The organism is Micromonospora cathayae (assembly GCF_028993575.1).
Lineage (GTDB): Bacteria > Actinomycetota > Actinomycetes > Mycobacteriales > Micromonosporaceae > Micromonospora > Micromonospora cathayae.
Window position 1 is genome coordinate 2,101,655 of the sequence record NZ_CP118615.1, and the last position, 57,082, is coordinate 2,158,736.

At 73.2% G+C, this 57,082-nt stretch carries 52 protein-coding genes and 1 tRNA gene (2 of these 53 cut by a window edge); 36 read left to right on the forward strand and 17 right to left on the reverse strand.

Annotated features, from left to right (window positions below; genetic code table 11):
• Positions 1-251, reverse strand: the start of a protein-coding gene (locus PVK37_RS09745; RefSeq protein ID WP_275033494.1) for a sulfite exporter TauE/SafE family protein. It extends 730 nt beyond the left edge of the window; the window shows 251 of its 981 coding nt (coding positions 1-251); it begins with the start codon at positions 249-251; its stop codon lies off the left edge, out of view.
• 826 nt (positions 252-1,077) lie between these two features.
• On the opposite strand from PVK37_RS09745, the gene PVK37_RS09750 reads away from it, so the two are divergent.
• The 12 genes from PVK37_RS09750 to cysN all read left to right on the forward strand — a co-directional run bounded on the left by PVK37_RS09750 (position 1,078) and on the right by cysN (position 24,324).
• Entirely contained in the window at positions 1,078-8,751 is a 7,674-nt protein-coding gene (locus tag PVK37_RS09750; RefSeq protein ID WP_275033495.1) for a type I polyketide synthase, read from the forward strand.
• The gene (locus tag PVK37_RS09755; RefSeq protein WP_275033496.1) at positions 8,748-13,631 is read left to right on the forward strand and encodes a type I polyketide synthase; all 4,884 of its coding nucleotides are present in this window, start codon (positions 8,748-8,750) and stop codon (positions 13,629-13,631) included. Before PVK37_RS09750 ends, PVK37_RS09755 begins: the two co-directional genes overlap by 4 nt.
• 47 nt (positions 13,632-13,678) lie before the next feature.
• On the forward strand, positions 13,679-13,993 hold the full coding sequence (locus PVK37_RS09760) for an acyl carrier protein (RefSeq protein ID WP_275033497.1): 315 nt from the start codon (positions 13,679-13,681) through the stop codon (positions 13,991-13,993).
• 2 nt (positions 13,994-13,995) lie between these two features.
• Positions 13,996-14,952, forward strand: coding sequence for an alpha/beta fold hydrolase (locus tag PVK37_RS09765; RefSeq protein ID WP_275035061.1), 957 nt, complete (start codon positions 13,996-13,998; stop codon positions 14,950-14,952).
• Positions 14,953-14,978: 26 nt separating this feature from the next.
• A complete protein-coding gene (locus tag PVK37_RS09770) occupies positions 14,979-15,938 on the forward strand; it encodes a sulfotransferase family protein (RefSeq protein WP_275033498.1) in 960 nt (319 codons plus the stop codon).
• Positions 15,939-16,022: 84 nt separating this feature from the next.
• Entirely contained in the window at positions 16,023-17,879 is a 1,857-nt protein-coding gene (locus tag PVK37_RS09775) for a hypothetical protein (RefSeq protein WP_275033499.1), read from the forward strand.
• A gap of 139 nt (positions 17,880-18,018) precedes the next feature.
• Positions 18,019-19,095 carry an extracellular catalytic domain type 1 short-chain-length polyhydroxyalkanoate depolymerase gene (locus PVK37_RS09780; protein WP_275033500.1) on the forward strand — a complete coding sequence of 359 codons (1,077 nt, stop codon included), beginning with the start codon at positions 18,019-18,021 and terminating at the stop codon, positions 19,093-19,095.
• A 37-nt stretch (positions 19,096-19,132) separates the two neighbouring features.
• Positions 19,133-20,374, forward strand: a complete 1,242-nt coding sequence (locus PVK37_RS09785) for an ABC transporter ATP-binding protein (RefSeq protein ID WP_275033501.1) — start codon at positions 19,133-19,135, stop codon at positions 20,372-20,374.
• Complete coding sequence (locus PVK37_RS09790) at positions 20,371-21,192, forward strand: ABC transporter permease (RefSeq protein ID WP_275033502.1); 822 nt, start codon at positions 20,371-20,373, stop codon at positions 21,190-21,192. The genes PVK37_RS09785 and PVK37_RS09790 overlap by 4 nt, the downstream gene beginning before the upstream one ends.
• Before the next feature lie 38 nt (positions 21,193-21,230).
• The gene (locus PVK37_RS09795) at positions 21,231-22,103 is read left to right on the forward strand and encodes a 3'(2'),5'-bisphosphate nucleotidase CysQ (protein ID WP_275033503.1); all 873 of its coding nucleotides are present in this window, start codon (positions 21,231-21,233) and stop codon (positions 22,101-22,103) included.
• Positions 22,103-23,020 (forward strand): sulfate adenylyltransferase subunit CysD, encoded by a 918-nt coding sequence (gene cysD / locus PVK37_RS09800; RefSeq protein ID WP_275033504.1) that lies wholly within the window; start codon positions 22,103-22,105, stop codon positions 23,018-23,020. The genes PVK37_RS09795 and cysD overlap by 1 nt, the downstream gene beginning before the upstream one ends.
• Positions 23,020-24,324, forward strand: a complete 1,305-nt coding sequence (gene cysN, locus PVK37_RS09805) for a sulfate adenylyltransferase subunit CysN (RefSeq protein WP_275033505.1) — start codon at positions 23,020-23,022, stop codon at positions 24,322-24,324. The genes cysD and cysN overlap by 1 nt, the downstream gene beginning before the upstream one ends.
• A gap of 45 nt (positions 24,325-24,369) precedes the next feature.
• On the opposite strand, the gene PVK37_RS09810 is transcribed toward cysN, so the two are convergent.
• Entirely contained in the window at positions 24,370-25,188 is an 819-nt protein-coding gene (locus tag PVK37_RS09810) for an SDR family NAD(P)-dependent oxidoreductase (protein WP_275035063.1), read from the reverse strand.
• Between the two features lie 135 nt (positions 25,189-25,323).
• Between PVK37_RS09810 and PVK37_RS09815 the strand changes: the two genes are divergently transcribed.
• Positions 25,324-26,277: an HpcH/HpaI aldolase/citrate lyase family protein gene (locus PVK37_RS09815; RefSeq protein ID WP_275033506.1), complete on the forward strand. Its 954-nt coding sequence runs from the start codon at positions 25,324-25,326 to the stop codon at positions 26,275-26,277.
• Between the two features lie 149 nt (positions 26,278-26,426).
• Here the strand turns inward: PVK37_RS09815 and PVK37_RS09820 are convergent, their stop codons facing one another.
• Entirely contained in the window at positions 26,427-26,990 is a 564-nt protein-coding gene (locus PVK37_RS09820; RefSeq protein WP_275033507.1) for a DUF4190 domain-containing protein, read from the reverse strand.
• A gap of 118 nt (positions 26,991-27,108) precedes the next feature.
• Between PVK37_RS09820 and PVK37_RS09825 the strand changes: the two genes are divergently transcribed.
• A complete protein-coding gene (locus tag PVK37_RS09825) occupies positions 27,109-28,008 on the forward strand; it encodes an SDR family NAD(P)-dependent oxidoreductase (RefSeq protein WP_275033508.1) in 900 nt (299 codons plus the stop codon).
• A 95-nt stretch (positions 28,009-28,103) separates the two neighbouring features.
• Here the strand turns inward: PVK37_RS09825 and PVK37_RS09830 are convergent, their stop codons facing one another.
• From PVK37_RS09830 to PVK37_RS09840, 3 genes are all read right to left on the reverse strand, one after another.
• On the reverse strand, positions 28,104-28,538 hold the full coding sequence (locus tag PVK37_RS09830) for a DUF4190 domain-containing protein (RefSeq protein WP_275033510.1): 435 nt from the start codon (positions 28,536-28,538) through the stop codon (positions 28,104-28,106).
• 204 nt (positions 28,539-28,742) lie between these two features.
• Entirely contained in the window at positions 28,743-29,147 is a 405-nt protein-coding gene (locus PVK37_RS09835; RefSeq protein WP_275033511.1) for a CoA-binding protein, read from the reverse strand.
• A gap of 23 nt (positions 29,148-29,170) precedes the next feature.
• Positions 29,171-29,965, reverse strand: coding sequence for a hypothetical protein (locus tag PVK37_RS09840; RefSeq protein WP_275033512.1), 795 nt, complete (start codon positions 29,963-29,965; stop codon positions 29,171-29,173).
• A gap of 60 nt (positions 29,966-30,025) precedes the next feature.
• On the opposite strand from PVK37_RS09840, the gene PVK37_RS09845 reads away from it, so the two are divergent.
• Positions 30,026-30,448 (forward strand): thiol-disulfide oxidoreductase DCC family protein, encoded by a 423-nt coding sequence (locus tag PVK37_RS09845; RefSeq protein WP_275033513.1) that lies wholly within the window; start codon positions 30,026-30,028, stop codon positions 30,446-30,448.
• On the opposite strand, the gene PVK37_RS09850 is transcribed toward PVK37_RS09845, so the two are convergent.
• From PVK37_RS09850 to trxA, 3 genes are all read right to left on the reverse strand, one after another.
• The gene (locus PVK37_RS09850) at positions 30,409-31,377 is read right to left on the reverse strand and encodes an HTTM domain-containing protein (RefSeq protein WP_275033514.1); all 969 of its coding nucleotides are present in this window, start codon (positions 31,375-31,377) and stop codon (positions 30,409-30,411) included. The genes PVK37_RS09845 and PVK37_RS09850 overlap by 40 nt on opposite strands.
• Entirely contained in the window at positions 31,362-31,799 is a 438-nt protein-coding gene (locus PVK37_RS09855) for a hypothetical protein (protein ID WP_275033515.1), read from the reverse strand. Before PVK37_RS09855 ends, PVK37_RS09850 begins: the two co-directional genes overlap by 16 nt.
• Positions 31,800-32,072: 273 nt before the next feature.
• Positions 32,073-32,435 carry a thioredoxin gene (gene trxA / locus PVK37_RS09860; RefSeq protein WP_275033516.1) on the reverse strand — a complete coding sequence of 121 codons (363 nt, stop codon included), beginning with the start codon at positions 32,433-32,435 and terminating at the stop codon, positions 32,073-32,075.
• A gap of 633 nt (positions 32,436-33,068) precedes the next feature.
• Between trxA and PVK37_RS09865 the strand changes: the two genes are divergently transcribed.
• The 10 genes from PVK37_RS09865 to PVK37_RS09910 all read left to right on the forward strand — a co-directional run bounded on the left by PVK37_RS09865 (position 33,069) and on the right by PVK37_RS09910 (position 41,200).
• Entirely contained in the window at positions 33,069-33,611 is a 543-nt protein-coding gene (locus PVK37_RS09865; RefSeq protein ID WP_275033517.1) for a hypothetical protein, read from the forward strand.
• 62 nt (positions 33,612-33,673) lie between these two features.
• Positions 33,674-34,297 (forward strand): TrmH family RNA methyltransferase, encoded by a 624-nt coding sequence (locus PVK37_RS09870; RefSeq protein WP_275033518.1) that lies wholly within the window; start codon positions 33,674-33,676, stop codon positions 34,295-34,297.
• 97 nt (positions 34,298-34,394) lie between these two features.
• Positions 34,395-35,078: a DUF6758 family protein gene (locus PVK37_RS09875; protein ID WP_341483427.1), complete on the forward strand. Its 684-nt coding sequence runs from the start codon at positions 34,395-34,397 to the stop codon at positions 35,076-35,078.
• A 115-nt stretch (positions 35,079-35,193) separates the two neighbouring features.
• On the forward strand, positions 35,194-35,352 hold the full coding sequence (locus tag PVK37_RS09880; RefSeq protein WP_275033520.1) for a hypothetical protein: 159 nt from the start codon (positions 35,194-35,196) through the stop codon (positions 35,350-35,352).
• A gap of 9 nt (positions 35,353-35,361) precedes the next feature.
• On the forward strand, positions 35,362-36,213 hold the full coding sequence (locus tag PVK37_RS09885; RefSeq protein ID WP_275033521.1) for a PH domain-containing protein: 852 nt from the start codon (positions 35,362-35,364) through the stop codon (positions 36,211-36,213).
• A 100-nt stretch (positions 36,214-36,313) separates the two neighbouring features.
• Entirely contained in the window at positions 36,314-37,138 is an 825-nt protein-coding gene (locus PVK37_RS09890; protein WP_275033522.1) for a SigE family RNA polymerase sigma factor, read from the forward strand.
• Positions 37,135-38,421, forward strand: coding sequence for a hypothetical protein (locus PVK37_RS09895; protein WP_275033523.1), 1,287 nt, complete (start codon positions 37,135-37,137; stop codon positions 38,419-38,421). The genes PVK37_RS09890 and PVK37_RS09895 overlap by 4 nt, the downstream gene beginning before the upstream one ends.
• A 152-nt stretch (positions 38,422-38,573) precedes the next feature.
• The gene (locus tag PVK37_RS09900; protein WP_275033524.1) at positions 38,574-39,455 is read left to right on the forward strand and encodes a PHP domain-containing protein; all 882 of its coding nucleotides are present in this window, start codon (positions 38,574-38,576) and stop codon (positions 39,453-39,455) included.
• A gap of 40 nt (positions 39,456-39,495) precedes the next feature.
• Positions 39,496-40,110, forward strand: a complete 615-nt coding sequence (locus tag PVK37_RS09905; protein WP_275033525.1) for a MarC family protein — start codon at positions 39,496-39,498, stop codon at positions 40,108-40,110.
• A gap of 250 nt (positions 40,111-40,360) precedes the next feature.
• Positions 40,361-41,200 (forward strand): RecB family exonuclease, encoded by an 840-nt coding sequence (locus PVK37_RS09910; RefSeq protein WP_423791067.1) that lies wholly within the window; start codon positions 40,361-40,363, stop codon positions 41,198-41,200.
• 75 nt (positions 41,201-41,275) lie between these two features.
• Here the strand turns inward: PVK37_RS09910 and PVK37_RS09915 are convergent, their stop codons facing one another.
• Both PVK37_RS09915 and PVK37_RS09920 read right to left on the reverse strand, forming a co-directional pair.
• A complete protein-coding gene (locus PVK37_RS09915; RefSeq protein WP_275033527.1) occupies positions 41,276-42,139 on the reverse strand; it encodes an oxygenase MpaB family protein in 864 nt (287 codons plus the stop codon).
• A gap of 138 nt (positions 42,140-42,277) precedes the next feature.
• Positions 42,278-42,706: a Fur family transcriptional regulator gene (locus PVK37_RS09920; RefSeq protein WP_275033528.1), complete on the reverse strand. Its 429-nt coding sequence runs from the start codon at positions 42,704-42,706 to the stop codon at positions 42,278-42,280.
• Between the two features lie 336 nt (positions 42,707-43,042).
• On the opposite strand from PVK37_RS09920, the gene PVK37_RS09925 reads away from it, so the two are divergent.
• A complete protein-coding gene (locus PVK37_RS09925; protein WP_275033529.1) occupies positions 43,043-43,525 on the forward strand; it encodes a DUF2231 domain-containing protein in 483 nt (160 codons plus the stop codon).
• Positions 43,526-43,674: 149 nt separating this feature from the next.
• On the opposite strand, the gene PVK37_RS09930 is transcribed toward PVK37_RS09925, so the two are convergent.
• Positions 43,675-43,995, reverse strand: a complete 321-nt coding sequence (locus PVK37_RS09930) for a translation initiation factor 2 (RefSeq protein WP_275033530.1) — start codon at positions 43,993-43,995, stop codon at positions 43,675-43,677.
• A gap of 208 nt (positions 43,996-44,203) precedes the next feature.
• Between PVK37_RS09930 and PVK37_RS09935 the strand changes: the two genes are divergently transcribed.
• Positions 44,204-44,383 carry a hypothetical protein gene (locus PVK37_RS09935; RefSeq protein ID WP_275033531.1) on the forward strand — a complete coding sequence of 60 codons (180 nt, stop codon included), beginning with the start codon at positions 44,204-44,206 and terminating at the stop codon, positions 44,381-44,383.
• Positions 44,384-44,436: 53 nt separating this feature from the next.
• Here the strand turns inward: PVK37_RS09935 and PVK37_RS09940 are convergent, their stop codons facing one another.
• The 3 genes from PVK37_RS09940 to PVK37_RS09950 form a co-directional block, all read right to left on the reverse strand.
• Positions 44,437-45,147: a flagellar biosynthesis protein FlgA gene (locus PVK37_RS09940; RefSeq protein WP_275033532.1), complete on the reverse strand. Its 711-nt coding sequence runs from the start codon at positions 45,145-45,147 to the stop codon at positions 44,437-44,439.
• 312 nt (positions 45,148-45,459) lie between these two features.
• Positions 45,460-45,870 (reverse strand): FmdB family zinc ribbon protein, encoded by a 411-nt coding sequence (locus PVK37_RS09945; RefSeq protein WP_275033533.1) that lies wholly within the window; start codon positions 45,868-45,870, stop codon positions 45,460-45,462.
• Positions 45,871-45,942: 72 nt separating this feature from the next.
• Complete coding sequence (locus tag PVK37_RS09950) at positions 45,943-46,563, reverse strand: 5-formyltetrahydrofolate cyclo-ligase (protein WP_275033534.1); 621 nt, start codon at positions 46,561-46,563, stop codon at positions 45,943-45,945.
• Between the two features lie 83 nt (positions 46,564-46,646).
• On the opposite strand from PVK37_RS09950, the gene PVK37_RS09955 reads away from it, so the two are divergent.
• From PVK37_RS09955 to PVK37_RS09980, 6 genes are all read left to right on the forward strand, one after another.
• On the forward strand, positions 46,647-49,019 hold the full coding sequence (locus PVK37_RS09955; protein WP_275033535.1) for a diguanylate cyclase: 2,373 nt from the start codon (positions 46,647-46,649) through the stop codon (positions 49,017-49,019).
• A gap of 9 nt (positions 49,020-49,028) precedes the next feature.
• A complete protein-coding gene (locus PVK37_RS09960; RefSeq protein WP_275033536.1) occupies positions 49,029-49,991 on the forward strand; it encodes a UTP--glucose-1-phosphate uridylyltransferase in 963 nt (320 codons plus the stop codon).
• On the forward strand, positions 49,988-51,301 hold the full coding sequence (locus PVK37_RS09965) for a molybdopterin molybdotransferase MoeA (protein WP_275033537.1): 1,314 nt from the start codon (positions 49,988-49,990) through the stop codon (positions 51,299-51,301). The genes PVK37_RS09960 and PVK37_RS09965 overlap by 4 nt, the downstream gene beginning before the upstream one ends.
• 2 nt (positions 51,302-51,303) lie before the next feature.
• The gene (locus tag PVK37_RS09970) at positions 51,304-51,951 is read left to right on the forward strand and encodes a GNAT family N-acetyltransferase (protein ID WP_275035065.1); all 648 of its coding nucleotides are present in this window, start codon (positions 51,304-51,306) and stop codon (positions 51,949-51,951) included.
• A 189-nt stretch (positions 51,952-52,140) separates the two neighbouring features.
• A complete protein-coding gene (sepX, locus tag PVK37_RS31970; protein WP_480212894.1) occupies positions 52,141-53,025 on the forward strand; it encodes a divisome protein SepX/GlpR in 885 nt (294 codons plus the stop codon).
• Positions 53,026-53,196: 171 nt separating this feature from the next.
• Positions 53,197-53,270 (forward strand) — tRNA-Ala (locus PVK37_RS09980).
• 314 nt (positions 53,271-53,584) lie between these two features.
• Here PVK37_RS09980 and PVK37_RS09985 read toward each other — a convergent pair.
• The gene (locus tag PVK37_RS09985) at positions 53,585-54,280 is read right to left on the reverse strand and encodes a hypothetical protein (protein ID WP_275033539.1); all 696 of its coding nucleotides are present in this window, start codon (positions 54,278-54,280) and stop codon (positions 53,585-53,587) included.
• A 191-nt stretch (positions 54,281-54,471) separates the two neighbouring features.
• Here PVK37_RS09985 and PVK37_RS09990 point away from each other — a divergent pair, with 191 nt between their 5' ends.
• From PVK37_RS09990 to PVK37_RS10000, 3 genes are all read left to right on the forward strand, one after another.
• Positions 54,472-55,020, forward strand: a complete 549-nt coding sequence (locus PVK37_RS09990; protein WP_275033540.1) for a hypothetical protein — start codon at positions 54,472-54,474, stop codon at positions 55,018-55,020.
• A 149-nt stretch (positions 55,021-55,169) separates the two neighbouring features.
• On the forward strand, positions 55,170-55,685 hold the full coding sequence (locus PVK37_RS09995; protein ID WP_275033541.1) for a SigE family RNA polymerase sigma factor: 516 nt from the start codon (positions 55,170-55,172) through the stop codon (positions 55,683-55,685).
• Positions 55,682-56,698, forward strand: a complete 1,017-nt coding sequence (locus tag PVK37_RS10000) for a hypothetical protein (RefSeq protein WP_275033542.1) — start codon at positions 55,682-55,684, stop codon at positions 56,696-56,698. The genes PVK37_RS09995 and PVK37_RS10000 overlap by 4 nt, the downstream gene beginning before the upstream one ends.
• Before the next feature lie 90 nt (positions 56,699-56,788).
• Here the strand turns inward: PVK37_RS10000 and PVK37_RS10005 are convergent, their stop codons facing one another.
• Positions 56,789-57,082 carry the final stretch of a hypothetical protein gene (locus tag PVK37_RS10005; protein ID WP_275033543.1) on the reverse strand. The gene runs 411 nt beyond the window's last position, so only the last 294 of its 705 coding nucleotides appear in the window; its start codon lies beyond the right edge, outside the window — the gene reads right to left on this strand; it ends in the stop codon at positions 56,789-56,791.

Below are 57,082 nucleotides of genomic sequence, written 5' to 3' on the forward strand. Positions count from 1 at the left end.
GCGCCGATCGCGCCCGGTACGCCGACCCGGCGGACCACCCGCCAGTCCACGTTGCCGAATCGCCAGTGCGCCGCACCAGAGGCGAGTGTCGTGCCGATTTCCGCGAGATGAACGGTGGCGGACGCGCTGGCCGCACTCGTGTTGATCGCCAGCAGCAATGTGGTGGATGTCACTCCGTACGCCATCCCAAGGCTGCCGTCGACCAGTTGTGCTCCGAAGCCCACCAGGGCGAGCATGATGAGTTTACGCACTTTTAACCGCCGATCCTAAAGAGGTAATGGGAGTTAGCGAGCCCGACACGGGTGAGCAGGGGTAATCCCGTGACCGGTGATCCGCTGAGGGTTCGTGCTGGTGGCGGCGGGTGCCGCCGGGGGCGTACGGGTGGCTGCCGGGCTGGACGGGGGCCGGCAATCGCCGCACGCGCGGCCAAAAACGATCGTTAAGGGCGAACTGGGCGGCTCCCCGGCTGCGGCGATGGCTGCGTATCAGCAGGTGGGAGGCGCGCCGAGCGGGCCGTCGGGGGTTTCCAGTGGGCGCGGCGCGGCGCACCGGCAGGCAAAGCGGCAGGTGGTGAGGGCTCGTACGCCGGCTGGTCAGGGTGTGGGTCGGTCCGCGACTCTCACCTCGCTCTCGCGCAAGTCAGAGCAATTCGATAGGGAATGGCGGCTGGGAGTCGGAAACGGATCGTCCACGGCTGTCGGTCCGCCTGACAAGGCCCCGTCCGCATATTGAGACAGATGGATGCGTCGCATGTTTCTGCCGTGTGCGCGCCTGGTGGGGCAAATTGTTGCCGGAATGATTAACAATCTGGAGACCGGGCTTTTGGTCGCCCCTCCAGTGATCTTCGAGTGGCTCTCGACGGTTATCCCAGGCAGCGATGAACGTATATCCCGCTGTTCCGATAGGAATTGCAGGTGGAATGTGAGGAGGTCTCGGAGTTAATCATCTAGTAACAAGCTGCCACTAGCTTGTTACGGAGCGCAACATCGATTCATGCGAATTCCGGTTCCGGTCACCACGGATTGACCGATCCAGCCCGTCGCACCGCGAGACCCTCGCGAACGAAGTGGGAGCCCGATGAGTACTGCAACGTACAAGCGCGACCTCGTCCTGGTCGTCAACCCCGGTGGTGCACTGGAGCCCGCCCCGCGGCTGGTCGCCGCCGCCCGCGCCGGCGGTGGTCTGGGAGTCCTCGACCTGGCCGCCGGTGACGACTGGGCCCTGCGCGCGCTGGCCCAGGCCGTCGCCTGGTCGCCCGGCCCACTCGGGGTACGGGTGCCCACCGGCTGCCTCGCCACCATCGAGGACGTGGAACGGGTCGCCCCCGGCGGCGTCGACCTGGTCGTCGTCGAGGCCGACTCGCCGTGGCCGCTGGCCGAGATCACCCCGGGGTACCGGGTACTGGTCGAGGTGACCAGCCGGGACGAGGCGCGGGCCGCCGCCACCGCCGGCGCGCACGGGCTGATCGCCCGGGGCATGGAGGCCGGCGGCCGGGGCGGCGACCTCAGCTCGTTCGTGCTGCTCCAGCAGCTCGTCGCGGACCCCGACCTCGACCTGCCGGTCTGGGTGGCCGGCGGGATCGGCCCGCGGACCGCCGCCGCCTGCCTGGTCGGTGGCGCGGCCGGCGTCGTCCTGGACAGCCAGCTCGCCCTGATGCCCGAATCCGAACTGCCCACCGATGTCAAGGCCGCGATCCGGCGGATGGACGGCTCCGAGACCGTACTGGTCGACGGGGTCCGGGGCATCCGGCGCGGCGGCCCGCACGACGAGACCTCCGAACTGGTGCCGATCGGCCAGGACGGCTGGCTGGCCGCGGTCTTCGCGCAACGCTGGCCGGACACCGCCGCCGCCGTCCGGGCCGTCCGGGCCGAACTGCTCGACGCCGTCACCGACGACACCGCCGCGGACCTGCTGGCCCCGGGATCTCCGCTGGCCGAGGCGCTCGGCGTACGGGTGCCCGTCGCGCAGGGCCCGATGACCCGGGTCAGCGACGAACCCGGCTTCGCCGCCGCGGTCGCCGAGGCCGGCGGCCTGCCGTTCATCGCGCTCGCCCTCAACGGCGCCGCACCCACCCGCCGCATCCTCACCGAGACCGCCGCCCGCCTCGGCGACCGGCCGTGGGGCGTCGGGGTGCTCGGCTTCGCCCCCGAGGAGCTGCGCGAGGCCCAGCTCGAGGTGATCCGGGAACTCCGGCCCGCCTGCGCGATCATCGCCGGTGGTCGGCCACCCCAGGCACGTGCCCTGGAGGAGCAGGGCATCACCACCTTCCTGCACGTGCCCTCGCCCGGCCTGCTGCGGCAATTCTTGCGCTCGGGGGCCCGCCGGTTCATCTTCGAGGGAGCCGAGTGCGGCGGGCACACCGGACCCCGGGCCAGCTTCCCGCTGTGGGAGGCCCAGCTCATGGTGCTCGGCGAGTACCTCGACGCCGAGCCCGACGCCGCCGGCCAGGTGCAGGTCCTCTTCGCCGGCGGCATCCACGACGAACGCTCCGCCGCGATGGTCGCCGCCATGGCGTCGCCGCTGGCCCGCCGGGGCCTCCAGGTCGGCGTGCTGATGGGCACCGCGTACCTGTTCACCGCCGAGGCGGTGGAGCACGGCGCGGTCAAGCCGCTCTTCCAGCGGGAGGCCATCGCCGCCGAGCGGACCGCGGTGGTCGAGACCGCGCCCGGCCACGTCACCCGCTGCCTGCCCACCCCGTTCGTGGCCGACTTCCACCGGGTCCGCGACGAACTCCGCGAGTCCGGCGTGGACAGCCGGGAAGCCTGGCAGGAGCTGGAGAAGCTCAACATCGGGCGGGCCCGGATCGCCAGCAAGGGCATCGTCCGGGAGGGCGACACGCTGCGCGCCGTGGGCGAGGACGTCCAGGCCGCCGAGGGCATGTTCATGGCCGGCCAGATCACCGTGCTGCGGGACGCCGCGACCACCATCGCCGGGCTGCACTCCTCGGTCAGCGACGGGGCGCGGACGTACCACACGGACAGCCTCGCCGCGCTGCGCGGCAAGCTCGACCCGCCGGTCGCCCAGGTCGACGAGGCGCCCGCGCCGCTGGACATCGCCATCGTCGGTATGGCCTGCGTGCTGCCCGGCTCGCCGGACCTGGAGAGCTTCTGGCGTACCGTGCTCAGCGGCGCGGACGCCGTCGGTGAGGTGCCGCCGCAACGCTGGGACACCGACCTCTACTACGCCCCCGAGGTCGGCCCCGGCGAGACCGGCCGGATCAGCGTCTCCAAGTGGGGCGGGTTCATCGAACCGGTCCCGTTCGACGCGATCGGCTTCGGTATCCCGCCGGCCGCCCTGGCCAGCATCGACCCGACCCAGTTGCTGGCCCTGGAGGTGTCCCACCGGGCGTTGGTCGACGCCGGGTACGCCTACGACGCCCCGGGCGTCGACCACTCCCGTACCGGCGTGATCTTCGGCGCGGAGGCCGGCAGCGACATGGGCCACGCGCAGACCCTGCGCACCATGCTCCCGGCGTACTTCGGCGACGTACCGGAGGCGATGCAGGAGCTGCTGCCCACCGTCACCGAGGACAGCTTCCCCGGCGTACTGGCGAACGTGATCGCCGGCCGGGTGGCGAACCGCCTCGACCTGGGCGGCCCCAACTACACCATCGACGCGGCCTGCGCCTCCTCGTTGGCCGCCATGGACGCCGCCTGCAAGGAACTCGCCAGCGGCGACAGCGACCTGATGGTCTGCGGCGGCGCGGACCTGCACAACGGCATCAACGACTACCTGATGTTCACCTCCGCGCACGCCCTCTCGCCGACCGGCCGGTCCCGGCCGTTCGACAGCACCGGCGACGGCATCGCCCTCGGCGAGGGCGTGGCCTGCGTCGTGCTCAAGCGGCTCGCCGACGCCGAACGCGACGGCGACCGGATCTACGCGGTGGTCAAGGGCCTCGGCGGCTCCAGCGACGGCCGGGCCCTCGGCCTGACCGCGCCCCGCCCGGACGGGCAGCGCCGAGCGCTGGACCGGGCCTACCGGCGGACCGGCATCTCGCCCCGCGACGTCGGTCTGGTCGAGGCGCACGGCACCGGCACCGTCGTCGGTGACCGTACCGAGCTGGAGACGCTCACCCGGATGTTCGTCGAGTCCGGCGCGGAACCGGGACAGTGCGCGCTCGGCTCGGTGAAGTCGCAGATCGGGCACACCAAGTGCGCCGCCGGCCTGGCCGGCGTGATCAAGGTGGCGCTCTCCCTGCACACCGGCATCCGCCCGCCCACCATCCACCTGGAACGGCCCAACCCGGCCTGGCATCCCGAGCGCAGCCCGTTCGCCTTCTACACCGAGGCCCGCCCCTGGCCGGCCCCGGCCCGGGAACGGATCGCCGGGGTGAGCGCGTTCGGCTTCGGCGGTACCAACTTCCACACCGTGCTCGCCGCGTACGGTGACGCCCCGGAGCCCCGGCACGCCCGGCGGACCTGGCCGGCGGAGCTGTTCTGCTTCCCCGGCGTCGACCGGGCCGCCGCCCACCAGTCGATCCGTCAGCTCGCCGACGTCCTGGTCACCGACCCGCGCCGGGACCACCCCGGCCGGCTGGCCGAACTGGCCGCGCTGGTCGCCGCGCAGTCCACCGGCCGGCGCGGGCCGACCCGGGTCGCCGTCGTCGCCCGCGACGTGACCGAACTGGAGACCCTGCTGCGGCGGGCCCTCGCCGGGGAACACGACCCGGGCAAGGGCCTGGTGCAGCCGGCCGGCGACGTCGACCCCGGCCAGGTCGCCTTCCTCTTCCCCGGGCAGGGCAGCCAGCGCCCCGGCGCGCTGGCCGAACTCTTCGTCACCTTCCCCGAGCTGCGGCACTACCTGGAACTGGACCGGGACGCGGCGGAACTGCTGTTCCCGCCGACCGCCTTCGACCAGCAGACCCGCAAGCAGCAGGAGGACCGGGTCCGCGACACCCGGGTCGCCCAGCCGGTGCTGGGCATCGGCGGGCTCGCCGTCGACCACCTGCTGCGCCGCCTCGGCGTCCGCCCCGACATGACCGGCGGGCACAGCTACGGCGAACTGGTCGGGCTCTGCGTCGCCGGCGTCTTCGACGCCCGTACGCTGCTCGAACTCAGCCGCGAGCGAGCGGCGGCCATCCTCGGCGCGACCGGCGAGGACCCGGGCACCATGGCCGCGGTCAGCGCCACCCCGGACGAGGTGGCGCAGGTGCTGGCGGCGGCCGGCCTGACCAGCGAGGTGGTGCTCGCCAACCGGAACGCCCCGAAGCAGATCGTCATCTCCGGTCCGACCGCCAAGGTCGAGGCGGCCGTGGTGGCGCTCAAGGAGGCCCGGATCTCCGCCAAGGCCATCCCGGTGGCCTGTGCCTTCCACAGCCCGCTGGTGGCCGGCGCGGTGGAACGGTTCGCCGAGGTGCTCGCCACCCGGCGGATCGCCGAGCCGCGCATCCCGGTCTGGTCGAACCTGACCGCCGCCCCCTACGTCGAGCAGCCGGAGCAGCTCCGGCAGCAGCTCGCCGAGCAGATCGGCGAACCGGTCCGGTTCGTCGAGCAGATCGAGGCCATGTACGCCGCCGGCGCCCGCACCTTCGTCGAGGTCGGTCCCGGCCAGGTGCTCAGCCGGCTGGTGAAGGCGGTGCTCGGCGACCGGCCGTACCGGGCCATCGCCACCGAACGCGGCACCAACGACGGGCTGCGCGGCTTCCTGATCTCGGTCGGCGAGATCGCCTGCGCCGGCGTACCGGTCCGCACCGACTGGCTGTTCCACGGACGGGTCGCCGCGGACGCCCCGACCACCGAGCCGAAGCGCCGTCCGGTGTGGACGGTCGACGGCCAGCTCGTCCGCGACCAGAACGGCGACTGCCTCCCCGGTGGCATGACCCCTCCCCGACTGATCAAGGAGCTGCCGATGAGCCCCTCGAACGGCACACCCACCCACGCCGCCCCCGCCACCGCTCCCGTCCCCGTCCAGCACGTCGTGCACGACGGCCGTAGCGAACTGCTCAGCGAGTTCCTGCGGACCACCCGGGACATGATCGCCTCGCAGCGGGACATCATGCTCGCCTTCCTCGGTGACGGCGGCGGCGGTCGCCTGGTCTGGCAGCCGGCGGAGCCGTACCGCACCGATGGGTACCCGAACGGCGGGACGCACACCGCGCCGCAGGCACCGCAGATGGACCTCTACCCGCCGCAGGTCGTACCGGTGGCCGAGCCGGTCCCGGCGATGGCCGGCTACCCGAACGGCGGCTCGGCCAACGGTGGTGGGGCGGCCCTGGCCGCGCCGACCGCACTGGCCCCCGCGCCGGCGGTCGCCCCGCCGGTCGCCGCCCCGGTCGCCCCGGCGGCTCCGGCCGGTCCGTCGGTGGCGGACTTCCAGGCCGCGATTCTGGCGGTGATCAGTGAGCGGACGGGTTATCCGGTGGATCTGATCGAGTTGGATCTGGATCTGGAGGCGGATCTGTCGATCGATTCGATCAAGCGGGCCGAGGTGGCCGGTGAGGTCGCGCAGCGGTTGCAGCTCGCGGTGGAGGGTGACGAGTCGGAGCTGGAGGACCTGGTCAAGGCGCGCACGGTGCGGGCCATGGTGACCTGGCTCGACCAGAAGATGGGCGCCGCCGGCACCGCCACCGTCACCGCCACGGCCACCCTCACCGTCGCGGCCCCGGCGGCTCCGGCCGGTCCGTCGGTGGCGGACTTCCAGAGCGCGATTCTGGCGGTGATCAGTGAGCGGACGGGTTATCCGGTGGATCTGATCGAGTTGGATCTGGATCTGGAGGCGGATCTGTCGATCGATTCGATCAAGCGGGCCGAGGTGGCCGGTGAGGTCGCGCAGCGGTTGCAGCTCGCGGTGGAGGGTGACGAGTCGGAGCTGGAGGACCTGGTCAAGGCGCGCACGGTGCGGGCCATGGTGACCTGGCTCGACCAGAAGATGGGCAGCACCCCCGCGCCGGCCGCCGCCTCGGCCGCACCGGTGGCCGCCGCCCCCGCCTCCGGTGCCAGCCTCGCCGACTTCCAGGCCGCCATCCTGACGGTGATCAGTGAGCGGACGGGTTACCCGGTGGATCTGATCGAGTTGGACCTCGATCTGGAGGCGGACCTGTCGATCGACTCGATCAAGCGGGCCGAGGTGGCCGGTGAGGTCGCGTCGCGGCTGGACCTCGCGGTGGAGGGTGACGAGTCGGAGCTGGAGGACCTGGTCAAGGCACGCACCGTGCGGGCCATGGTCACCTGGCTCGACCAGAAGATGAACGGCACGGCCACCGCCGTCCCGGCCCCGGTCGAGACCGCCGCCCTGCCGGCCGCCTCGGCCCCCGCCGCCGCCCCGGCCGAGGAGCTGATGAACGTCGGTATTCCGCCGAAGCGACTGGTACCCCGGGAGTCGGTCCGGCCCGCGTCCCTCGGCGACCCGGCCGAACTCCTCGCCGGCCGGCAGTTCCTGATCACCGGCGGCGGCGCGGTCGGGGCGTACCTGGCCGAGCTGCTCGGCGAGCACGGCGCGGGCGGCCAGCTCGGCGTCCTCGACAGCGAGCAGGCCGACCAGGGCTTCGACGGGTTCCTCCTGCTCGACGGCCTGACCCGGACCGAAGGCCCGCTGCTGCCGTCGGTGTTCCCGCTGGTCCAGCGGGTGCTGGCGACCAACCCGCGCTGGCTGGTCGGGGCCGGCGCGCCGGCCACCGGCGGCACCGCCGACGGCATGCCCGGCCTGTTCCGCACCATCGCCCGCGAGTACCCCGAGCTGACCGCCCGCTTCGTCGAGGTGGACGCGACCGCCGAGGCCGAGGTGCTGGCCCGGCAGATCTTCGAGGAACTGCTGACCACCGGCGAGGAGAAGCCCTCGGTCGTCGCCCGGCGCGGCGACGAACGGTACGTGGCCGACCTGGTCCCGGTGGACCTGGGCGAACTGGCCGCCCGGGGTGCCGGCCCGGCCGGTGAGGGAGCCTCCGAGGTCGCCGCGCTCGGCCTCAGCCACGACTCGGTGGTGGTGCTGATCGGCGGGGCCCGGGGCATCACCCCCTGGTTCGCCCGTACCCTCGCCTCGGCCGGCCGCTGCAAGATCGAGCTGGTCGGGCGTACCCCCCGCCCGGAGGGCCCGGAGGACCCGGCGCTGGCCGCCGCCCGGGACAAGACCGCGCTGCGCGCCGCCCTGGTGCAGCAGGGGCTGCGCGCCCCGGCGGAGATCGAGCGCCGGGCGTCGGCCATCCTGGCCGGCCGGGAGGTCGAGGCGACCATCGCCGAACTGACCGAACTCGGCGGCGAGGTCCGCTACCACACCCTCGACGTGCGGGACGCCGACGCGACGAAGGCGCTGCTCGCCGACATCCACCGGCACCACGGCCGGCTCGACGGGCTGGTCTACGCGGCCGGCATCATCGAGGACAAGCTGATCGCCGAGAAGGACCCGGCGTCCTTCACCCGGGTCTTCGACGTCAAGGTCAACGGGGCCCGCGCGGTTCTCACCGGCCTGGACGAGCTGCCCGGCCAGCCCCGCTTCGTGGTCTTCTTCGGCAGCATCGCCGCCGCCTACGGCAACCGGGGCCAGGCCGACTACGCCGCCGCCAACGACGCCCTGGACACCATCGGCACCCGCTGGTCCACCAGCACCGGGATCCGCTGCCTGACCGTCCACTGGGGTCCGTGGGCCCCGGGTGCCGGGCACGGCGGCATGGTCACCGCCGAGCTGAGCCGGGAGTACGCGCGGCGCGGCATCGGCCTGATCGACCCGGAGGAGGGCGCGCTCAGCCTGCTCCGCGAGCTGGCCTGGGCCGACCCGAGCGACACCTCGGTCGTCTACACCGCGTCGGGCTGGTGAGCGACGTGACGACGCCCGACCAGCAGATCGCGATCGTCGGCATGGCGGCGCTCATGCCCGGGGCCGGCGACCTGGAAAGCTACTGGCGCAACCTGGTCGACGGGGTGGACGCGATCACCGACGTCCCGGAGCACCGCTGGGACGACGAGTTCTACGACCCCGAGCAGGCCCACCGGGCGGACCGGATGTACTGCCGGCGGGGCGGCTTCGTGGACGAGTACGCCACCTTCGAGCCGCTGAAGTTCGGCGTGATGCCCGCCTCGGTACACGAGATCGAACCGGACCAGCTCATCACCCTCGAAGTGGCCGCGAAGGCCATCGACGACGCGGGTGGCCCGGACAGACTTCCGTCGGGGGAGCGGGTCGGGGTGATCCTGGGCCGGGGCGGCATCCTCAGCCCCGCCCAGGCCCGGTACGCCCAGCGGGTCCGGATGTCCAGCCAGGTCATCAGCATCCTGCGCGAACTCGTCCCGGACGTCGACCCGGCCCGGCTGGAGATGCTGCGCAAGAAGTTCGACGAGCGGCTCGGCCCGTACCAGCCGGAGGGGACCATCGGCCTGGTGCCGAACCTGGCCGCCTCCCGGGTGGCGAACCGGCTCAACCTGCGCGGCCCGGCGTACACCCTGGACGCGGCGTGCGCGTCGTCGCTGATCGCCGTCGACCAGGGCATCACCGAACTCCAGAACGGCCGGCTCGACGCGGTGCTGGCCGGGGGCGTGCACCACGTGCACGACATCAGCTTCTGGTCGGTGTTCAACCAGCTCCGGGCGCTGTCACGGCAGGGCGAGATCCGGCCGTTCGACGCGAACGCCGACGGGCTGCTGATCGGCGAGGGCACCGGCATCGTGGTGCTCAAGCGGTACGCCGACGCGCTGCGCGACGGCGACCGGGTGTACGCGGTGATCCGGGGCAGCGGGGTCTCCAGCGACGGCAAGTCGGCGAGCATGTTCAACCCGGCCGTCTCCGGTCAGGTGCTCGCCATCCAGCGTGCCTGGGCGGCGGCCGGGCTGGACCCGACCGCCCCGGACGCGGTGGGCATGCTGGAGGCGCACGGCACCGGCACCCCCACCGGGGACGCCGCCGAGCTGACCACCGTCGGGCAGACCTTCGGGGCGTACCGGGGTGGGCCGAAGCCGGTGATCGGCTCGGTGAAGTCGATGATCGGCCACACCATGCCGGCCGCCGGCATCGCCGGCCTGATCAAGTCGACGCTGGCCGTGCACCGGGGCATGCTGCTGCCCACCCTGCACTGCGACAACCCCCGGGCCGAGATGGCCGGAACCCGGTTCGCGCCGATCACCGAGGCCCGGCCGTGGGAGAGCGACGGCCCGCGTCGGGCCGCGGTGAACGCGTTCGGCTTCGGCGGGATCAACGCCCACGTGATCATCGAGCAGGTCGCCGACCGGAGCGGGGTGGCGCTGCCCGTCACCGGCCTGACCGGGGCCGGCGGGAAGGTCGTGGTGGACGAGCCGGACCAGGTGCTCTGGCTGGCCGCGCCGACCCCGGCCGCCCTCACCGAGCTGCTGGCCGCCGACGACGTGACGGTCCGCCGGCTCGGTGCCGAGCGGGCCCAGGCCGCCCCCGGCCCGGTCGGTGCCGCCGACCGGGTCCGGCTGGGCATCGTCAACCCCAGCGACAAGCTGCTCACCGTGGCCCGCAAGACGGTCGCCCGGGGGCAGGCGTGGCGGGGCGGACGGGACATCTGGTTCAGCCCGGACCCGCTGCTGGCCGGCGGCGGCAAGCTCATCTCGGTCTTTCCCGGTCTGGAGGCGGAGTTCGCGCCGCGTACCGCCGACCTGGCCGCCCACTTCGGGCTGCCGGACCGGCCCTGGTCGATGGCGGACCTCGGGCAGCACGGCGCCGGTCTGATCGAGGTCGGCAAGATGCTGCACGAGGCGCTGCGCCGGATGCGGATCGAGCCGGACGCGGTCGCCGGGCACAGCATCGGCGAGTGGACGGCCGCCGCGGTCAGCGGGCAGGCCGACGGGGCCAGCATGGACGAGTTCCTGGCCGCGTTCAGCGCCGAGTCGGTGAAGATCACCGGGTACGTCTTCGCCGCGGTCGCCACCGCCGCCGACCAGGTCACGCCCCTCCTGGGCGACTTCCCCGGGGTGGTGCTGTCGCACGACAACGCGCCGGCGCAGTGCGTGGTCAACGGGCCGGAGACCGAGGTCGACCGGCTGGTGGAGGTGCTGCGCGGGCGGAACGTGTTCTGCCAGAAGCTGCCCTTCGAGTCGGCGTTCCACACCCCGATCTTCGGGGACGGGCTCCGCTCCATCGGTGACGCGCTGGGCCGGCTGAAGGTACGGCCGAGCAACCGGCCGATCTGGTCCGGCACCCTGGCCGGGCCGTTCCCCGACGAGCCGGCCGAGATCCAGCAGGTGTTCATCCGGCACATGATGGAACCGGTCTGGTTCCGGCAGACCGTCGCCGCCATGTACGACGCCGGGTTCCGGGTCTTCCTCCAGGTCGGGGCCGGGCAGCTCGCCTCGCTCATCGACGACAACCTGCGCGGCAAGGACCACCTGGCGATCCCGGTCAATGTGGCGCACCGGGGCGGGCTCAACCAGCTCCGCCGGGTGGCGACCGCGCTCTGGGTCGAGGGCGGCGCACCGGACCTGCGGGTCCTGGACAGCACCGGTGGCCGTACCCCGGCGGCGAAGAGCACGGTGGGCAGCGGCAAGCGCGGCCCGACCATCAAGCTCGACCTCGGCGGGCCGCTGGTCCGGCTCGGCGAGGACGCGGCCGGCATGCTCGGTGTGTCCGCTGCCGGCGCCGGTCCCGCCGCGCCGGCACCGGCCGCGCCGCTCGCTGCGCAGCCGGCGGCGACCGCCCCGGTGACCGGCGAGACCGGGGCCGCGCTGGCGGCGTTGCAGCAGCTCGCCGGGCACTCCCGGGCCGCCGCGGAACTGGCCGCCCTGCTCCGGGACACCGCCCAGGGCACCGCGAACGTGCTGGCCGCGGCCGGCGGCACCGCCGCGCCGACCCGGCCCGGCACCACCCCACCCGTGCGGCCCGGTACCGCCGTGCCGAACCGGCCCGGCGTCCCGACGGCCCGGCCCGCGACCGGCGTACCGACCCGACCCGGCGTCCCGGCCGCCCCGCCCGTCCGGCCCACCGCGGCCGGCCCGGTGCCGCCCGTCCGGCCGGCCACCAGCCCGGCGGCGCCCGTCCGTCCGGGTACCGTCCCGGCGGCACCGGTCCGGCCCACGGCCGGCCCCGCCGTCCCGGCCGTCCCCGTCCGGCCGGTCGCCACGCCGGCGGCCCGGAACGTGGCCGCGCCGGCGGCGGTCGCCCGACCCGGGGCCGCGCCGGCCCGGGAGGTCGGCCGGGTCACCCTGCGCGTCTCCATCGAGACCATGCCGTACCTGCTGGACCACTGCTTCTTCGTGCAGCCGGACGACTGGCCGGACGTGGAGGACCGGTGGCCGGTGGTACCGGCGACCGCCCTGGTCCAGCACATGATGGACGCCGCCGAGCAGCTCCTGCCCGGCCAGCGGGTGATCGCCGTGCACGACGCCAAGTTCAACCGCTGGCTGATCGCCGAGCCGGCCCAGGACGTCGAGATCACCGTGCGGGAGGCCGGTGACAACCGGTACACCTGCGCGATCGGCACGTACGCCCGGGCCACCGTCGAGATGGCCGCCGGCTACCCGGCCCCGACCGAGCAGCCGTGGACGCACGACCCGGCGACCGAGCGGCCGACCACCCTGCCCGCCGACGAGATGTACGCCGAGCGGCTGATGTTCCACGGCCCGCAGTTCCAGGGCGTCACGAAGATCCACGCCATCGGCGACATGCACGTCCGGGGCGAGGTCACCGCACCGGTGCCGCCCGGCGCGCTGCTGGACAACGCGCTCCAGGTCATCGGCAACTGGCTGATCACCACCCAGCCGGTACGGACCGTGGCGCTGCCGGTCGGCCTCCGCAACGTGCAGTTCTTCGGGCCGCCCCCGCCGCCCGGTCGGGCGTTCGAGTGCGTCGCCCGGGTGCGGTCCATCGACGACGGACAGCTCGTCGCGGACACCCAGCTCAGCTACCAGGGCCGGGTGTGGGCGCAGATCAACGGCGCGGTGGACCGCCGCTTCGACAGCCACCCGCAGGCCCGGATCGCCGAACGGTTCCCGGAGAAGTACCCGATGTCGCTGTTCCAGCCGGAGGGCTGGACGATGGCCTTCGACTGCTGGACCGACCTGGTCACCCGGGGCATGGCCGCGCGCGGCATCCTCGGCGGGGCGGCCAACGCCGAGTACGAGAAGCAGCCGGCGAAGACCCGCAAGCAGTGGATGCTCGGCCGGATCGCCGCCAAGGACGCCGTCCGGTCCCGCCTCTGGGAGGACGGGCACACCGACATCTACCCGATCGAGCTGACCGTGGGCAACGACCCGGACGGTCGCCCCTTCGTCAAGGCCCGCCAGGGCCGGGGCTGGCGGGACTGCGACGTGTCGCTGGCGCACTGCCAGGAGATCGGTGTCGCCATCGCGAAGCCGCGTACCCCCGGTGAGCCGGTCGGCGGGCCGGGCGTCGGCATCGACGTCGCCGAACTGGGCGACCTGCCGGCCGGCTGTGTGCTCGACCCGGCCGAGACGGCGCTGCTGGACTCGCTGGCCGGCCGGGACGCCGCCGCCCGGCAGCTCTGGTCGACCCGGTTCCGGGCGGCCCGGGAGGCGGTCGGCAAGGCCGAGGGCGTCGGACCGGCCGGCGGGAACCGCCCGATCCGGGTGCGGTCGGCCACCGACGAGGCGTCGACCGTCGAGGTGGACGGGCGCACCTACCGGGTCGGCCACCGTGAGGTCGACAACCCGGCCGACCTGCCGCCGCGCCGCTACGTCGTCGCCTGGACCTGGGGTCCGGAGCCGGCCACCGCCCCCTCCCCGTGACCCGTTTCCCCGCTCAGTCGATCAGCCGAACGCAAAGGAGCAACCCCATGTCCGCGACGCAGGCCAAGGTCCTCGCCGACATCACCACGATGGTCCAGGCCGTGCTCGGTGACTTCGTCGCCGACCAGGAGATCACCATGGACACCACCTTCCGGGAGGACCTCGGAATGGAGAGCATCGACGTGGTCTCCCTGGCCGGTCGGCTCCAGACCCGGTACGGCGACACCGTCAACTTCGCGCACTTCGTCGCCAAGCTGGACCTGGAGACCGTCGGTGACCTGACCGTCGGGCACCTGGTCACCCACATCGCCGACGCGATCGACGCCAAGGCGGCGGGCCCGGTCGAGGTGGCCGCCCGGTGACCATGCTCCAGGCGAACGGGATCACGCTGCACGTGCAGCGGCTCGACCCCGCCCCGCCGTCGGCCGACCGGTCCGCGCCGACGCGGACCGGGCCGGCCGGACCGCCGCCGGACCCGGGGGCGGCCGGGGTGCAGCAGGCCGGGGCGACCGGGCCGCAGCCCGTCGGGCCGGCCGGGCCGCTGCCGACCGCCGTGCTCATCCACGGCATGGCCTCCGACACCATGGCGAGCTGGTACTTCACGCTGGCCGAGCCGCTGGCCGGGGCCGGCTTCCCGGTGGTCCTGTACGACCTGCGCGGCCACGGTCGCAGCGAGCGGCCGGCCACCGGGTACGCCCTCGACGACTTCGTCGACGACCTGGCGGCCCTGCTCGACGAGCTGGGCATCACCGGTCCGCTGCTGCTGCTCGGCAACTCGTTCGGCGGCACCATCGCCTTCGGGTACGCGGCCCGGCACCCGGAGCGGGTCGCCGGCATCGTGGCCGTCGAGTCCGCCCCGCCCATCGAGGACTGGATGGTCCGGGTGAAGCAGCGGCTCAACCGGGTCGCCACCCGACTCCCGCAGGAGGGGGCGGTGGCCGAGATCGGCATGCGGCGGGGCCGGATCGCCGGCCGCCGCGCCGCCGAGACCAGCCGGATGCTGACCACCACCAGCCTCGCCGAGGAACTGCCGGCCAGCCGGCTGCCCGCGGTCGACCAACTGGCCGCGATCGGCTGCCCGGTGCTCTGCCTGTACGGCGGCCGGTCGGCGGTGGTCGAACTGGCCCCGGCGGTCCGGCTGCTGCTTCCACAGACCCGCACGGTCGTTCTCCCTGAGGAGAAGCACACCGTCCTGATCGACCAGCCCAACCGGGTACGCGGGCACGTCTTCGGGTGGCTGGCCGCCGAGTGCGGTCTGCCCGTCGAGGGCGGGCTCCCCGTCGACCGGGGGCTGGCCGTCGACCAGCCCACCACCACATGACCGCGCGACACGCAGGAGGACTTCCGATGGACACCCCGATCACCGGTCGGTCGATCATCATCAGCAGTGGACGGTGCGGGTCGACGCTGCTGTCCGACCTGATCGCCGAGGAGCCGGAGACCCTCTCCGCCCAGGAGTTCTTCATGTCGGTCGCGCCCTGGGCGCGCAGCGCCGACGTGATCAGCGGGCCGGAGTACTGGGAGGTGCTGGCCAGCCCCAAGGCGGAGCTGTCCACCCTGTTCCGGATCGGGTTGCCGCCGAAGGAGCTGCACTACCCGGCCACCGGCCGGTGGGGGGACCGGATGGTCGAGCTGCCCCGCATCCTGGCGATCACCCTGTCCAAGGTCTCCGACGACCCGGACGGCCTGTTCGACCAGCTCGCCGCGCGGGTGCCCGACTTCCCCGAGCAGAGCGTGGCCCGGCACCACCAGGACTTCCTGGACCTGCTGGCCCGGCTCACCGGCCGGGTCCGCTGGGTGGAGCGGTCCGGCGGGTCGAGCCACGTCGCCCCGTACCTGCTCAAGGGCTTCCCCGAGGCGAAGATCGTGTACCTGACGCGGGCCTGGGAACCGACCGCGAAGTCGATGAGCCGGCACTCGTCCTTCCAGCTGATCCAGCTCCGGATCGAGTTCCTCGGCCGGTGCGGGCTCGACCCGTTCCGGGTGCAGCCCGGCGACGAGGTGCCCGAGGAGATGGTGCCGTACCTGCCGGCGAACCTGACCGCCGAGGCGTTGCGCGAGCGCGGCCAGGACCTGCGCCGCTACCTGGGGCTGTGCGCGTTCATGGCGGCCCAGGCCGAGCAGGCGCTGACCGACCACACCCCGGACCACCTGCTGGTCATGAAGTACGAGGAGCTGGTCGCCGACCCGGTCGCCGAACTGGTTCGGCTCGGCAGCTTCCTGGAGTTCGCGCAGCCGCGGCAGTGGGCCGAGGCGGTGGCCGACCGGGTCGTCGACCCGTCCCGGCCCCGGCAACCGGTCGGCTGAGACCGTCGCGCATCCCTACCCTGAACCACGGTCGACCGTCCTAGGTGGACCGTTGTCCCATCACCTTTGCGAAAGCGAGACAGTGTGAAACCAATCCGGAACCACGGGCGGCGGCTGTGGGCGGCCGTCGCCGTACTGGGGCTCGGGGCCGCGCTGGCGGCCCCGGGCACGGCGCTGGCCGCACCGGTGGCCGGCGAGCAGGCGGGCCGGCACGGCGGCGGCGCGAACCCGCAGGTGCTGGCGAAGGCCATGCCGGACGAGTGCTTCGCCGGCATCGGCCAGCCGTACCCGGCCGGTCCGCCCTGCGCGACCGGCCAGGCCAAGGTCAACCAGGCGTACCTGTGGGGGATGACCCGGACCGGCAACAAGCTGTTCTTCGGCACCGGGGCGAACGTCAACTGTCTCACCAGCGGACGGACCCTCGGCAACAACAAGCCCGCCCTCAACGACGACTGGGTCTGCGAGTACCAGGAGAGCCAGCTCGCCAAGGCCAACCCGCAGCTGCCCGGCGCGCTCGGTGACCACCGGATGCCCCGCCTCTACAGCTACGACACCAAGGCCAAGAAGCTGACCGAGAAGACCGACCTGGTGCGGGCCTCCCAGCCGGACCTCGACCGGCTGCGGACCACGGTCGGCATCCGGGCCGCCGGCAACTTCGGCGGGGTGGCCCTGCTCGGTGGCCCGGCGCTCGGCCAGACCATCAACATGTTCGCCTTCGACACCGACACCGGGGCGTTCCTGGGCTCGCGCAACTTCCCCGAGTTCGGCAACATCCGGCACTTCACGGTCGCCGAGAACGCCCTCTACGCGGGCGTCGGTGTCGGGGCCAACGGCGGTCTGCGTGGCCACGTGCTGCGCTGGATGGGCAGCAAGACCGACCCGTTCAACTTCTCGATCGTGGGCACCCTGCCGGCGCAGGCGGCCGACCTGACCGTCCACGACGGCCGGATCTTCGTCAGCACCTGGCCCGGGTCGGACGGCGAACTGGCCACCGCCGACGAAACCCCGGCACCGACGAACAAGCTGGCCTCGGTCTGGATGAGCCCGGTCCTGCGCAGCGGCGCGCCCGGCCTCACCCCGGACGACGTGGACAGCTGGAAGCAGGTCTGGGAGGTCTCCTCGTACGAGCCGGACATCGTGGTGGCGAACAGCTACGGGCTCGGTGGTCTCGCCTCCTTCGGCGGGTACCTCTACTGGGGCACCATGCACGTGCCGATGAAGGCCAGCACCCTGCACCTGGCCAAGTACCCGCCGGCCGACGAGGCGGGCATCAAGGCCACCGTGCAGAACACCCAGCGGGCGATCAGCATCTACCGGGGCAAGCACTTCGGTGAGAAGAAGCAGAAGGTCGACCTGCTGTACGGGGCGACCGAGCTGCCCGCGTTCGACCCGGCGGCGAACGACGGCAAGGGTGCCTGGGCGATGACCTCGACCGGCCAGACCCCGCTGTACGGCAAGTCCGGCTTCGGCGACCCGTACCTGAACTACACCTGGAAGATGGCGGTGGCCGGCGGCAAGCTCTTCGTCGGCACGATGGACTGGAGCTACCTGGCGAAGGAGTTCGGCCAGGAGACCGCCGCGTCGCTGGGCCTGCCGGCCGAGGCGGCGGAGAGCATCGCCGAGGCGCCGCTGGCCGCCGCCGCGGCGGCACAGAAGTCGTCGCCGGCCGCCCGGGTGGCCGTGGCCGAGGACGAGCCGGGCCTGCCGGAGCCCAAGTTCGGCGGTGACCTGGTGGTCTTCGAGTCCACGAGGAAGCCGGCGAAGGTGGTCAGCAACAACGGCCTCGGCAACTACCTCAACTACGGCGTCCGCAACATGGTCACCGACGGTTCGACCCTCTACCTGGGTATGGCGAACCCGATGAACCTGCGGACCGACCCGACCGACGACGTGCCCGAGGGCGGTTGGGAACTGATCCGGTACGACACGCGGGGCTGCTGACGCCTCGTCACGGTCACCGGGTCCCGGCGGTGGTGCGGGGGCAGACACCACCGTCGGGGCCCGGCTCCGGTGAGTTTCCTTGCACGGAGCGTGGCGAAATCCTGACAGTCCTCGAACATTCGCCGGTGAAAGTGTGCATATGATGCCTTTGACTGCGTTCCGTGGTGGGGCCCCTGCGGGCGCTCCCGGTGGCCGCCCCCGTCGGCTCCGCTCCCCGTACCTGCTCGCCGGGCTGCTCGCCGCCCTGGTCGGCCTGACCGGCACGGCCGGTTGCACCGCCGGTGGTGACGACGACCTGCCCGGCCGCGACGGGCAGCCGGCCCCGACCGCCACCGCGTCCCGACCCGGCTCCGACGTGCCGGCCGGCTCCTCCACGCACACCCTCGACGTCGATGGCCGGGAACGCACCTACCGGCTGTACCGGCCGGCCTCGGCCGACCTGACCGCCCCGGTTCCGCTGGTGGTGATGCTGCACGGCGCGGCCGGCACCGGCGAACAGGCCGAGGAGGCGTACGGCTGGACCGGGGAGGCCGACCGGGGCGGTTTCGTGGTCGCCTTCCCGGACGGCGTGAAGCGGGCCTGGGCGGCCAGTGAACTCTGCTGCGGGCAGCCGGTCCGGCAGGGCGTCGACGACGTCGCCTTCATCGAGGCGCTGGTCGGCACGCTCCGCGACCGGATGCCGGTCGACCCGGCCCGCACCTACGTCACCGGGATCTCCAACGGCGGGCTGCTGGCGTACCGGCTGGCCTGCGACACCGACCTGTTCGCCGCGGTCGGCGCGGTGGCGACCACGCTGGCCGGCGGGTGTGACTCGCCGGAGCCGGTGAGCGTGCTGCACGTGCACGGCCTGCGCGACCAGACCATGCCGTACCAGGGTGGTCCGGGCAAGCGGGACAACGGCGGTACCGGCCGGAACCCGGTCAAGATCGACGGGCCGCCGTTGACCGAGCTGATGGCGATGTGGCGCGAGGTGGACGACTGTTCCGCCCCGAAGGAGAGCACCGACGGCCCGGTCACCCGTTCCACGGCGTCCTGCGCGCAGGGCCGCGCCGTCGAGCTGATCACCGTCGCCGACGCCGGCCACCAGTGGCCGGGCGGAAAGTCCAACCCCCGCGCCGAGCAGCTCCTCGGCCTCGAACCACCCTCCACCGCGCTGGACGCCACCGCCGAGATCTGGCGGTTCTTCCAGGCGCACCCCCGCCCGGCCGGCGCCTGACGCCGCCCGGCACCCCGTACCGAGAACAGGAGCAGGCATGCCCAGCAGAGACGGTCCGGCGGCGGTCGAGGTCGTCGACCTCGTCAAGCGCTATCCGCGCAGCGAGACGAACGCCGTCGACGGAATCTCGTTCACCGTCGCGCCGGGTGAGACCTTCGGGCTGTTCGGGCCGAACGGGGCCGGGAAGTCCACCACGATCGGTATCCTCACCACCCGGCTGCGGGCCACCGGTGGCCGGGCCCTGGTCGGCGGCGTCGACGTCAGCCGGGACCCGGTCGCCGCCCGCGCCCAACTGGCGGTGGTGCCCCAGCACAACAACCTGGACCGGGCGCTCACCCCCCGACAGAACCTGCTCTACCACGCCGCCTACCACGGGGTGCCCCGGGCCGAGGCCGAGCAGCGGGCGACGACGCTGCTGGACCGGTTCGGCCTCACCGAGCGCGCCGACCGGCGCATCGAGGCGTACTCGGGCGGCATGGCCCAGCGGCTGATGATCGCCCGCGCCTGGATGCACGAACCGGCGGTGCTCTTTTTGGACGAGCCGACCAACGCGCTCGACCCGCAGACCCGGATGCTGATCTGGAGCCGGATCCGGGAGATGCGCGACCGGGGCGTCTCGATCGTGCTCACCACCCACGCGATGAACGACGCCGCCAACCTGGTGGACCGGGTCGGCATCGTCGACCAGGGCAGACTGCTCACCCTGGACACCCCGCAGAACCTGGTGCGGGGGCTGGCCGGGCAGGCCATCCTGGACCTGACGGTCACCCCGGCCGCCCGCGACGACGCCGACGCGGTGCTCGACGCGCTGCGGGAGCTGGACGGCGTACGCAAGGCGGAACGCCGGCCGCTGCCCACCGGATCGGCCGGCGGCCCCGGGCGGGGCGGCGGACGCCTCGCCGCGGCCCTGGCCGCCGGCGCGCTCGGCGGCGGGGCCGGCGGTCTCGGCGGGGGCGGCCGGGCCGCCGCGCTGGCCGCGCTCGGTGGCGAGGGAGCGGCCCGCCTGGCCGGGCTGGGTGGGGAGGGAGCGGCCCGGCTGGCCGCGCTGGCCCGGGCCCGCGCCAACGGGGACGCCACCACCGCCACCCTGCCCGGACAGCCGGGCGGGCGCGGCGGCCGGATCCGGGTACGCCTGCACCTCGCCACCGACCCTGCCGCGCTGCTCGGCCCGGCGTTGGCCCTGCTCACCGCCCGGTCGGCGGCGCTCAACGACATCCACATCGGCGAACCCAGCCTGGAGGACGTCTTCATCGAACTGACCGGAAGGGACCCCCGGTGACCGCCCTCGACACCCCCACCCCGGTACGCCCGACGGCCCGACCCCGACCCGCCACCGGCCGGGTCTTCCTCGCCCTGCTCCGCCGCGACCTGATGGTCACCGGCAAGGAGCTGTGGGTCATCCTGATCCAGGTCGGGATGACCCCGCTGTTCATGCTCTTCGTGTTCAGCACCATCCTCGGCGGGCAGGGCATCGTCGAACGGTCGTTCGCCAACCTGTTCCTGCCCGGCGTGATCGCGCTGGCCGCCCTCACCACCGCGTTGCAGAGCACCGCCCTGCCGCTGGTGAAGGAGTTCGGCTTCACCATGGAGATCGAGGACCGGCTGCTCGCGCCGCTGCCCACCGGCCTGGTCGCGGTGGGCAAACTGGTGGTCGCCACCATCCGGGGCCTGTTCGCGGCGGTGCTGATGTACCCGCTCGGGGCGCTCGTCGTCGGGTCCGCGCCGTGGCGGCTGGAGGGACTGCCGACCGCGCTGCTGGTCGCGCTGCTCGGTGCCTGGGTCGGCGGCGGCATCGGCATGACCCTCTCCACCATCCTGCCGATCCAACGGATCAACGTGACCTTCTCGGTGATCGTCACCCCGATCATCTGGACCGGCTGCATCCACTACCCGTGGCCCCGGCTGGAGTCGATGCGCTGGTTCCAGATCGTGACCGCCTTCAACCCGATGACCTACGTGTCCGAGGGGGTACGCGGGGCGATGCTGCCCGACGTGCCGCACATGCCGGCCTGGATCTGCGTCCTGGTGCTCGCCGCCACGGCGGCGGCGACGACCTGGCTCAGCGTCCGGTCCTTCACCCGGCGGGCCGTCCAGTGACGGCCCCCGCCAGCCCCGACCCCGCACGAGGAGCGCTCATGCCGACGTTGAACCCCCCGGAATCGGACGGCGGGCTCGCCCAGTGGCTCGCCGCCCGCGCCGGTGAACTCCTGCTCGCGGTACGCGCCGAGCACGGTCACGCCGACCCGGCCGCGACGAAGGCCGCCGGTGACCGGGCCTCCCACGAGTTCCTCCTCGCCGAGCTGGCCCGCTGGCGACCCACCGACACGGTGCTGTCCGAGGAGGACGACGGTTCCCGCCGCTCGGTGGCGGCCGGCGGTACGCCGACCCGGCTGGACGCCGACCGGGTGTGGATCGTCGACCCGCTGGACGGTACCCGGGAGTTCTCCGAGGAGGGCCGGTCGGACTGGGCGGTGCACGTGGCGCTCTGGTCCCGGCACGCGTCCGCCGGCCACCGGCTGGCCGCCGGCGCGGTCGGGCTGCCCGCCCAGGGGACCGTGCTGACCACCGAGAACCCGCCGAAGCCGCCCACGCCCCGGGTCGCCGACACCCCGATCCGGTTGGCGGCCAGCCGGAGCCGACCCCCCGCCTTCCTGACCGAACTGGCCGGGGAGGTCGGGGCGGAGCTGGTGCCGATGGGTTCGGCCGGGGCGAAGATCGCGGCGGTGGTGACCGGTGAGGTGGACGCGTACATCCACGCCGGCGGCCAGTACGAGTGGGACTCGGCGGCACCCGTCGCGGTCGCCACCGCGGCCGGCTTCCACGCCTGCCGGATCGACGGCACCGCGCTCGCCTACAACCAGGTGGACCCGCGCCTGCCCGACCTGCTGGTCTGCCGCCCGGAACTCGCCGCGCCGCTGCTGGACGCGCTCAGCCGCCAGTTGTCGGCGACGACCGCCGGACCGGCGGCCGGAAACCCGCTCGGAACGTCGCTCGGGAAGGAGCAGTGATGGACAGCGGATCGTCGCCGGTGTACCAGGCCACCCACCTGGACGCGTTGGAGGCGGAGAGCATCTTCGTGATGCGTGAGGTGGTGGCGGAGATGGAGCGGCCGGTGCTGCTCTTCTCCGGGGGCAAGGACTCGATCGTGATGCTCCGGTTGGCGGAGAAGGCGTTCGCCCCGGCGAACATCCCGTTCCCGGTGATGCACGTCGACACCGGCCACAACTTCGAGGAGGTGCTGGAGTACCGGGACCGCCGGGTCACCGAACTGGCGTTGCAGCTGATCGTGGCGAGCGTGCCGGAGGCCCTGGTCCGAGGGCTGGTCCAGGCGCCGTCGGACGGCACCCGCAACCGGATCCAGACGCCGGTGCTGCTGGATGCGGTGGAGAAGCACCGGTTTGATGCGTTGTTCGGTGGGGCGCGGCGGGATGAGGAGAAGGCGCGGGCGAAGGAGCGGGTGTTCTCGTTCCGGGATGAGTTCGGGCAGTGGGATCCGAAGAATCAGCGGCCGGAGTTGTGGTCGTTGTACAACGGTCGGCATCATCCGGGTGAGTCGATTCGGGTGTTTCCGTTGTCGAACTGGACCGAGTTGGATGTGTGGCACTACATCGCTCGGGAGCGGATTCCGTTGCCGTCGATCTACTTCGCGCACGACCGTGAGGTCGTCGACCGGGACGGCATGCTCTACGCCGTCCACGAGCACCTGCCGGTCCGCGCGGGGGAGGAGGTCTTCACCGCCCGGGTCCGCTACCGGACCGTGGGTGACGCGTCGTGTACTGCTGCGGTGCGGTCGGATGCGGACACGGTGGAGAAGGTGATCGAGGAGGTGGCGGCGACTCGGATCACGGAGCGGGGTGCGACCCGGGGTGACGACCGGGTGAGTGAGGCCGCGATGGAGGACCGTAAGCGGGAGGGCTACTTCTGATGAGCACCGACACCATGCCACTGCTCGACGGTGATGCCGCCCTGCGGTCGATGGACCTGCTGCGGTTCGCCACGGCGGGCAGTGTGGACGACGGGAAGTCCACCCTGATCGGGCGGCTGTTGTACGACACGAAGTCGTTGTTCTCGGATCAGTTGGCGGCGGTGGAGGCGGTGTCGGCCGCCAGGGGTGACGAGTACACCAACCTGGCTCTGCTCACCGATGGTCTGCGCGCGGAGCGGGAGCAGGGCATCACCATCGATGTCGCGTACCGGTACTTCGCGACGCCGAGGCGGAAGTTCATCATCGCCGACACCCCGGGGCACATCCAGTACACCCGGAACATGGTGACCGGGGCGTCCACGGCCGATCTGGCGTTGATCCTGGTGGATGCCCGGAAGGGTCTGGTGGAGCAGTCCCGCCGGCACGCCTTCCTGTGCTCGTTGTTGCGGGTGCCGCACCTGGTGTTGTGTGTGAACAAGATGGACCTGGTGGACTGGTCGCAGGAGGTGTACGACCGGATCGCCGACGAGTTCACCGCGTTCGCCGCGAAGTTGGACGTGCCGGACCTGTCGGTGATTCCGGTGTCGGCGTTGCAGGGTGACAACATCGTGTCCCGGTCGGAGAACATGCCCTGGTACGAGGGCCCCTCCCTGCTGCACCACTTGGAGCATGTGCACATCGCCTCGGACCGGAACCTGGTCGACGTGCGGTTCCCGGTGCAGTACGTGATCCGCCCCCAGTCGACCACGGTCACCGACTACCGCGGTTACGCCGGTCAGGTCGCGTCGGGGGTGGTCAAGCCGGGTGACGAGGTGATGGTGCTGCCGTCGGGGTTCATGTCCCGGGTCGCGGCGGTGGAGACCGCGGACGGGCCGGTCGAGGAGGCGTTCCCGCCGATGTCGGTGACGGTCCGCCTGACCGATGAGATCGACATCTCGCGGGGGGACATGATCTGCCGGCCGAACAACGCCCCGGCGGTGACGCAGGACATCGAGGCGATGATCTGCTGGATGGACGAGACCCGACCGTTGCAGGTGGGTGGGAAGTACACGATCAAGCACACCACCCGTACTGCCCGGGCGATCGTGCGGGGGCTGCACTACCGGTTGGACATCAACAGTCTGCACCGCGACGACACCGCCACCGAACTACGGTTGAACGAGATCGGCCGGGTGCGACTCCGCACCACGATCCCGCTGCTGGCGGACGAGTACCGGCGCAATCGGACCACGGGTGGGTTCATCGTGATCGACGAGACCACCAACCGTACCGTCGCCGCCGCCATGATCGTCGACACCGCCTGACCGGTTCGCGAGGGCCCCTTCGGTAGCCCCGAACGGGCCCTCGCGCTACAGGCCGACGGCCTGCGCGCTGGCGTCCCAGAGCCGGGCGGCCACGTCCCGGTCGGCGGCCTTGGGCAGCGGGCGGCGGGGTCGCCGGTCCACGTAGTAGCCGCCGTCGACCAGCCGGGCCGGGTCCTCCCGGGCCAGCCAGACCAGGGTGTCCGCGCCCTGCTCCGGGCTGCGGAACGGCATGATCCGCATGCCGAGGGCCACGAACTTGCTGTCGCTGCCGAACCGGGTCCGCACCACGCCCGGGTGGAAGCAGTGCGCCGGTACGTCCGGCCAGCGACGGGCCGCCTCGGCGGTGAACAGGATGTTGGCCTGCTTGCTGGTGCCGTACGCGCGCATCGGCCGGTACCGGCGCAGCGTGGCGTTCAGGTCGTCCGGGTCGAGCGCGCCGCTGCGGTGCGCGCCCGAGGCGGTGACCACCATCCGGCCGATCCGGTCCCGCAGCAGGTTGCTCAGCAGGAACGGGGCCAGGTGGTTGGCCTGGATGGAGAGTTCGTACCCGTCGACCGTGGTCAACGGCTGCAACACGATCGCCCCGGCGTTGTTGGCGAGCACGTCGATCCGGTCGTACGCGTCCCGCAGCCGCTCGGCCAGCCCGCGTACGTCGTCCAGCACCGCGAAGTCGGCCCGGAACAGCTCGGGGCGTTCCCCGCTCACCTCCCGTACCCGCTCACCGGCGGCGGTGAGCCGGGCCGGGTCCCGCCCGACCAGGACCACCTGGTCACCGGCGCGGGCCAGGTCCACGGCGGCGGCCAGCCCGATGCCCGAACTGGCCCCGGTCACCACCACCAACCGTCGCCGCGTGACATCTTCCACAGCTTCGTTCTCCCCGGTCATTGCGCGAGGCTACCGTGACCTGACTGACCCGCGATGATCGTCCGCCGTCCCCGGGAGCCCTCTTCCCGGCGTGCCGGCCGGTGGCCGGCGGGCGGAGCGGAAGGAGCGCAGGAGATGGCCGCAGTCGGGCGTCCCCGTCGATCGTGCCTCGCCGTGCCGGGGTCGAGCGTCAAGATGCTCGGCAAGGCCCAGGGCCTCCCGGCCGACCAGGTGTTCCTGGACCTGGAGGACGCGGTCGCCCCGCTGGCCAAGCCGGAGGCCCGGAAGAACGTCGTCGCCGCGCTCAACGAGGGCGACTGGGCCGGCAAGACCCGGGTGGTCCGGGTCAACGACCTGACCACCCCGTGGACGTACCGGGACGTGATCGACGTGGTCGAGGGGGCCGGGGCCAACCTGGACTGCGTCATGCTGCCGAAGGTGCAGGACGCCGCCCAGGTGCAGTGGCTCGACCTCACCCTGACCCAGTTGGAGAAGACGCTCGGCCTGCCGGTCGGCCGGATCGGCATCGAGGCGCAGATCGAGAACGCGGCCGGGCTGGTCAACGTCGACACGATCGCCGCCTCGCCCCGGGTCGAGACGATCATCTTCGGTCCGGCCGATTTCATGGCCTCGATCAACATGCGGTCGCTGGCGGTCGGCGCGCTCAATCCCGACTACCCGGGCGACCCGTACCACTACATCCTGATGCGCATCCTGATGGCCGCCCGGATGCACGACAAGCAGGCCATCGACGGCCCGTTCCTCCAGATCCGGGACGTGGACGGCTTCCGCGCGGTGGCGAAACGCTCGGCCGCGCTCGGCTTCGACGGCAAGTGGGTGCTGCACCCGGGGCAGATCGACGCCGCCAACGAGGTGTACTCGCCGGACCAGGCCGACTACGACCACGCCGAGCTGATCCTCGACGCGTACGAGCACTACACCTCGGAGGCCGGCGGGCGGCGCGGCGCGGTCATGCTCGGCGACGAGATGATCGACGAGGCGTCCCGCAAGATGGCGCTGGTGATCGCGGCCAAGGGGCGGGCCGCCGGGATGACCCGGACCTCCACCTTCACCCCGCCGACCGGCTGAGCCGGGGCCGACCACGGCCGCTCACCGACCATCCGGGCCGCCAGCCGGCCACTGGGGTCGAGGTCGGGCCGCCGGGGGCGACCACGGGCACACTGACCGGCTTCGACGGGCGGGCTGCCGCCCCGGGCCGGGGGCGGCAGCCGCCGCTGTCAGTAGCTCGTCGAGGACGATTCCGAGATCGCGAAGACGATGACCACGATGTAGAAGACGATCGCCAGTACGAGCAGACCGGTGAGCACCCACCCGACGATGATCGCGGCCTTCGCCATCCCCTCGCCGTCCTCGCCGGTCTCCCGGATCTGCTTGCGGGCGACGTGGCCGAGGATCGCACCGACCGGGGCGGTGAGGCAGGAGGCGATCCCGACCAGCGACAGGATCAGCGCCGCCAGCGCCATGCTGTTGGTCCGGCGTACCGGCGGATAGGGGTATGCCGGGTAGCCCATCGGTGGGTAGCCGGGCGGTGGGTAGCCCGGCGTCGCGTAACCACCCATCGCGTACGGGTCGCCGCCCGGCTGGCCGTACGGCGTCTTCCCGACCGGCTGGGCGTACGGCACCTCCCCGCCCGGCTGGGCGTACGGGTGGGGGTCGCCGCCGTACGGCTGTTCCGGGGGCGGTGGATCGGTCGTCGGGCGGGTCGGGTCGACCGGTGGGGCGGACGGCTGACCGGCCCGGGCCGGGTCCTGCCAGGCGTCGTCGGGCGAGGGATACGTCATCAGGTTTTCTCCGTCGTGTCCTGGGTGCGCCGTCAGGGTAGTCACCCGGGGCGAAGCGGCCGAGCACGTTACCGGGTGCCGCGTTGCCCGGGCCGGCCCGACCGGGCAGGATCGCGGCATGGCGATTGACGCGCGTGCCACGGACCGTTCCGGCCGTTCCCGTCGGGACGTGAGCCGCCCCGGGTCCGGTCGGCGCAGCCGGGTCCTCCCGGCGGCCCTGACCGACCAGGACGAGCCGGCCGTCCTGCCCGAGCCGGTGACCATGCGGTTGGACGGGCGGGTGGCGCTGGTGACCGGCGCGGGCAGCCCGGACGGCATCGGGTACGCCACCGCCCGGCGACTGACCGATCTCGGTGCCCGGGTGGCCATCGTCTCCACCACCCGACGCATCCACGAGCGGGCCGGCGAGCTGGGGGTGACCGGGTTCGTCGCGGACCTGACCGACGAGTCCGAGGTCGGCGCGCTGGCTGACGCGGTCGCCGAGCAGCTGGGCGAGGTGGAGGTGCTGGTCAACAACGCCGGCCTGGCGAGCCGGGCCAGCCCGGAGGTGCTCCGCCCGGTGGCCCAGCTCAGCTACGACGAGTGGCGCGCCGAGATCGACCGGAACCTGAACACCGCGTTCCTGTGCAGCCGGGCGTTCATCGGCGGCATGGCCGAGCGCGGCTGGGGGCGGATCGTCAACCTCGCGGCCACCGCCGGGGCGGTCAACGCGCTGCCCACCGAGGCGGCGTACTCGGCGGCCAAGGCCGGCGTGGTGGGGCTGACCCGGGCCCTGGCGATGGAGATGATCGCCGACGGGGTGACCGTCAACGCGGTCGCTCCGGGCACCATCCACACCGCCGCCTCGACGGTCGCGGAGATCCGGCACGGCCTCGGCACCCCGGTCGGCCGGCCCGGTACGCCGGACGAGGTGGCCGCCGCGATCGTCTTCCTCTGCTCGCCGGCGGCCTCGTACATCACCGGCCAGATGCTGGTGGTCGACGGCGGGAACAGCGTCCGGGAGGCCCAGTTCCGCTGAGCCACCCCGGCCAGCCGCTGAGCTGCTAGGCCGCGCCGGTCAGTCTGTGCCGGCCAGCCGCAGGGCCGTCCCGGGCAGAGGTGGGGCCGTCCCGGTCAGCCGGTGCCGGTGCTGTCGCCGGTCGAGCCGGCCCAGATGGCCAGGCCGAGCCAGCCGCAGCAGAACAGCAGGTAGAGCCCGGTGAAGACGTAGCTGAGGATCAGGCCCCAGAAGGCGAGCTGGTCGCCCTGCTCGTGGGTCTGCCGGATCTGCCGGCGGGCCAGGTGACCGAGGACGATGCCGGCCGGCGCGAAGACGAACGCGAAGACCAGCGACAGGATCGCCAGTACGTTCGTGTTGCCGCTGCGTGGCGGTGGTGGCCCGTACTGCCCGTACGGCGGCTGCGGGGCGTAGGACGGCTGTTCACCCCACTGCGGTCGCGGCGGCTGGTCGCCCTGGTACGGCTGGTCGCCCTGGTACGGCTGGTCGCCCTGGTGGGGCTGGTCGCTCCAGTTCGGCTCGCCTGGTCCTGACGGTGGTGGGTAACCCACGACTGCCCTCCTCGCCGGCCGGTGACGGGGTCGGCCCCCTCCTGCCGGACGCTAACAGCAGCGGTACGGCTTTTCCCTGCGGTTGGGAGGACTGGTCGCCCCGGCGGGGTGCCTGGCCGGGGCTGCTTCAGAACCGGGTGCCCGTCGGCGGTCGCTCCGGGCGCGGGTGCCGCGTCGGGGCGTACCGGCGGTGCCGGCCGCTGCTCAGCGGCGGGTGAGGCCGGCGGCGGCCCGCTCGACGATCAGGCAGCGGTCCTCGACGTAGTCGATGCCCGCCGCCTCGGCGATCCGCCGGGCCTCGGGCGAGACGATGCCGAGCTGCAACCAGACCGCCGGAGCGCCGATCGCCACCGCCTCGCGTACCACCTCGACGGCGTCCTCGGCCGGCCGGAAGACGTCCACCAGGTCCACCGGGTGCGGGATGTCGGCCAGCGACCGGTAGACCCGTTCCCCGAAGAGCTCGTCCGCCGTCGGGTTGACCGGGACGATGCGCCAGCCGTACCGCTGCATCTGGGCCGGCACACTGTGCGCGGCCTTGCGGGGATCGCGGGACGCGCCCACGACGGCGATCACGGCGGCGTCGGCGAGGATCTGCGAAGGGCTGCGCATCCGCCGACTCTAACTCCCGCCGGTCACCCGTGGCCGCCGAGCGCACGCGGCAGCCGGGCGAACTCCTCGACCGTCCCGAGGCCGGCGCGGTGCTCCGGATGGTCGAGGTAGTACCGGACGGCGACGGCCAGGAACTCCGGCGCGGCATCCACCTCGTGCAGGACCAGCGTCTCGTGCGGCCGGCCCCGCCACCACCGCGACCGGCCGCGCCAGCGTCGGCCGCGCCGTCGTACCAGCTCCGGCCGGGCCAGCGGCAGGGCCAGGGTGGACAGCTCCGCCGTCTGCGGGTGGGACAGGGGTAGGAGCAGGGTGGGCGACGGGGCCGTCGCCTCGCCCGGTTGGCCGGCGGCCAGCGCCGACCACGGTACGAAGACCTCGGCACGCGGCCCGCCGGAGGTGATGCCGTCCGGGGTCAGCGCGATCAGCGGAACCCGCCGCCACAGGTCCACCGCCAGCACGACCATGAGCGCGGTCGACACGGTCACCATGGTCCACCAGAACAGGTCCCGTTCCCACCGGCCGCCGTAGTGCACGAGCTGGAAGGCCAGCCAGGCGAGGGCGAACACCGGGAACGAAGCCGGCCCACGGGCGGGCGCGTACATCGCCGGCACGGCCGGGTCGATCCGCATCCGTTCCCGGCTCGGCCCCCTGAAGATCACCACCGCGGAGCCGGCCAGCAGCACGAGCGCCGGTACGAACGTCGCCAGGCCGGCGTCGCCGGTCACCCGGCCCACGACCGCCCACCCCAGGCCGTACCCGATCGCGCCGACGGCGAGCATCCGCTGCCGCCGCAGCATCCGGACGGTCACGTCGCGCACCTCCGGCACGGTAGCGGCCCTCCGCCACCGGCGGTCCGGGGGTCGGAGGAGGATGGAGACATGGAGAGGTCGACCTTCGTCTACGACGGGGACTGCGCGTTCTGCACCAGGTGCGCCGAGTTCATCGAACGCCGGATCCCCACCGAGGTCACGGTGGTGCCCTGGCAGTTCGCCGATCTGGACGCGCTGGGCCTGACCGTGGCCGAGTGCGAGGAGGCCGTGCAGTGGGTCGGCGCGGACGGCTCCCGCGCGGCCGGCCCGGACGCGATCGCCCGGCTGCTCGGCACCAGCAACGCCGGCTGGCGGGCGGGTGGCGGCCTGCTCCGACTGCCTCCGGTACGGGTCGCCGCCTGGCCGGTGTACCGCTGGGTGGCCCGGAACCGGCACCGGCTGCCGGGCGGTACGGCGGCCTGCGCGCTGCCACAGGAGGCGCGGGAGCGCCTCTACGGCCCGACCGGGCGACCGCCTGCCGCCGGGGCCTGACCGGCCGGCAGCACCGGCGCAGCCTCCGCCGTCGGCCCGGGTTCCGCCGACCCTGCCCCGTCCGGCGGGGTGTCGTCGCCGGTGCGGCGTCGGGCCAGCCGCCGGAGCCGGACCACCGGGCGGACCCGTTCCAGCGGCAGGAAGGCGGTCATCGCCACCAGGTGCGGCGCGAACGAGATGGTGATGGTGGCCATGGTGACCGCGTGGAACGAGTAGAAGAAGCCGACCATGGCCAGCCGCCAGCGTTCGGGCAGCAGGAACACCACCGGGCTGAGCAGTTCGAAGGCGATGATCCCGAACTGGGCGACGATCAGCAGGTACGGCACCTGCGCGATCAGGTCGGCCAGGTCGGTGCCGCGCCTGATGATGGCCCGGGCCAGCACCGAGCCGGTCATCCACTCCGGCCCGCCGAAACGCAGTTTCGCCCAGGCGGCCAGGAAGTACGTGCAGACCACCGCGATCTGGGTGACCCGCAGCGCCCAGCCACCCGCCTCGGTACGGGTCGGGTCACCGTGCCGGGCCCGGCCGGCGGTGGGGAGGACGGCGAGGGCCACCAGCAGGCCGAACCGGTCGTGGTCGACCTTGCCGTAGCTCATCGCGATGATCATCCAGTACAGGTACAGCGCACAGACCGACCAGCCGAGCAGCCGGGGTGCGCGGCCGGTCGCGGCGAGCAGGGCGAGCACCAGCAACGTCCAGAAGACCCCGTCGACCAGCAGGTCGGTCGGGGTGGGCAGGTGCAGCATCCGGCCGACGAACAGTGGCTGGTACAGCTCTCCGGGCACACTGGCGTGGGTGCGTACCCACGGGGTGAAGAACACCAGGTCACCGGCGACGAAGAGGTACACCAGGGTACGGAAGGCGGCGATCCGGCCACGCGGGACCGCCTCGGTCAGCCACCGGCCGACGACGCTCACCGGGCCGTCCACCGGGCCACCGTCTCGTCGGTGTGCCGGCCGGTCGGGCGCCCGCCGGTGATGCCGTGCCAGCGCACCACGATCCGGACCTCGACCAGCTCCGACGCGCCCGGGTGACGGTCAGCGTACGCGTCGGCGACCTCGCGGAGCAGCTCCGGGTCAGCCCGGTACCGCCCCTGCTGGCCCTCGATCTCGGCCCGTCGGATGCCGGTGGCGTCCTGTCCCAGGTCGATCAGCGCGCCGCTGGTGTCGACACCCTCGACGCGGGTGTCGGGGGCGGGGGTGTCCGGCGGGTTGTTCGTCGCGTACATCCGGAACGGGCCGAAGGGGAAGTGGTCGTCGGAGCCGACCAGGGTGCCGGTGAGCAGCAACGCGAGGCCGAGCGCGGTGGCACCCAGCCGGGCGGCCCGGCCACGCGGGGTCAAGGTCTCCATCGGGTCGGGACGATACGGGATCCGACGGGGGTCCGTGGATCCTTCCGTCGTCCAGCGGTAGCGGTCCGGGTCGGCATTCGTCGGCTCCGGCCGTCGGTCCTGCCCCGGCCCGCCCTGGCCCGCTCCGGCCTGCGCCTTGCTCTGACCTGCGCTGGTCTGCCCCCGGGCGGGCTGAAGCTCCGGCCTGCGCCTTGTTCTGACCTGGCTCTGACCGGCTTCGGGCAGGCTGAAGCTCCGGCCGGGCGGCGGCCCGGCCGGAGCCGTGGGTGGTGCTCAGTGCTGGTGCTCGGCGAGCTTCTTGCGGACGTCGTCCATGTCCAGCGCCTCGACCTGCTCGATCAGGTTCTCCAGGGCGGACTCGGGAAGGGCGCCGGGCTGGGCGAAGACGATCACGCCGTCCCGGATCGCCATGATCGTGGGGATGGACCGGATGTCGAACTTCGCGCCGAGCGCCTGCTGGGCCTCGGTGTCAACCTTGCCGAAGACGATGTTCGGGTGCTTCTCCGACGAGCGCTCGTAGACCGGGGCGAACCGCTTGCACGGGCCACACCACTCGGCCCAGAAGTCGACCAGGACGATGCCGTCCTGGCCGGTCACCTCGTCGAAGTTCGCCGTGGTCAGCTCAACGGTTGCCATTCGAGTCTCCGATCAGCGCGATTGCCTACGCCAGGTGGAACCAGGTGGGGTCTCGTCGAATTCCCGCCGCAGCCGGGCCGAAACGCGGCAGCGGGCTCGTTCACATCGAAACATGTCTGTTAACCAGTTGGCTGCGTGCTGCACTTGCAGATTGCAGTTGCGTGACGAGCCGTGATGGGAGCGATCCCAGGGAGATCGACCCTTCTGGCCGTTCTGCATCGATCACCTCTGCTCTGACATGCGGGGATTCTACCTGCGGTGATCGCTCCGCCAGTGGATCTCCATCACTCTCCGCTATGTAACGAAAAGATAAATGTGACTTGCGTCTCTGTCCCGTGTTACATCCGATGGGGCAGAATCTTTCTCATCAAAGCGTGGGCGGCGGGTGCCGGGGAGGGCCCCGCCGCTCATTGCGTCCGCACCCCGATGAGCTGCCTTAACCTTCGCTAAGGTCGGCCCGGGGCGGTCTGGCACCGGTCGGCCGCGCCGGACAGTTGCGGGGCCACCGCCAGCGGAACCGCGGCCATGATCGAGACCCCCGCCCACCAGCGCTCCGCCGGCCTGCCCGGCCGTGTTCGGGTGGTCCGGAAGCCGGCGCCGGAGGCCGGGCATATGCTGGCGACGGAGGTTCCGATGAGCCACTCCCTCGCCGGAGAGCCGCCCGCAGCCGGACGCCGAGCCGCACCGCTGACCACCGCCGTCTACTCCGCCACCGAGTGGGACCTGCTCACCCGCCTGCCCGGCCGGGTGGTCGTCGCCACCACCGTGCCCCTGCCGGGCCGGGAGCCCCGGGACGTCGTCGCCGGGCTGGCCGGTCTGGAGGCGGTGGCCGCCGGGCGGGCCTTCGACAGCGACCTGGTCCGCGCCGTGGTCGCCACCATCTACGCCCGGCACGACGAGCCGACCACCGTCCCGACCGGGGCGGCCGGCCGGGGTCGGCGCGGCATCCGCAGCAACCGGTCGGGCTACGTCGACCCGGTGGACGTACTGACCGACTGCCGGGTGGCGGCCCGGGTGCTGCGTCGCCGCGCCGACCCGGCCGACTCGGCGGCGTACCGGCAGTGGGTGCAGTCGATCGCGGCCCGGGTGTGCCGGGCCGGGCCGGCGGACCCGGCGGTGAGCCCGGTGGACCGGCGGTACCTCGAACAGCTGGGCGGTGCCCTGGGCCTGCGCTGAGTGCGCTGAGCGTGCCGGGCCTGCGCGAGTGGGCCGGCCGGGCATCCGTACGCTGTGCCAGCGTGACCGGTGAGCAGCTCGACGTCGGCGTGGGACCCTGGCCGGGCGACCCGCCCGACGACCCGCGGTACGACCCGGAACTGCTCACCGAGGGGGACCGGCGCAACGTGGTCGACCGGTACCGCTACTGGCGGCGGGAGGCGGTGGTGGCGGACCTGGACCACCGCCGGCACGACTTCCACGTGGCGATCGAGAACTGGCAGCACGACTTCAACATCGGCACGGTGGTCCGCAACGCCAACGCGTTCCTCGCCGCCGAGGTGCACATCGTCGGGCGGCGGCGCTGGAACCGGCGCGGCGCGATGGTGACCGACCGGTACCAGCACGTCCGGCACCACGAGACGATCGAGGAGTTCGTCGCCTGGGCGGCCGACGGAGAGCTGCCGGTGGTCGGCATCGACAACCTGCCCGGATCCCGACCGTTGGAGACCACCACCCTGCCCCGGCGTTGCGTGCTGCTGTTCGGGCAGGAGGGACCGGGGCTCTCCGAACCGGCCCGCGCCGCCTGCCACCAGCTCTTCTCGATCGCCCAGTACGGCTCGACCCGGTCCATCAACGCCGGGGTGGCCAGCGGCATCGCCATGCACGCCTGGATCCGGGCGCACGCCGGGCCACCCCCGGCCTGAGCTGCGGTTATCCGGTCCGCCCCCAGGTGGGGGAGCGGTTCTGACCGAAAAAGCCGGTCCGCTTGACGGGGTGACCTTCGCGGGTGACGGTGTGGATATGAGTGTTTCGGTGAGCTGTCCGCGGTGTGGCGGACCGGTACGGGGGCCGGACCTGATGCACACCGAGTCCCGCTGTCTGGTCTGTGGTCCCGTCCCACCGCTGCACGTGCCCGAGCACATCGGTCCGGAGATCGTGTCGAGCGTGGTGGAGCGGATATCCGCTGGTGGCGCGACCACCCCGATCTGGTGCCCGTGGCCGCTGCCGCCCGGCTGGACGCTGACCGGCGTCGCCTGGGCCGGCGACGACCGGACCGGGGTGCGTGCCACGGTGGTGGCGTGCGCCGGTCCGGAACCGCTCGGTGGCGGCCCGGCCGACGTGGTCTTCGTGGCCGAGGAACCCGGCGTCGGCCTGGGCACCCGCTTCGCGGGTCTGTCCGGTCCCGATCCCGGTCCGCAGCTCACCGAGGCGCTGCGGGACCCGGGTCCCCGGCACCCCGAGCACGTCGCCACCGCGAAGGTCCGGGCCGGCGGGCACCCGACTCCACTGTGGCTCGTGAATTCCTCGACGGACCGGAGCGCCTACGCCGGCGAGGCTCGGGGAATGTGGCTCCATGCGATAGCCTGGCCGGCGAGCGCGGGTCACCTCCTCGCGGAACAGGTCGTGCTGCACGACCTGACCGAGTGGACTCCGCCCGAGCTCGTGTACGGTGCGCCCTCTCCATACCTGCACGGGAAGGCTTGACAAAGCCGCCGGAATGTCGGAGAACAGACGCAGTATTCACCGTACGACACCTGACTGATACTCTGGGTGCCGCTGCGGTATGGGACCCGGCACCGCGCGAGAGGATGGGCCCGTCATGGTCAAGAAGGTCCTCACCTGGGCCGGAGTCGCATTTTTGATCTTCTTTGTTGCGTTCCGGCCCAACTCCGCCGCCGACGTCGTCAAGTCGTTGGGCGGGGGCATCATGGACATCGCACAGGGCTTCGGCGACTTCTTCACCAACCTCGTCGCCTAGCCGCCACCGATGGGAAGCCCCTCCGGCCTGCCCCCCGACCCCGACGATCCCGACCGGGAGCGCCGGGAGCGCGACACGGAGCCGATCCCCCGGTACCGGGACGACGACCCTACGGGCTACGGTCCCGGGCGGGGTGAGCGGGCGTCCTATCCGGACGACCCCGGTTACCCCGACGAGGGACGCTCGGGTCGCACCTGGGTCCGGGACCCGGAGCCCGAGTACCAGCCGCCCGTCTTCAGCGACGACGAGCTGGCCGGCCTCCGGGCGGACACCGCCGGGAACGTGCCCCGACGGGTGCTTCCGCTGGAGGACGAGCCCAGCTCGCTGGTGGCCCGCTACCTCTTCCCCACCGAACGGTACCGGGGCGAGTGGAAGCGGCACTGGATCCACCTCACCACACCGATCCTGGTGGGGGTGGCCGCCACCTTCGTCCTCGGCTACCTCTCCGGCTTCCTCGCCGGGCAGAACGTCGGCGCGCTGACCACCATCGCCGTGCTGCTCTGGTTCGCGGTGATGGGCTGGGTCGCGTGGAAGGTCGCGGACTGGTGGTACGACCGGTTCATCCTGACCAACAAGCGGGTGATGGTGGTCAACGGCATCATCACCCGGAAGGTCGCGATGATGCCGCTGGCCCGGGTCACCGACATGAAGTACGAACAGACCCCCACCGGCCGGGCCCTCAACTACGGCACCTTCGTGCTCGAGTCCGCCGGTCAGGACCAGGCCCTCCGCGAGATCAAGAATCTCCCCAACCCCAACGAGCTCTACCTGCGGGTCGTCGAGGAGATGTACGAGCCGCAGGCAGTGGAGGCCCGGTTGGGCAAGGAGGCCGACGAGGCCAAGGCCGACGACGGAGCGTGAAAGTTTTCGTCCGAACATCGGATGAACACGCACCCATTTGACGACGCCCCGGCCCGCCGACCATGGCAACCTGCCACTCAGGAGGGTCGGGAGGGATGCGGTGACCGGCAGGGACAGCCTGGAGGAGGAGTTCCGCGAGTTCGTCGCGGCCCGCTCCGGTGCCCTGCTGCGGACCGCCTACCTGCTCGCCGGGGACTGGGCCACCGCCGAGGACCTGCTCCAGACCGCGCTGACCAAGACGTACCTCGCCTGGAAGCGGCACGGCGGGATCGACGCCGTCGAACCGTACGCGCGCCGGGTGCTGGTCAACACCTCGACCAGCTGGTGGCGACGCCGGTGGCACGGTGAACGCCCCACCGAGGTGCTGCCGGAACGCGCCGCCGAAGACGAGATCGAGCAGCAACTCGACCGGGACGCGCTCTGGCGCCACCTGCGCGCCCTGCCGGCCCGGCAACGCGCCGTGCTGGTACTCCGCTACTACGAGGACCTCTCCGAGGCCCAGACGGCGGCGCTGCTCGACATCTCACCCGGCACCGTGAAGAGCCAGACCTCCCGGGCCCTCAACACGCTGCGCCGCCGGCTCGGCGCGGAGGCGGCGCTGGAGTTGCCCGGCGACAGCTCCCGGGCGGGCGGCACGGCGGCGAACCCGGCTCCGGCAGGAGGCCGGCCGGGTCCGGGCACGCCGGCCGGGGCGGCACCCCGTGCCGGTGGACCGGTGGCCGGGCGGGCGGTGCCCCGTACCCCGGTGCCACCGCCGGCCGCCCGACCCGCCGCCACGGCACCGGCCGCCGGTGCGCCGGCGGACGTCGCGGCCGAGCCCGGCGGGTCGCTGCCTACCGGGGCCACCGCACCGCGCCCGGCGGCCCTCGCCGGCCGACGGGCCGCCCCACTGCCGGCGACGGCCGTACCCGGGAAACGCCGGTGAACCGGGTCGACCGCACCCGGGAGACGCCGGTCAACCGCGTCGACAACCCGCGCGGCGGCCCGGAGCGTCCATTCGGCGTGGCCCAGCCGGACCTGGAGCAGGCGCTGCGGGAGACCCTCACCCGGCAGGTCGCCGCACCCCGACCGCTCGCCGTCGACCCGGCCGGCCACGCGGTACGCCGGGCCGACCGGATGCGGCGTCGGCGTACCGTGGCCGGGGTGGCGCTGTCCGCGGTCGCGTTCGTGACGGTCAGCGCGGGCCTGGCCCAGCTCCGGACCGGGCCGACGGGGTACACCAGCCCGACGGTGGTGATCGGTGACCCGTCCGGGCCGCCGACGGTGCCCACCCCGACGGTGACCCTCACCGGGCCGGCCTTCTCAGGGCTGTCGCTGATCTCCGGTTCGAAGCTGATCGTCGACGGTCGGCTCATCGACCTGGGCGGAATCGGCCCGGTCGACCGAGGGCTGCCGGTCACCGGAGGCGGCTGGCTGCTGATCGGCCGGTCCGGCGCGGCCGGGCGCACGGTCTGGTCGGTGAAGACCGACGGCACGTCCCGGGTGGTGCTCGCCGGCGCGGACGAGGTGGCCGTGGCCCCGGGCGGTCAGCGGCTGGCCTGGCGGGAAGGGCCCCAGCTCTTCGTCGCCACGGTCACCAACGGGCAGGTCGTCCCCGGGGTGCGGACCCCGGCCCCGGAGACGGCCGCGCCGGTCGGGTTCGCCGGGGACGACGTCCTGGTCCGGCTGCGTCCCGACCAGCCCGGCTTCGCCATCTGGCGGACCAACGGCACGCCCTTCCAGGCCGGGAAGGACCGGTCGGTGCGCGACGTCCACGGTCGGCTGCCGGACGGACGTCTCGTCGCGCTGGTCAGCGTCGGCACGGCGACCCGGCCCTGCCTGGCCCTGCTCGACCCGACCCGGGACCTGGCGCGTACCCGGACCGGCTGCGCGGTCCCCGCGTTGCGGGAGGGGGCGGCTTCGGTCTCCCCGGACGGCCGGTGGCTGCTGGTGACCGGGTCGTCCGGCACGACGCCCTCCGCCGAGGACGCCGCCCTGCTGATCGACCTCCAACGGGCCTTCGGCCCGACACCGACGGTCCGCCCGGTGGGCCCGGCGATGGTCGGCGAGGTGAGCTGGCTCGGTCCGGAGGCGGTGTACCCGGCCGCCGACGGGACGCTGATCCGGTTCCGCCCCGACCGCCCCGACCCGGCCAGCACCAGTACGCCGACGGTGCCGGGACTGTCGGCGGAGGACCCGCCGGTACTCGTCGCGCCACCGGCCCGCTGACCGGCCGAGCCCGGTCCGGCGCGCGGGGGCCCGGCGGGCCCGGTCCGGTCCGCTGACCTTTCGGGGCCGGTCCGGTCGGGTCCGCTGGCCTGCCCGGTCCGGTCCGGCCCGCTGAGCGGCCGACACCGGTCCGGGCGAGATAGCGTCGGGCGATGCACCCGCCAGCCGCGTCCGACCCGCCCCGGATCGACCTGCACACCCACTCCACCGCCAGTGACGGCACGCTGACCCCGGCGGAGCTGGTCCGGGCCGCCGCCGACGCCGGGCTCGACGTGGTGGCGATCACCGACCACGACACCACCGCCGGCTGGGAGCCGGCCCGGCGGGCGCTGCCACCCGGGCTCACCCTGGTCCGCGGCGCGGAGATCTCCTGCCGGTGGAACGGGGTGCAGCCGGCCGTGTCGCTGCACCTGCTCGCGTACCTGTTCGACCCGGACGAACCGGTACTGGCCGCCGAGCTGGCCCGGGTCCGGGTGGCCCGGGAGGTACGCGGGGAACGGATCGTCGAGATGCTCCGGGCCGACGGCATCGACGTGAGCTGGCCGGAGATCCACGCCCTCGCCGACGGGGGCACGGTCGGCCGGCCGCACATCGCGGCGGCGCTGATCCGGGCCGGGCTGGTGACGAGCACCACCGAGGCGTTCGGCCCGCAGTGGCTGGGGCGGCGGTACCGGCTGCCCAAGGAGGACATCGACGTCTTCCGGGCGGTGGAGCTGGTCCGGGCGGCCGGCGGGGTGCCGGTGTTCGCCCACCCGAGGGCCAGCCGGCGCGGCCGGATCGTGCCGGACGAACTGATCGTCGAGCTGGCCGCGGTCGGCCTGGCCGGACTGGAGGCCGACCACGAGGACCACTCCCCGGCCGAGCAGGCCCACGTCCGGGCACTTGCCGCCCATCTCGGCCTGATCGTCACCGGTTCGTCCGACTTCCACGGCACCCACAAGACCGTCGGGCTCGGCGCGCACACCACCAGCCGGGAGGCGTACGAGCGGATCGTCGCCCAGGCCCGGGGGGTGACCCCGGTCGCTTCCGGGTGACCCGCGTTTTGCCTGCTGACAGCGCCGCTACGGTATGCCGGTGGATCTGAAGCTGTTCGGAGAGGTCTTCGTGACCCTGCTGGTCATCACCGACCCGCCGGGCATGATGCCGATCTTCCTCGCGCTCACCGGCCCGCTGCCGGCCCGGGAACGCAACCGGGCGGCCTGGCAGGCCGTCGCCCTGGCGCTCGGCGTCATCGTGGTCTTCGCGGTGGCCGGGCAGACCCTCCTCGACTACCTCCACGTGGACCTGCCGGCGCTCCAGGCCGCTGGCGGGCTGCTGCTGGTGCTGGTAGCGCTGGAACTGCTCACCGGGAAGGCCGACGACCCGAGCCAGCAGTCCACCTCGAACATCGCCCTGGTGCCGTTGGGCACCCCGTTGCTGGCCGGTCCGGGGGCGATCGTGGCGACGATGCTCTTCGTGCAGCAGGCCGACGGAGCCTCGGACATCTCGGCCATCGCCGCCGCCATCGTCGCCGTGATGCTCGCCGTCTGGGTGGTGCTGCGCTTCTCCGGCGGCATCGTCAAGATCCTCCGTCCGGGCGGGATCGAGGTGCTGACCCGGATCGCCGGGCTGCTGCTGGCCGCCATCGCCGTCCAGCTCATCGCGGACGCGATCGCCGCCTTCGTCACCCAGTACGCCAGTCTGTCCTGACGCCGGCTCTGTCCTGACGCCGGCTCTGTCCTGACGCCGGCTCTGTCCTGACTGTGGCCCTGTCCTGACGCCGGCTTTGACCTGAGGGTGGCTCTGTCCTGACTGTGGCGATTCCCGGTCCGTCGTACCGGGATGGCAGGATCGCGGTGTGCGACGACCCTCAGCCGACCGACCCGCCGGCCGGTCCTCCGGCACCGGCCGGACGCCCCGGCCCCGTGCCGACCAGCCCGAACAGCTCGGCTTCGCGGGCATGCCGGAACGGCTGTTCGTCTGCACACCCAGCAAGCTCGGGGCGTACGAGGACTGCCCCCGCCGGTACCGCTACTCCTACGTCGACCGTCCCGCCCCGCCGAAGGGGCCGCCGTGGGCGCACAACTCGCTGGGCGCGAGCGTGCACACCGCCCTGAAGAACTGGTACGCCCTCCCCGTCGACCGGCGTCGCCCGGAGGCGCTGGCCGGGCTGCTCAAGGGCACCTGGGTACGCGACGGCTACCGTGACGACGCCCAGGAGCGCGAGGCGTTCCGCCGGGCGCTGTCCTGGCTGGAGGCGTACGTCGACACCCTCGACCCGGCGACCGAGCCGGTCGGGGTGGAGCGGGTGGTGGCGGTCAAGACCGCCGTGCTGGCCTTCAACGGCCGCACCGACCGGATCGACGCCCGTCCCGGCCCGGACGGTCCCGAGCTGGTCATCGTCGACTACAAGACCGGTCGTTCCGGGCTGGACGCCGACGACGCCCGGGGCTCGCAGGCGCTGGCGCTGTACGCGTACGCCGCCGAGCGGGTGTTCCGCCGGCCGTGCCGCCGGGTCGAGCTGCACCACCTGCCGACCGGCACGGTCGCCGCCCACGAGCACACCGTCGAGTCGCTGGCCCGGCAGGTCGGTCGGGCCGAGGACACCGCACGGGACATCATGTCCGCCGAACGGGCGGTCGCCGACGGCACCGATCCGGACGACGCCTTCCCCGCCGTCCCGGGGGTGCGCTGCGGCTGGTGCGACTACCGGCGGGTCTGCCCGACCGGGGCGCAGCTGCCCGGCCGGGAACCCTGGTCCGCGATGGAACGCCCCCCGGAGCCGACGGCCGAGAGCTGACCGCCGAGCTGCCGGGCTGTCGGCCCGCCGAGCTGTCGGGGCGTTGGGTGGCCGGGGTGGTGTGCCGGTGGCGGTTCAGACCGGTAGGGGCCGGGCGGCGAGCCGGGTGGCACGCTCCCGGGCGGCCTGGAGAATCGGCCCCTCCCGGTAACGCTGCGGCACGGCGGCCAGCGCCAGCCGCAGCGCCCGTACGCTCACCTCGGCCGAGAGCGCGGTGGTGGGCAGCCCCAACCCGCCGTACAGTCGCCGCGCCCAGGCCGGCAGCAACCCCAGTGCCGTACCGGCGATGCCGAAGTACGCCCAACGGGGCGGCCCCAGGGTGACGCCGAGCCGCACCGGCAGGCTGAGCTTCCACGGCAGCGGCGGGGCGGTCAGGAACAGCGCCGTCTCGGCCGCCTCCCGGGTCATCCGCAGCTCCGGGCGGACCCGACGGTAGTAGGCGTCCACCTCGGCCGCCGTGCCCGGCACGCTGGCCGGATCCAGCCCGACCAGCGCGGCGGACCGGCGCTGTTCGGTGTAGTAGGCGTCCACCTGGTCCCCGGTCAACGCCACCCCGGCCCGGCGGGCGGTGGTGACGAACGACTCGACCTCGGTCACGTGCACCCAGCGCAGCAGCTCCGGCTCGTCCACCCGGAACCGCTCCCCGGTGGTCGGGTCGACCGCCGAGAGCCGGGCGTGCAGGGCCCGCAGCCGACGACCGGCCGCCTCCGCCTCGGCGGTGGTGCCGTAGACCGTGGTCGCCACGTAGGTGGCGGTACGCTGCAACCGCCCCCATGCGTCACGGCGGTAGTTGCTGTTCTGCGCCACCCCGGCCATCGCGCGGGGATGCAGGGCCTGCAGGTAGAGCGCCCGCAGCCCGGCGACGATCAGGACCGGCTCCTCGTGCACCCGCCAGGTGACCGAACCGGGACCGAACAGGCCAAGGTCATCGGATTCCACCGGTCAAGAGTGCCACGCGGTCGGCCGGTACCTCCCGGTCGCCGACTCCCGGCCGCGACACCGATCCGGGTACGGGCGGCGGTGGTGCTCGGCCCGGCGGGTGCCGGCGGGGGACGGCCGGCGGGTGACGGGGGTGGCTCAGACGTCGGCGGTGCGGCGGGCCTGGCAGGCGGGGCACAGCCCCCAGAAGGTCACTTCCGCCTCGTCGACCTGGAAGCCGTGCGCGGTGTCCGGGTCCAGACAGGGCGCGTCGCCGACCGCGCAGTCGATGTCGGCGATCTCGCCGCAGCCCCGACACACCACGTGGTGGTGGTTGTCGCCGACCCGGGCCTCGAACCGGGCGGGGCTGCCGGCCGGTTCGATCCGGCGGGACAGGCCGGCCCGGGAGAGCGCGCCGAGCACGTCGTACACGGCCTGCGTGGACACCGAGTCGAGCCGCTCGCGGACCCGGCGGGTGATCTCCTCGACCTCAAGGTGACCGCCGGCGGCGAGGACGTCCAGCACGGCGAGCCGGGGCCGGGTGACCCGTAGGCCCCTCGACCGGAGCAGCTCCTCGGCACTGGACATGAATCCATCACAGCACGGCTCCGCAGGTCGGACAATCGTCCTCCGGCAGCACGTGGCACCGGCCACAGCCCCGGCGCGGTGGAACCTGCCCGTACCGGTGGTGGACATCCTCACCTTCGGTCGGGTCCGGTCCGTGGCCCCGGCCGTCGCGCTGGCGGTACTGGTCGGGTCCGGTCGGGTCCGGTCGGGTCCGGTCGGCGGCGCGCCGGGCCCGGTCCGGCCGGTGCGGGTACGGGTGAACCGGAGCCGGGATCCGCGCGTGTATCCGGGCGAGAGCCGGGCACGGCGGTCGTTCCGACGTACGCTGACTGCTCGAGAGCCCCAGCGGAGGTGGCGGTGTTCGAGAAGATCGATGGTTTGCCGGGGCACGTCCTGATCGTGCACGCCGTCGTGGTGTTCGTGCCGCTGCTGGCGCTGCTGGCGGTCGCGTACGGGGTGCTGCCCCGGTGGCGTGGCCGCCTCGGCTGGGCGGTGGCGACGCTGGCCGTGGTGACGCCGGTGCTGGCCTGGGTGGCGACCGAGTCCGGTGAGGCGTTCGAGGAGGTGCTCCGGGAGAAGGGCTATCCGCCGGAGATCCTCTCCCAGGTGGAGACCCACGCCGAGTACGGCGAACTGCTCCAGTGGGCCACCCTGGCGCTCGCCGTGGCGGCGCTCCTGCTGCTGCTGGCGACCAGCGGACATCCCCGGACCCGGGCACTGCCGTCGTGGCTGCCGGTGCCGCTGACCGTGCTGGTGGTGGTGTTCGCGGTGTTCGCCCTGGTGTACGTGTACCTGACCGGCGAGTCGGGGGCGCGGGCGGTCTGGACGGGCGTGGTCTGACCGTCGTCCACGACGACGCTCTGCACCGACCTGGCTGCCCTGCCCGGTCGCCCGAGCCGGTACCCGGTCGGCCCGGCTCTGTCCGGTCGGCCCCGGTCCCGGTCGGCCCGGCTCTGTCCGGTCGGCCCGGCTTCGGTCCCGGGCGGTCGTCAGAAGAGCGTGCGCGTGCAGATCAGGCAGACGACGACGAGCAGCACCGCACCGGCGAGGATCCCGATGCCGTAGGTGACCCGCTGGGCACGCTGCTCGGCGGCGTCGAGCGCGTCCGCGTCCTGCGCGGGGAGCCGGCGGGGCGGCGCGGGTTGCACGTGGACCGGAGGCCGCCAGTCGGGCGGTGGGGCGGTGCTCGGCGGCGGGCCGGTGTAGCCGCTGGCCGGGGCTGCCGGCGGGCGTGGGGCGACCGGCGGCGGGGACTCGCCGGGTGGCGGCCGGCGCCAGTAGTCGTCGTCGGAACCGTGGGGCGTCGTCACGCCGTCCGACGCTACCGTCCCGCTCGTCACACCGTCTGACGCTGCCAGGCCGGCCGGCGCGCCGTCCGACGCCGCGCGTCGGCACGCCGTCCTACGTGGCCGTGCCGCGTCGTCACGCTGTCCGATGCCGCGCGTCGGCACGCCGTCCGACGCTGCGGTGCCGGTCGGGACGTGACCGGGCCGACGGGGCTGAGCTAGGCTCTGCGTCGTGAGCACGGAGGACCCGACCCTGCGCACGCCCGGCGACGACGACCGCCCCGTCGACCTGAGCGACGACTTCGTGGTGCTGCCCGAGCAGACCGTCGACGACACCGACCGTGGCTGGGGCGAGACGAGCGGCGGCAACGACGACTGGCTGCTGGCCGAGCGCCCGCCCCACTGGGACTGACCTCCGAGGTTCGTCCCGCCCGCCCGGCAGGCCGTGCCGCCCCGGAAGCCGGCTCAGCCGCGTACGAGAACGGTGAAGCGGCTTCCCTCGGGTAACGCCACCGCCCGTTGCGCGTGGGGCGGCGACAGCGCGAGGTAGAGCGCGGCCGAGCCGTCCAGCTCACCTGCACCGATCACGGCCAGTACCAGCGCCCGGGGCGCGACCAGTACCGCCGTGGAGGCCGTTCCGGCGGGCACCGCCAGCAGATCGACCCGGCTGCCGGGCCGGACGAAGGCCAGGGCGACCGGCTCGGCCAGGCGTACCGGCACGCCGACCGTGCCGTCGGGGAGCGGTAGGGCCGGGCTGCCCGTGGTCGGATCGCCAGGGCCGGTGCCGTCCGGTGTCCCCGGGTCCAGGGCCGGTTCCCGCCGGCCGGTGTCCGGTGTGCCGGTGTCCTGCCGTCCGGTGGTCGGGTCGTCGCCCGGCCGCCCGGCCGGGTGTGGCACCGACCCGGACGGGACCGGCCGGCCCGGAACGCCGGACGCCGGGCCCGGCGGGTCGACGGACCGGCCCGGCGCGCCGGGGGACCGGCCGGCGGGTTGATCCGGAGTGCGGGTGGACATGCCGGGGGAGCCGGCGGACCCACCCGGAGCACCGGTCGGCTTCCCGATGGGCGGGGCGCAGCCGGGCGGGGCGTACAGCAGGACGGCCGCCGAGCCGAGCAGCACCGTGACCAGCCCCAACCGGAGCATGGTCCCGCCGCCGGGACGGCCGGGCCAGCGCACCGGGCGCAACGCTCGCTCATCAGCCCTACGGCCGGGCCAGCGGAGCGGGCGCAGACCCGGCTCACCATCCGTACGGCCGGGCCAGCGGAGCGGGCGCAGGGCCCGCTCACCACCTCTACGGCCGAACCGCATGTCCGTCTCCCGCCTGTCGCCTCGGATCAGCAGGCTAGGCGGGCGGCGGGTACCCGATGGGCACCCTGTGGACAACCGGCCCGCCTGTGGACAACCCGCTGTGCGGCGAGTCGATCTGCTATGGCGCCCCGGTCGTCGAGGGCGGTCACAAGGAACCGGCGGTCAGGAGGAACCCGGCGGTCAGGAGGAGCTGGCGGCCGGGGCCTTGGTCGTCGAGGAACCGCCCGACGAGCTGCCGGAGCCACTGCCGGACCCGGCCGACGACGAGGACGACGACGCGGACGACGAGGAAGAGGACGACGACGAGGAGGAACCGGAGTCCCCGCCGGACGACCCACCCGACGACGAGTCGGACTTGTTCGACTTTCCGCCGGTCAGCGAGTCCGAGCCGGACGCGCGTGAGTCGGTGCGGTAGAAGCCGGAGCCCTTGAACACGATGCCGACCGAGTTGAACAGCTTGCGCAGCCGTCCCGCACACGCCGGGCACTCGGTCAGCGGCTCGTCAGCGAAGGACTGCACCGCCTCGAGCTGGTGGCCGCACGCGGTGCAGGCGTACTGGTACGTGGGCACGTTCTCCTCCGGATCTGGCACGGCCTGTTGGCACTCGACCTATTCGAGTGCCAATGGTGCGTCATCCGACCCGGGTTCGTCCAGCCGTAGTGGTCAAGCACCGGTCAACTCGTCCAGCCCGCCGGCCGGGGTGACCACCGCGCGGACCGGACGGTCGTGCGGTTCGGCAGGCACCCGGTCGACGAGTTCCCCGTCGTGCAGCGGGGTGACCGTCCAGGCGCCGGAGGGCAGCCGGGCCAGCGCCCGGTCGTACGAGCCGCCGCCCCGGCCCAGCCGCAACCCGCGTCGGTCCACCGCCACCGCCGGCACGACCACCAGCTCCGCGCCGGTCACCGCCGCCCGGCCCAGCCGGGGCCCGGCCGGTTCGCGCATCCCCCGGCCCGCCGCCACCAGACCGTCCGGACCGGTGTAGACCGCCCAGTCCAGGTCCAGGTCGCCACGGAGCACCGGCAGCAGCAGTTCCGCCCCGGCGGGCAGGGCGGCCCGCAGCAGCTCCGGCAGCCCGGCCCCGCCGGGTTCCGCGCCGACCGGCACGTACCCGGTCATCAGGCGGGGGCGCAGCCGGCGTACCAGATCGACGAGCGTGACCCCGACGGCGGTCGCGGCGGCGGCGCGTCCGGTGGCGGTCAGCGCCCGCCGCCGCGCGAGCAGCTCGCCCCGGAGCCGGCGTTTCGCCTCAGCGGCCTCTTCCGCTCCATCAGAAAAATCTGTCACGCAACACTCCTGACGCAACGCCCGTCCACTGGTGTCGCTGTGTAAGCATCGCAGCATCGGGCGTAGAACTTCCGGGGGGAAGCGTGACGCTACGCGGGCGGTTGACCGCAGCCTTCCTCGCGGTGGTGCTGGGTCCGGTCCTGCTCGGGGCGTTCTTCGTGGGCACCACCCTGGCCACCGTCGACCACCGCCGGTCCACCGAACGCCTCGGCCTGGCCGTCGGAGCCGTCCGGACCTCGGTCGACGCGCTCTGCCAGCAGTTGCGGGCCGCCGCGGACGCGGTCGCCCTCAACGGCGTGGATCCGGTCGAACGGGAGGGCGCGGCCACCCAGGCGGTCAGCCGGGGCCTCGCCGCCGCCGTGCTGGTCACCGACGTCACCGGCCGGACCGCCTACGCCACCCCGGACGCCCCGGACCGGCCGTGGCTGGACTGCGCGGGCACCGGCCCGACCGACGGCCCGGTCCGGGCGCTCACCGCCGAGGTGGAGCTGCGCGACGCCGCCGGGGCCGCCCTGGGCCGGGTCGCCGCCGCCCAGCGCGTCGACCCGGACTTCGTCGCGCGCCTGGCCGCCGTCACCGGCGTCGGGGTCACCCTGCTGGCCGGTACCGCCGGCATCGCGCAGACCACCGAGGTGACCGGGGTACGCGACGAGGTGCTGGCCGCCGCCGCCCCGGCCGGCGACGACCGGGTCACCGGGACCGGTGGCGGGCGGTACGTCCGCCGGGCCGGGCCGGTCCCCGGCCAGCCGCTACCGCTGCTGCTCTCCGTACCCAGCCAACAGCCACCCGGCCTGTACGCCGCCCTGATGGCGGCGGTGCTGTTCGCCGGGCTGCTGGCCGTGCTGAGCGCCTGGCGGCTGGCCCGGGTCACCACCCGGCCGCTGGCCGAGCTGGCGCTCGCCGTGGAGCGGGTGGCGCAGGGTGACCTGACCGCGCGGGTGCCGGTGCGGGCCCGGGACGAGATAGGCCGGTTGGCCGGCACCTTCAACCGGATGACCCGGGAGACGCAGTCCTACGTGGCCGCCCTGACCAGCAGCCGGGACCAGTTGCGTGGACATCTCGCGGTGCTCGGCGACACCCTCGCCAGTACCCACGACCTGGACCGCATCCTGCGGGTCATCCTGCACAGCGCGATCGCGGCGACCGGGGCGCGGGCCGGCGCGGTGCTGCTGGTGGAGGAGCCCGGGATCCTGGTCGGGCAGTGCGTGGCGGGGCTGGAGGAGCGGTGGCCGACCGGCACCGTGCCGGCCGCCGGGCCCATGCTGCCGGAGGCGCTGCGGGTGCCGGTCGGTACCGGGATCGTGGGCACCGTCGCGGCCACCGGCGAACCCCGGCGCGGCCGGATCGAGCCGGGGGAGGAGCCAGCCGGGGAGCCGCGCGGCCGGACGTACGTGGCGGTGCCGTTCGCCGCGCCCGGCGCGCTGGCCGACCATTACCCCGCGCGGCCGGGCGACCCGGCTGGACGTACCGGCGGGTGGGGCGACCACCCCGCGCGGCCCGGTGGCCCGGGCGACCCGGCCGGGCGGTCCGCCAACTCGACGGAGCCGGCCGGGCGGACGGTGCCGGCCGGCGACGCCACCCCGCCCGGCACCCTCGGCGTCCTGGTCCTCTACGACCGGCTCGGGGCCGACGAGTTCGACGACGACGACCTGGTGACCCTGCGGACCTTCGCCGGACACGCGGCGGTGGCGGTGGAGAACGTCCGGGTGCACCAGGAGGCCCAGCGGCTCTCGCTGACCGACCCCCTCACCGGGCTGTGGAACTACCGCTACCTGCGTGAGTCGATCCGGCGGGAGGTGGAACGGGCCAGCCGGTTCGGCCGGATGCTCAGCGTCCTCGCCCTCGACCTGGACCGGTTCAAGGCGGTCAACGACACCTACGGGCACACCGTCGGCGACGCGGTGCTGGTCGAGTTCGCCCACCGGGTGCGCGGCGAGATCCGCGAAGTGGACCTGGCCTTCCGGCAGGGCGGTGAGGAGTTCGTGCTGCTGCTGCCGGAGACCGACGCCCGGGGCGCGGCGATCGTGGCGGAACGGCTCGGCGCGGCGGTCCGGGACCGGCCGTTCGTGACCGAGCCGCACTCCGGCCCGCCCGGGGCGGGACCGCTGCGGATCCCGGTGACCGTCTCGGTGGGCATCGCCGTCTACCCCGACCACGCCGGCACGGGACAGCAGGTGCTCGACGCGGCCGACGACGCGCTCTACGCGGCCAAGGGGGCCGGCCGGGACACGTACCGGCTGGCCCGGGTGCCGGTCCGGCCGACCAGCGAGGAGATCACGGTGGCCACGGCGGCGGTGCCCCCGGAGGACGGCCTGCCCCGGGCCGGCTCCCGCCCCGCCCCGCCGGAGCACACCCCGAACGGGGCCGCGAACGGGGCCGGTGGAGGTGTTCGTCACGCCGCGGGCGGCGGCGCGTCTTCCGGGCCACACCCGCCGCGACAGACCCGTGGCCGATAGTCTCGCGGCATGTCGGAGCATCCAGCGAATCCCTCAGCGGCGTCCACCTCGACCGGCCGGTCCCGCGCGGTGAAGGCCGTGATCCCGGCCGCCGGTCTGGCCACCCGGTTCCTGCCCGCGACCAAGGCGGTGCCCAAGGAACTGCTGCCGGTGATCGACCGGCCGGTGCTCCAGTACATCGTCGAGGAGGCCGCCCAGGCCGGTATCGACGACGTCCTGCTGGTGACCGGGCGCGGCAAGACCGCCATGGTCGACCACTTCGACCGGCGGCCCGACCTGGAGAGCCGGCTGGAGGCCAAGGGGGACGCCGAACGTCTGGCCGCCGTCAAGCGCCCCGGTGAGCTGGCCAGGATCTACACGGTCCGGCAGGACGAGCAGCTCGGCCTCGGGCACGCCGTCGGGTTCGCCGAGGCGCACGTCGGGGACGAGCCGTTCGCGGTGCTGCTCGGCGACGAGTTCGTCAAGCCGTCCGAGCCGCTGCTGCCGGCCATGCTGGAACTCCAGGCCCGTACCGGCGGCGTCGTGCTGGCCTTCTTCGAGGTCGACCCGGCAGAGACCAAGCGGTACGGTATCGCCTCCGTCGAGCCGGCCGAGGCGGAGCTGACCGACGTCGGCGAGGTCGTCAAGGTCACCGGCATGGTGGAGAAGCCCACCCCGGAGGAGGCCCCGAGCAACCTCGCCGTGCTCGGCCGGTACGTGCTGCCGGGCCGGATCTTCGAGGCGATCCGGCGGACCGAGCCGGGCAGCGGCGGCGAGATCCAGTTGACCGACGCGATGGAGTTACTGCGTACCGAGGGCACACCGGTGCACGCCATCGTCTACCGGGGCACCCGCTACGACACCGGCATGCCGCTGGGCTACCTCCAGACCGTCGTGCAGCTGGCCTGCGAGCGGGAGGACCTGGGCGCCGAGTTCCGTACCTGGCTGGCGGAGTTCGTGAACTCCGACGCGTCGGGCGGTCCTAATACATGACCGCCACGGCCGACCCCGAGGCGGCCGCGAACGAGTTGACGCCGCTCGCCGACTACCTGGGCAGTGTGCTGCGCAGGTTACGCGCGCTGCCTCCGCTCGACCTCGACCTCACCCAGTCGTACGGCAACGTCCTCGCCGAGGACGTGGTCGCGCCGCACTCGTACCCGGCCTTCGACCAGGCGGCCGTGGACGGGTACGCGGCCCGCTGGGACGACATCGCCGCCGCGGCCCGCAGCGCCGGATACGCTGCGGGCCACGGCGGTTCCCCGGGCGGTCGTACCGTCCGGCTGAACGTGGTCGGTGACCTGGGCGCGGCGAGTTGGCGGCCGGTCCGGCTGACCCCGAACGCGTGCTTCTCGGTGGCGGCCGGCGCGCCGCTGCCGCTCACCGCCGACGTGGTGGTGCCGGTGGAGTGGACCGACCAGGGCATGGCCGCCGTGGAGATCTACCGGGTGCCCAAGCGCGGGTACGGGGTCCGCCGCGCCGGGGAGGAACTGCCCGCCGGCACGCTGCTGGCCCGCGCCGGCACGTACGTCTCGCCGGCCCTGGTGGCGGTGTTCGCGGCCACCGGGCTGGGGCACGTGGTGGTCCGGCCCAGCCCCCGGGTGGTGATCGTGGCGACCGGCGACGAACTGGTCGACGTGGGCCGGGGCAGCCAGCCCGGTCAGGTGGTGGACGCCAACTCGCACGCGTTGACCGCCGCCGCCGCCGAGGTGGGCGCGCTGGCGTACCGGGTGGGGATCTGCGACGACGACCCGGAGGCGCTGCGCGGCCTGCTGGAGGACCAGACGCTGCGCGCCGACCTGATCATCACCACCGGCGGCACCGGCACCGGGCCGGGCGACATGGTGCGCCGCATCCTCACCCGCCGCGAGGGGGGCCGCGCCGGGCCGGTCACCTTCACCGAGGTCGCCCTCTATCCGGGTACGTCCCTGGGGTTCGGTACGGTCGGGGCCGAGGAGGTGCCGGTGGTCTGTCTACCCGGTGAGACCGGTGCCGCGATGATCGGTTTCGAGGTGCTGGCCCGGCCGGCGATCAACCTGCTGGCCGGGGCGGAGCCGGTGTTCCGGCCGAGTGTCCGCGCGCACCTGCTGGAGACCATCACGTCCCCCGCCGGGCTGCGGGAATTCCGTCCCGCGCACGTCGCCGAGCGGCGCGGCGGCGGGTACACCGTGCAGCCCCTCGCCGGTGGACCGCGTACCCTTTCCGGGCTGGCCGAGGCGAACGGCCTGCTGGTGCTCGGCGAGCGGGTCACCACCGCGGCGGCCGGTTCCACCGTGGACGTGCTCCTGCTGGACCGGAGGCGGTGACCATGTTCCTCTTCGGCGGTGTTCCCGGCTGGCCGGTCGTCCTCACCGACGGTCCGGTGGTGCTGCGGCCGTACCGGCGCTCGGATGCGGCGGCCTGGTCGGAGGTGCGCCGGGCCAACCGGGCCTGGCTGGCTCCCTGGGAGTCCTCGGTGCCCGGCCGCTGGGACGAGATGAACTCGCCGGCCGCGTTCCGCTACGTCCACCGGGACCAGCGCCGTTCGGCGCGGACCGGTGAGGGCATGCCGTTCGCGGTCTGCCTGCGTGAACCTTCCGGCGAGGAACGCCTGGTGGGGCACCTGAACATCGGCAACATCGTGCGTCGGGCGTTCTGCTCCGGGTACGTCGGCTACTGGGTGGACGGTCGGGTGGCCGGGCGTGGGGTGATCCCCACCGCGCTGGCGTTGGCCGTGGACCACGCCTTCGGCCCGGGTGGACTGCACCGGGTCGAGGTCAACATCCGGCCGGAGAACAAGCCGTCCCGGCGGGTGGTGGAGAAGCTCGGCTTCCGCGAGGAGGCGTACCACCCGAGGTACATGCACATCGACGGGGCCTGGCGCGACCACATCGGATACGCCATGACCAGCGAGGAGGTCGCCGCCGAGGGCGGCCTGCTGGCCCGCTGGCACCGGCTGCGTGCCGCCGCCGAATGAGCTGTGGCACCAGTGTGGGACGAGCTGTGGTGCCACCGCCGGACGAGCTGTCACGTGACCGCCGGATGAGCTGTCCCACCGTCAACAATCCGGCGCGGCGCACATTCATCCTGCCTGGTCACCCGTAACCTCAAGTAACTGCAAGCTGTGGCAAGCGCTGCGGTGACCGCATGATCGGCGGAACGGGCGATGTCCGGTCGACAATCCTGCGGCCGGCGCGCGACTGCCCGAACTTCGGTGACGGGAGGGGTGAGGGTGCCGACCTCGGTGCTCCTCGCCGTCCTCGCCGCCGCCGGCCTGCTGGCCCTCGCCCCGGCGCTCGTCCGCCGGTACGACGCCACGGAACGGCTGGTGGCGGAGCGGGCGCAGTCGACGGCGCGGGTGCTCCAGCGCCGCCGGCGGCGTCGTACTGTCCCCGGACGCCGCCCGGTGAACCCGTCCCGCACCCTCACCGTCACCCTCAGTCCCGAGGCCACCGGCACGGCCGCTGCCGGCCCTGCCGCGCCGTCGCCCGGCCGGTCCGCCGCTGCCGGCTCCTCCGCCGACGCTCCGGAGGACGGTCCGGGTCGCCGCCGGGGCCGACTGCGGACCGTACCGCCCGCTGCCGCCCGGCCCCGCCGCCGGCCGCCGAAGCGCCGGCAGCACACCCCGGCCGTGTACCGCCGCCGCCGGGTGCTGGCCGCGCTGCTGCTGCTCAACTTCGTCGAGCTGATCGGCGTGATGGTGGCCGGTCCGGGCTTCTGGATCAGCGTCTCGGTCACCGGCACCCTGCTGGTCGCCTACATGGCGCACCTGCGCTCCCGGGCGCTGGCCGAACGCCGCCGGCGGCGGGCACGGGCCCGGGAAGCCGCCTGGCTGGCCGCCAGGCAGGCCGAGGTGCGCCGGGAGCAGGCCCGCCGGGCAGCGGCCCGCCGGGAGCAGCAGCGCCGCCTGGCGGCCCAGCGCGAGGCGGTACGCCGTACCGCCATGGGCCTGGACCGTCCGGACGACCTGCCGGCGGCGGCCAGCGGCGGCTCGGTCTCCTACCGCCGTACCGGAGGGCTGCGGGGCCGCCCCTACCAGTCCGGCCGCTGACTAGGTGTCCCCGGCGGATCTTGGTGCTTTTGGCCGTTCCGGGGGCCGTTTCGCACCAAGATCTCGCCGCGAGGGGTGGGGCGATTCGCGTCGGGGGCGGGGGAGCTGTTAGATTTGTCGCCGGCCCGCCCGGTGCACGCCGGGTGGGACCGAAGCCGGTTAGCCGGTGGAGGGGCTGTGGCGCAGACCGGTAGCGCACCTCGTTCGCATCGAGGGGGTCAGGGGTTCAAATCCCCTCAGCTCCACCCAGTTCAAAGGCCGTTTCCGCCCGTCGGAGACGGCCTTTTTCGATCTTGTGCAGCAGCAAGGTCATTGCCCTGATCGGCAGGCCGCCGCACTTGAAACGCTGCCTGGGTGGCATCGCCGACGTGCTCGAGGCGAAGCAGCATCGGGGAGCGTAGGAACACCTGGGTGATCTTGCTTCCGTTGCCCTGTACGGCAACGACAGGCAGATCCAGGAGGTGTACTACCGGTGGAAGTGTGCTGCCCAGACCCGCTATCACGTCCGACTCCGGGAGTGCTGAGCGCGGGTGGTTCGATCGGGCAGACTCAGGAAGGCTCAGCAGGGGCCGTTCGGTAGTTTGAGGCGCTGGCGGGTTGCGTGGATGACTTCGATGACGCGCTGCCGCAGAACATGCGGATCGTCGGCGAGGTCAGCCAGGTGCCTTGCGTGCCGGGCGAGGTCATGAGCCCAGTCCGTATCTGGGTTACTGACAGTGATGCGTCGGAAGGCGTGACGTGCGGTGCCAGGGTCGTCAGCCAGAGCTGCTGCGCACCCCAGGTGGTAGGCATGCCACCAGGGCGACTCGTCGTGCCCCGCCGGGCGGGAGGCCAGTTGGCGGCTGGTGGCTGCGGGGTCGGGAAACTGGCCGCGTAGTTGCTCGACCCGTTGTGCGGCGATACCGGCGACCATGTCCATGTCCCGGGTGAATTGCTCGGTGTTGACGAAGCCGAGAAGGCTTGCCCATCCGGTTTCGTCGATCGGTGGATGGGCGACGAAGGTGGCGTCGTCGCGCCAGTAGATGCGGCTGCCGTCGTCGAACGACCAGTAGTCGCGTTCGTCCCACAGCCACATCGCGCCGACGTTGAGGTAGGTGCCGTGGGAGCGGGAGGGCTGGAACTCAACGACGATCAGCCACCAGCCTCGGTCGTCGAACCAGACACGTGATGCGCCTCGCCGATGCAGTCCGAGCGGCTGCAGATGCTGCCGTGCCGCCGCTGCGACCAGCCGAGTCGTTGCGGCTCTGTCCGGCATCCGAGGAGTATGGCATCGGCCGCCCAAGCCGGCGAGCGTCATTCCGTCTCGCCTGCCGGCGACGCGCACCTCAGCCCGACGGACCCTGCGGCAGCATCGGGACGGCATCCGGCCTGCTGTTTCACAGATGGTGGCGCATACGATCATGAAAGCTGCCGTCGGGTGGCCGGGTCTATCCACGGGGGGCGACGATGACGGCACACACGGGAACCCCTCGGCAGGCGGGACTGACCGCGCTGTATCTCGGGGTGTTCGCGGCCCTCTGGTTCAGCGTGCCGAAGGCGGAGCCGCCACTGAGCGTGCTGCTGGTCGTCCTGAGCGTGGCGGCCCTGCTGACCGCGGTCGTCGGTGCTGTCGTCGCCGGGAGGCGCGGTGGGCACACGGCCGACGCGACGCCCCGGGACCGGGCCGCCGACCGGCGCTACCTGCTCATCGTCCTCGTGGAGTTCGCCCTGGCCGGGCTCGGTGCCTGGCTGTTCACGCTGGTGGGTTGGTCGGCGTTCGTCCCGGTCCTGGTCAGCGCGGTCGTCGGCCTGCACTTCCTGCCGCTGGTGCCGGTGCTGCGTGATCCGCTGCTGCGCCCGCTCGGCTTCGCGGTGTGCCTCGTCGCACTGGTCGGGCTCCTCGTCGGGCTCGCCTCGACCGTGCTGGTGGGGCAGGTCGTCGGTACCGGTGTCGGCCTGCTGCTGCTCGGCTACGCGGTCATGGCGCTGCTCCGGACGCGAGTGTCGCGCCACTGACGGCCGGACGCGGATGTCACCCCGCTGACGGGACACGAGGTGAGGCCCTCGCCCTTCGGCCCGGTGCGACGGCGGCCCAGCGGCACTGCCGATGCCCGGAACGGCAGGGAACCATTGGACGGGTCCAGGTCCATTGAAGAGGTATGGGCTTGTTTCGCAGAGCGGAACCCGTCGGCTACGAGGAGTTCGTCGCCAGTCGGTACCGCGAGATCGTCCGCTTCGGCGCGCTGCTGGCCGGGGACGGCCGGCTGGGTGAGGACCTCGCCCAGGAGGGGCTGATCGCGGCCTACCGGTCGTGGCACCGGTTGAGCGGCCCGGACGGGCGACCGGAGGCGTACGTCCGGCGGGTGATGGTTCGTACCGCGATGCGGGCCAGGCGTCGGCGCTGGCGCGACGAGGTGCCGACCGGGGAACTGCCGGAAGCGTCCCCCCGTGGCTTCGCCGATCAGTCGGACCTCAGCGTGCAGGTGCTGGCCGGTCTGCGGCGGCTGCCCGTCGACCAGCGGGCGGTGCTGGTGTTGCGGTTCTGGGCCGACGCGTCCGAGACCGAGGTGGCGCAGACCCTCGGCGTCGCGGTGGGAACGGTCAAGAGCCGTACGTCCCGCGCCCTGGCGGCGTTGCGCGCCAGCGGTCTACTCGTCGAATCCTCGAAGGAGACCTCGTGAACCCCACCCACGTCACCGAACTGCTCGAGCGCGCCGCCAGCTCCGTGACGCCGACCGAGGCCGATCCCTCCACCCGGCTGGTTGACCTCGGGCGGCGCAGCGTGCGGCGCCGCCGTCGTACCTGGGGGGCGGCCGGCTCCGTCGCCGCCGCGACCGTGGCCGCGACCGTCGTGGCCCTGCCCCTCGGCCCGGCCGCCCCGGACCGCTTCGAGGCCGCCAAACCCCCCACCAACACCGTCCACGTGGGTGACGTGTCGGTGAATGTCCCGGCGGGCTGGCGGACGAGCACGGTCGCGACCTTCGACCCCTGCACCGCCGAGCAGCACACCGTCTACCTCGCCGAACGGTGGAACCCCAGGACGATGTGGCTCAGGGGCGTCCCGCCCCAGAACACGCCCGTGACGTGCGAACCGCCGGGTCGGACGTGGCTCGCTGTCGTACGGCAGGGAGCCGGCGCGGCGATCAGCCCGAACCGGGTGATGGTCCGGGACCGGCAGATGATCCAGGTCGAACAGCCTGCCCCGGACACCATCCCGTCCATGCTGCACTACCGTGCCATCACCGACGAGATCAAGGCGACGACCGTCTTCATCTCGGGGAACGACGAGGAGCGCAGGCAGCTCCTGAGGGGGACGACCTGGCCGCCCGGCCCGCCGGCCCCGCCCTCCGGCGGGCTGGCGTTGCCCGGCCGCATCACCAGCGCCACCACCGACGCGCCGCCCAGCAACGGCATGGTCGTGGCGACGGACGCCAAGACGCTGAACCGGATCCGGGCACTTCTCGCCGAGCTGCGCGACCCTGTGCCCGCCGACGAGGTGTGCACCATCCAGAAGCCCGGTGCGGTGGGAATCAGCCTCGGGGACGTCACCGTGGTGCTGGGCGATTCGACCTGCCCGCAGGCGGTCTCGACCGGTGGCGGTCACGTCCGGTCCCCGGCCGGGCTGGGCAGGGAGCTGCTTGACCTGATCGTGGCGAGCGACCGCGCCGCGACCGAGCGAAGCCCCCGGGACTGATCGGCTTCTCCCGCCCGTTGGCATGCGCGATCCCTCCCTGACCGGTAGGAGTGATCCACCGGTCAGGGAGGTTCCGACGGGTGCCCTGAGTCAGGTGAGCGCGCCTTCAAGTAGTTCGCCGACCAGACGGAGATCGTCAAGTTGGACGTCCCGTCCCTCGGGAATGGCGCGAATGATCGGGAGCGAGCGCTGTGCGTGTTGGTCGAACCATCGGCGGGCATGGCGGGCGGCATCCTCGCGCAGCTGTGGTTCGCCGGTGGCGAGTTGCCCGAGAAGAGTCGGCCCTGCTAGGGGATCAAGGCACAGGCGAATGATGTCGAGTAGGTCGGTACCCTCCTTCGCCTGGCCCCGATTCATGATCGATTGAAGCTTCATCGCGACGAG

What these genes read in the sequence shown, in the direction of transcription:
- PVK37_RS09750 (WP_275033495.1), top strand. Translation starts at nt 1,078, where the DNA reads ATGAGTACTGCAACGTACAAGCGCGACCTCGTCCTGGTCGTCAACCCC.
- PVK37_RS09760 (WP_275033497.1), top strand. Translation starts at nt 13,679, where the DNA reads ATGTCCGCGACGCAGGCCAAGGTCCTCGCCGACATCACCACGATGGTC.
- PVK37_RS09765 (WP_275035061.1), top strand. Translation starts at nt 13,996, where the DNA reads ATGCTCCAGGCGAACGGGATCACGCTGCACGTGCAGCGGCTCGACCCC.
- PVK37_RS09770 (WP_275033498.1), top strand. Translation starts at nt 14,979, where the DNA reads ATGGACACCCCGATCACCGGTCGGTCGATCATCATCAGCAGTGGACGG.
- PVK37_RS09780 (WP_275033500.1), top strand. Translation starts at nt 18,019, where the DNA reads ATGATGCCTTTGACTGCGTTCCGTGGTGGGGCCCCTGCGGGCGCTCCC.
- PVK37_RS09785 (WP_275033501.1), top strand. Translation starts at nt 19,133, where the DNA reads ATGCCCAGCAGAGACGGTCCGGCGGCGGTCGAGGTCGTCGACCTCGTC.
- PVK37_RS09795 (WP_275033503.1), top strand. Translation starts at nt 21,231, where the DNA reads ATGCCGACGTTGAACCCCCCGGAATCGGACGGCGGGCTCGCCCAGTGG.
- cysD (WP_275033504.1), top strand. Translation starts at nt 22,103, where the DNA reads ATGGACAGCGGATCGTCGCCGGTGTACCAGGCCACCCACCTGGACGCG.
- cysN (WP_275033505.1), top strand. Translation starts at nt 23,020, where the DNA reads ATGAGCACCGACACCATGCCACTGCTCGACGGTGATGCCGCCCTGCGG.
- PVK37_RS09815 (WP_275033506.1), top strand. Translation starts at nt 25,324, where the DNA reads ATGGCCGCAGTCGGGCGTCCCCGTCGATCGTGCCTCGCCGTGCCGGGG.
- PVK37_RS09820 (WP_275033507.1), bottom strand. Translation starts at nt 26,990, where the DNA reads ATGACGTATCCCTCGCCCGACGACGCCTGGCAGGACCCGGCCCGGGCC.
- PVK37_RS09825 (WP_275033508.1), top strand. Translation starts at nt 27,109, where the DNA reads ATGGCGATTGACGCGCGTGCCACGGACCGTTCCGGCCGTTCCCGTCGG.
- PVK37_RS09835 (WP_275033511.1), bottom strand. Translation starts at nt 29,147, where the DNA reads ATGCGCAGCCCTTCGCAGATCCTCGCCGACGCCGCCGTGATCGCCGTC.
- PVK37_RS09845 (WP_275033513.1), top strand. Translation starts at nt 30,026, where the DNA reads ATGGAGAGGTCGACCTTCGTCTACGACGGGGACTGCGCGTTCTGCACC.
- PVK37_RS09855 (WP_275033515.1), bottom strand. Translation starts at nt 31,799, where the DNA reads ATGGAGACCTTGACCCCGCGTGGCCGGGCCGCCCGGCTGGGTGCCACC.
- trxA (WP_275033516.1), bottom strand. Translation starts at nt 32,435, where the DNA reads ATGGCAACCGTTGAGCTGACCACGGCGAACTTCGACGAGGTGACCGGC.
- PVK37_RS09865 (WP_275033517.1), top strand. Translation starts at nt 33,069, where the DNA reads ATGAGCCACTCCCTCGCCGGAGAGCCGCCCGCAGCCGGACGCCGAGCC.
- PVK37_RS09875 (WP_341483427.1), top strand. Translation starts at nt 34,395, where the DNA reads ATGAGTGTTTCGGTGAGCTGTCCGCGGTGTGGCGGACCGGTACGGGGG.
- PVK37_RS09880 (WP_275033520.1), top strand. Translation starts at nt 35,194, where the DNA reads ATGGTCAAGAAGGTCCTCACCTGGGCCGGAGTCGCATTTTTGATCTTC.
- PVK37_RS09885 (WP_275033521.1), top strand. Translation starts at nt 35,362, where the DNA reads ATGGGAAGCCCCTCCGGCCTGCCCCCCGACCCCGACGATCCCGACCGG.
- PVK37_RS09900 (WP_275033524.1), top strand. Translation starts at nt 38,574, where the DNA reads ATGCACCCGCCAGCCGCGTCCGACCCGCCCCGGATCGACCTGCACACC.
- PVK37_RS09910 (WP_423791067.1), top strand. Translation starts at nt 40,361, where the DNA reads ATGCCGGAACGGCTGTTCGTCTGCACACCCAGCAAGCTCGGGGCGTAC.
- PVK37_RS09920 (WP_275033528.1), bottom strand. Translation starts at nt 42,706, where the DNA reads ATGTCCAGTGCCGAGGAGCTGCTCCGGTCGAGGGGCCTACGGGTCACC.
- PVK37_RS09960 (WP_275033536.1), top strand. Translation starts at nt 49,029, where the DNA reads ATGTCGGAGCATCCAGCGAATCCCTCAGCGGCGTCCACCTCGACCGGC.
- PVK37_RS09965 (WP_275033537.1), top strand. Translation starts at nt 49,988, where the DNA reads ATGACCGCCACGGCCGACCCCGAGGCGGCCGCGAACGAGTTGACGCCG.
- PVK37_RS09970 (WP_275035065.1), top strand. Translation starts at nt 51,304, where the DNA reads ATGTTCCTCTTCGGCGGTGTTCCCGGCTGGCCGGTCGTCCTCACCGAC.
- sepX (WP_480212894.1), top strand. Translation starts at nt 52,141, where the DNA reads ATGTCCGGTCGACAATCCTGCGGCCGGCGCGCGACTGCCCGAACTTCG.
- PVK37_RS09985 (WP_275033539.1), bottom strand. Translation starts at nt 54,280, where the DNA reads ATGCCGGACAGAGCCGCAACGACTCGGCTGGTCGCAGCGGCGGCACGG.
- PVK37_RS09990 (WP_275033540.1), top strand. Translation starts at nt 54,472, where the DNA reads ATGACGGCACACACGGGAACCCCTCGGCAGGCGGGACTGACCGCGCTG.